Source organism: Corynebacterium sp. NML180780, assembly GCF_007786415.1.
Taxonomy (GTDB): Bacteria; Actinomycetota; Actinomycetes; order Mycobacteriales; family Mycobacteriaceae; genus Corynebacterium; species Corynebacterium gottingense.
In genome coordinates this window covers 1-57,671 of the sequence record NZ_VNKN01000013.1, presented here as the reverse complement: position 1 = coordinate 57,671, position 57,671 = coordinate 1, and the positions used below count along the sequence as shown (strand labels likewise).

Here is a 57,671-nt window from a genome sequence, read left to right as displayed (position 1 = left end):
CCCGCCTCCGACGCCGCGGACGAGCGCGAACGCCTCACCGCCATCTCCACGGTGGAAGTCCTGCGCGCGCTGACCACCGGCGCCGGGTACGGAGACGAGGACTTCCCGCTGCTCGCCGGCGGCTTCGCCTACGACTACCTCGAGACCTTCGAGGACCTGCCACGGGTTGCCGACGGCGCGAACACGTACCCCGACTACCAGTACGTGCTCGCGGAAGTCCTGCTGCGCATCGACCACCAATCCCAGACCGCGTACCTGGCGGGCGTGGACGCAGCCGGCGACGGCATCGACCTCGACGACCTCGCAGCGCGTATTGACACCGCCGAGCCGGGCACCGCCGACGCGTACCAGCCGACCCCGAGCGCGGCCGGCACCTTGCGCGTGCGTACCGACATCTCGGACGAACGGTTCTGCGCTGACGTCGATAAGCTCAAAGGCAACATTGCCAACGGCGACATCTACCAGGTGGTGCCGGCGCGCAGCTTTATCACCGAGTGCGCCGACGCCTTCGCCGCCTACCTGCAACTGCGCGCGACCAACCCGTCGCCGTACATGTTCTACCTCCGGGGCGTGGACACGCGCGGGGAGGCGTACGAGCTCTTCGGCGCCTCGCCGGAGTCCAACCTGAAGTACACCCAGGCCAACCGCGAGGTCCAGCTGTACCCGATTGCCGGCACCCGACCGCGCGGCCTGGCCGAGGACGGCTCGATCGACCACGAGCTGGATACGCGCATGGAGCTGCAGCTGCGCACCGACGCAAAGGAGGTCGCGGAGCACACCATGCTGGTGGACCTGGCGCGTAACGACGTCGCCCGCGTGGCCGCTCCGGGCACCCGCAGGGTGGTCGATCTGCTGCAGGTGGACCGGTACTCGCGGGTGATGCACCTGGTCTCGCGGGTCACGGCCGAGCTGGCCGGGGACCTCGACGCCCTCGACGCCTACCGCGCCTGCATGAACATGGGCACGCTCACCGGCGCCCCGAAGCTGCGCGCGACTTCGTTGCTGCGCGAGCTGGAGGGGCACCGCCGCGGTTCTTACGGCGGTGCGGTCGGGTACCTGCAGGGCAACGGCGACATGGATACCTGCATCGTAATCCGATCCGCCTACGTATCCGGCGGCACCGCTGTGGTGCAGGCCGGGGCCGGTGTGGTGCGCGATTCCAACCCGCAGTCCGAGGCCGACGAGACGCTGCACAAGGCCTACGCGGTGCTCAACGCGATCGCGCTGGCGGCCGATGCCGAACTGGAGGTGGAGAAATGATCGCCCTGCTGGATAACCAGGACTCGTTTGTGTACAACCTGGTCGACGCGCTCGCTGAGTATGACTCAACCGTGTTCCGCAACACCGTCAGCGCCGACACCGTGCTCGCTAATGAGCCGGACTTAATAGTGCTGTCGCCCGGGCCCGGCTACCCCGCGGACGCCGGGTGCATGGCTGAGCTCATCGACCGGGCGCAGGGGCGGATCCCAATCCTCGGTATCTGCCTGGGGTACCAGGCCCTGGTCGAGCACTTCGGGGGAGCGGTGCGGCCGTGCGGGCCGGTGCATGGGGCGTCGATAAGCATGGCCCTCACGGACGCCGGCCAGGTCTCGCCGCTGTTTGCGGGCATGACCGTGGACGACATTCCGGGGCAGCGTGGGCGGCTCGTCCCGGTGGCGCGCTACCACTCGCTGGGCGCCACCGCGGTGCCGGCGGGGATGCACGCCCTCGCGCACACCGCCACCGACATCGGCGACGTGGTCATGGCCGCGGCGAGCGACGACGGCATGTCCCTTGGCCTGCAGTTTCACCCCGAATCCATCCTCACCCCGGCAGGGCCGACGATGCTGCGGCGCAGCGTGGACCTGCTGATGAAGAAAGGAACGAACAATGGCAACCGATAAATCCCTCGCTATCCTCAAGCGCTTCCTGGACAACCATGCACCCTCGCTGGAGGAGGCGGTCGAGGCGTTCACCCCGCTCACGGTGGGCGATTACGACGACGTCCACATCGCCGCGCTGCTCGCCACCATCCGCACCCGCGGCGAGACATTCGCGGACGTGGCGGGCGCGGCGCGCGCGTTCCTCGCGGCCGGCCGACCGTTCCCCGTGACGGGGGAGGGGCTCATGGACACCGCGGGCACCGGCGGCGACGGCGCGAACACCATCAACATCACCACGGCCGCCTCACTGGTCGCGGCCGCGGGCGGGGTGAAGATGATTAAGTGCGGCAACCGCTCAGTATCGTCCAAGTCCGGATCGGCCGACGTGCTCGAAGCGCTGAACATCCCGCTGGACCTGGACCCGGAGCGCGCCGTGCGCCAGTTCGAATCCTCCAACTTCACGTTCCTGTTCGCGCCGGCGTACAACCCGGCGATCGCGCACGTGCAGCCGGTGCGCAAGGCGCTCGGCGTGTCCACGCTCTTCAATACGATGGGCCCGCTGCTGTCGCCGGCGCGCCCCGAGTTCCAAATCATGGGCATTGCCAACCCGGCGCAAGGCCAGCTCATCGCGGAGACCATGCGCGAGCTCGGGCGCGGCCGCGCCATGGTCGTCCACGGGGCAGGCACCGACGAGCTCGCGGTCCACGGCGAGTCGCAGATCTGGGAGCTCGACCGCGACGGCGCGATCACCCACTCCACCGTCACCCCGGAGGAGCTCGGCCTCGCGCGGCACCCGTTGGAGGACCTGCGCGGTGGTGACGGGGAAGCGAACGCTGCGGCGATGCGCGCCACCTTCGCCGGCGAAGGCCCGCAGGCGCACCGCGACGCTGTCGCCGCCACCGCCGGCGCCATGTTCTACCTCTACGGCACCACCGACACCATCGCCGACGGCGTGCAGCACGCGCTCGCATTGCTTGCCGACGCCACCGTGCACACCTGGTTGCGCCGCCACGAGGAGGCTGACTACAGTGCCTAAGCCCGCCGAACTGCCCACGGTGCTGGAGGACACTGTCGAGGGGCGAAAGGGTCACCTTGACGAAATCCGGCAGCGTGTCGCCCACGTCGATTTCGACACGTTACCCAAATCGGAGCGCTCCCTCTACGACAACCTCAAGCGGGAGGGGACGAGCTTCATCATGGAGTGCAAGTCCTCCTCGCCCTCGCTGGGCCTGATCCGCGACCACTACGAGCCAGGCGCTATCGCGCGCATCTACTCCCGGTACGCCGCCGGCATTTCGGTGCTGTGCGAGCCGGACCGCTTCGGTGGGGACTACGACCACCTGGCGACGGTGGCGTCAAGCACCCACCTGCCGGTGTTGTGCAAGGACTTCATCATCGACGACGTCCAGGTCTACGCCGCCCGCTACTACGGCGCGGACGCCATCCTCCTCATGCTTTCAGTGTTGGACGACGCCACCTACGCCCGATTGTCCGCGCTCGCGGACTCGCTTGGGATGGACGTCCTCACCGAGGTGATCGACGAGGAGGAAGCGGCGCGCGCCACCCGGCTCGGGGCGCGCATCTTCGGCGTCAACCACAGGAACCTCCACGACCTCACCATCGACCTCACGCGCTCGGCCCGGCTGGCCACGCTCGCGCCCGAAGGGGCGGCGGTGGTTGCCGAGTCGGGCATCCGCGACGCCGAGACCGTGCGCCAGCTCGGCGCGCACGCTGACGGCTTCCTCGTCGGCTCGCAGCTCACCGGACAGCCGGACGTCGACCTCGCAGCCCGCGAGCTGGTGTACGGGCCGAACAAGGTCTGCGGCCTCACCTCCTGGTCGGCGGCGCAGGCGGCCAAGGCAGCGGGCGCCGTCTACGGCGGCCTCATCTTCGAAGAGGCGAGCCCCCGCAATGTTTCACGTGAAACATCGGCTGACATCATCGCGCACGAGCCGGGCTTGAAGTACGTGGCCGTGTCGCGGCGGACCTCCGGGTACGGCGACATCATCCAGGCCGGCATCGCCGCCGTCCAGGTCCATGCGCCCTACCAAGGGTCGATCGAGGCGGAGCTCGACCTCGTCGGCCGCGTCCGCGGGGAGGTCGGCGCCGGCATCGAGGTGTGGCGCGCGGTTTCCATGAGCGCCGGTGATGGGGGCGGGGTCGCGCTGGGGCTGCAGGGGAGCGCGGACAAGCTTGTGCTCGACGCGCGCGACGGGGGCTCTGGCGAGACCTTCCGCTGGGCCGACATTCCGGCCCAGGTACGCGGCTACGCGCTGCTCGCCGGCGGACTCCACCCCGGCAACCTCGAGGATGCGCTCAGCGTCGGCTGCACGGGCGTGGACCTGAACTCCGGGGGGGAGTACCCGGCGGGCGCCGGCGCGTGGGCCGGGCGGAAGGACGCAGCGGCGCTGCGGCGCGCATTCAACATCATTGGCAATTACCACTACCCAAGGACGAACAATGAGTGATTACACCCACGGCGGCAGCACGATCCTGCCCGCCTACTACGGCGAGTTCGGCGGCCAGTACGTGCCGGAGTCGCTCCTCCCCGCGCTCGACCAACTCGAGCGCGCCTTCGTCGACGCGTTTGCAGATGAAGCGTTCATGGCGGAGTACCGCGGCCTGCTGCGCGACTACCTCGGGCGTCCGACGCCGCTGACGGAGTGCCGGAACCTCCCGCTCGATGGCGTCAACGCGCGGATCTTTCTCAAACGCGAAGATCTCGTCCACGGCGGCGCGCACAAGACGAACCAGGTGATCGGCCAGGCGCTCCTGGCCAAGAAGATGGGCAAGACCCGCATCATCGCAGAGACAGGCGCCGGCCAGCACGGCACCGCGACGGCGCTCGCGTGCGCGCTGCTGGGCCTGGACTGCGTGATCTACATGGGCAAGGTCGACATGGCGCGCCAGGAGCCCAACGTCTACCGGATGCGGCTCATGGGCGCAGAAGTCATCGGCGTGGACACGGGCGCCGGCACGCTCAAGGACGCGGTGAACGAGGCGCTCCGCGACTGGACCGCCACTTTCCACGAGTCCCACTACCTGCTCGGCACAGCGGCGGGCCCGCACCCGTTCCCCAAGATTGTGAAGGAGTTCCACCGCGTCATCTCCACCGAGGCGAAGGCGCAGATGCAGGAGCGCGTTGGCGCGCTGCCGGATGTGGTCTGCGCCTGCGTTGGCGGCGGCTCGAACGCGATCGGCATGTTCGCCGACTTCATCGACGAACCCGGTGTCGAGCTCGTCGGCGTGGAGCCCGGGGGAGAGGGTGTCGGCGCGGGCAAGCACGGGGCCGCGATCGCGGCCGGTACCGTGGGCATCCTCCACGGCACGCGCTCCTACCTCATGCGCGACGCCGACGGGCAAGTGGAGGAGTCCTACTCCATCTCTGCCGGGCTTGACTACCCGGCCGTCGGCCCCGAGCACGCGCACCTGGCCAAGTCCGGGCGCGCTCGGTACGTCCCCGTCACCGATGAGGCGGCGCTGCGCGCGTTCCAGATGCTGTCTCGGTACGAGGGCATCATCCCGGCCCTCGAGTCCTCGCACGCGCTCGCGTACGCGCTCGACCGCGCCGCCTCGCACCCGCGCGATGCAGAGCCGCTGACCATCCTCGTGTCGCTCTCGGGCCGCGGCGACAAGGACGTCGCGCACGTCCGCGCGACCCTGGAGGACCACCCGGACTGGGTGATTGCACGGAAGGAGACCAACTAAGGATGCCCACCCCTACTACGTCACGTTACGATTCAACGTTCGCGGCACTACAGGCGAAGGGCGAGGGGGCGTTCGTCCCCTTCGTCATGCTGTCCGACCCCACCCCCGAGGACGCGCTGCGCATTATCGACGCCGTCGTGAACGCCGGAGCCGACGCCCTGGAACTCGGCGTTCCGTTCTCCGACCCGGTCGCGGACGGCCCCGCGATCCAGGCGGCCCACGTGCGTGCGCTGGACGGAGGCGCGAGCGTCGATAAGGCTCTCGCGCAAGTGCGGACCATCCGCGAGCGCTACCCGGATCTCCCCATCGGCATGCTCGTCTACGCCAACGTCGCCTACGTGCGGGGGCTGGACGAGTTTTACGCGGCGTTCCGCGAGGCGGGCGCGGATAGCGTGCTCCTGCCCGACGTGCCCGTGCGCGAGTCGGCAGCGTTCAGCGCGGCGGCGGAGGCGGCGGGCATCTGCCCGATCTACATCGCACCCGCAAAGGCGACCGCGCAGACGCTCGAGGGGGTGGCGGCGCAGTCCCGCGGCTACATCTACGCCATCTCCCGTGACGGCGTGACCGGGGCCGACAAGGCCGCATCGGTGGAGGGTCTGCGCGAGGTGGTGGACAACCTGCAGTCGTACGGTGGGGCTCCGGTGCTGCTTGGCTTCGGCATCTCAACTCCGCAGCACGTCGCCGACGCGATCGCGGCCGGGGCGGCAGGCGCGATTACCGGCTCCGCTATCGCCAACATCGTGGCCAAGTACACTGAGCACACACACCCCGAGCCGGCGCGGATTACGGACATGGACGCGCTCACCAGGGAACTATCCGCCTACGTCGCACAGATGAAAGAGGCTACGATAAAGGCATGACTTGTTCACGACGCCTCTTCCTCCTCGGCACTGCCACCACCTTCGCCGGCGCGTTCCTCGCCGCCTGCGGCGAGCCCCCGAGCGAGGAGGTAGCCAAGACCGCGGTCCCCGTGGGCAGCTCGGTCATCCTCGACCACTTCATCATCGCCCAGCCGACCGCCGGCGAGTACGTCGCCTATTCTTCGGTCTGCCCGCACCAGCAGCAGAAGATCACCGTCGTCGAGGGCGAGAACGTGAAGTGCACTGCGCACGGCTCCGTGTTCAATACCGCGACGGGTGAAAAGGTGTCCGGCCCCTCCGTGGCGGGGCTGCGAGAAGTACCGTTGGAGGATCAGGGCGAAAACCTTGTCGCGACCGACGGCCAGGTCTAGTTTCACCCAGATACCCCATTACAGCGACCCCCAACGGTTGGCATTCCAATCGTTGGGGGTCTCAACTATCTCGGCGCACTTACTCCTGCAGCGCCGCCCGGTCCCATCCGCGGAAGTACGAATCCGGGTACGGCAATTCTTCGGGCGCCACACCGAGTTCCCGCAGCGCGTCGATGGCCCACTCAGCGTTACGCAGCGCCGCGCGACCGATGAGGACCGCGTCGGCCTCTTCGCGGTCGAGGATGGCTTGGGTCTGGGTGGCGTCGACAAGCATGCCCACCGCGGCGGTGGGGAGTCCGGAGGCCTCGCGCACGCGGCGGGCGAAGTCGACCTGGTACCCGGGCGCAGCGGGGATGTCGGCCGGGACGTTGCCGCCGGTGGAGACGTCGATGAGGTCCACGCCTGCCTCAGCGAGCAGGGGAGCGAGGCGCTCCGAGTCCTCCGCGCGCCAGCCGTCGGGCTCGACCCAGTCGGTGGCGGAGAGGCGCACGAGCAGCGGCATGCCCTCGGGGATGGCCGCGCGGACGGCGTCGACGACCTCCCGCAGGAGGCGGGTGCGGCCGTCGAAGTCGCCGCCGTACTCGTCGTCGCGCTCGTTGGACATCGGGGAGAGGAACTGGTGGAGCAGGTAACCGTGCGCGCCGTGGATCTCCACGAGGTCGAACCCGGCGTCGACAGCGTGTTTCGCGGCCTGGGCAAACTCGCCGGGCACTGCGCGAACCTCCTCCAGCGTCATCGCGCGGGGGACGGCCTGCCCGTCCGCTGCGATCGCGCTCGGGCCGAGCGTTTCCCAGCCACCCTCCTCCGGCGGCACCGTGCCGCGACCCTTGTTGTCGGGCAGCATGGGGTAGGTCGACGCCTTCCGGCCCGCGTGGCCCAGCTGGATCCCCATCGCCGCACCCATCTCGTGCACGAACTCCACGATCGGCGCCCAGGCGTTCGCGTGTTCGTCGGACCAAATCCCCGCGCAGAACGGGGAGATGCGTCCCTCGGGCACCACGCCGGAGGCCTCCGCAATGATGAGCCCGAAGCCGCCGGCGGCGCGCGCCCCGTAGTGCACCATGTGCCAGGACCGCGGGATGCCGTCGCGTCCGCTCGCCTGGTATTGGCACATCGGCGGCAGCCAAATGCGGTTGCGGATTTCCAAGTCCCGGAGTGTCATTGTGTCGCTCAATCGCATGCGCCCCAGCATAGACTTTCAACCATGCGAAAATTCCGCACCCGCATCGACCCCCTAGTCGCCGGCATTATCGTCTCGGCCCTCATCGCGTTCGTCCTGCCCGCGCGGGGCGCATTCGCCGACGGATTCAGCGTCGCGGTCAAGCTCGCGATCGCGCTCCTCTTCTTTCTCTACGGCGCGCGCCTCTCCACCCGCGAGGCCCTCAACGGCCTGACCCACTGGAGGCTCCACGCCGCTATCCTCGCGTGCACGTTCGTCGTGTACCCGCTCATCGGCATTCTCCTTCGCCCGCTCTCTGCGGTCGTCTCGCCGGAGCTCTACCAGGGCATCCTCTTTCTCACGCTCGTGCCGTCAACAGTCCAATCCTCCGTCGCGCTCACCGGCATCGCTCGCGGCAACGTCAGCGGCGCGGTCGTCGCCGCGAGCCTCTCATCGCTCGTCGGCGTGGTCGCCACCCCGCTCCTCGCCATGCTGCTCATGCGCTCGAGCGGGGGAGTGCTTATCGACGCCTCCGTCTTCCTCGACATCTCCATCCAACTCCTCCTCCCGTTCCTCCTCGGCCAACTGGCCCACAATGTTCTGCCCCGATTCCGCGAGATCGCCGCGTCTAAGGCGACCAAGATCGTGGACCGCGGGTCGATCTGGATGGTTGTCTACTCGGCGTTCTCCCAAGGCGTTGTCGCCGGAGTGTGGACGCAGCTGCCGCTGTGGCAGATTCTGTTTCTCATCGTGTTCGCGGCGGCCCTCGTCGTGGCGATGCTGTGGGTGACGGGCTGGGTGCCGGGCAAGCTCGGGTTCAACCGCGCTGACACCGTGGCCATCCAGCAGTGCGGGACGCAGAAATCGTTGGCCACGGGCCTGCCCATGGCCTCGGTGATGTTTGGCGGGGCGACCCTGGGCACCCTCATAATTCCGCTCATGATCTACCACATGACGCAGCTGGTGATCTGCTCCTCCTACGTCTCGCGCTACGCTGGTGCAGACGAATCGCAACACTAGAAGGAGATGTTTCACGTGAAACATTACGTGCGCATCCACTACCAGGTGCCGGAGCTCGGGGGAGAGCTGCTCAACATTGCGGAGCTGGAGGAGATCTCGAGCGACCGCTGCACCATGGTCCGCATGATCGAGCTGGACCCGAACGAGACCATCACCGGTGTGTACACGGAGGGGTGCGTCATCGGCCAGGCCAACGAGCCGATGGGCGCGGTCCCGCACCCCGACTCCTACGACGCGCTGGAGGGCATCACCTCCACCCGCCTGACCCGGATGGAGTTCGAGGGGCTCTGGGGCGAGGCGAAGGTGAAGTTCCCGGAGATCGGTTAGGGGAGCTACCCGAGCAGGTCGTCGAAAAGCAGCTCCCTGAGCTTGGCGTAGGCGACTTCGTACGAGGCGGAGTTCTTGCCGACGGTCTGCGGGTTCCAATTCGCCATCTCAATGATCGGCTTCAGCGCGCCGACGAGCTTGGTCAGGTTGCCCGGCGCCTGCAGGAACTCCAGCGGCGGCTTGTGCCAGGTGAGGCGTCCGGCCTCGGCGTCGTCTTTGATCAGCGCCTGAATGCTGAACAGGAGCGGGATGAGGTAGCCGGCCGGCGGCACCTCGTGCTCGACAAGCTGGTTGGTGACCAAGGTGCGGTTCGCGCCCTTCGACGTCTTCTTCACCGCGCCGATGCGACCGAAAGACCCACCGTTCTCGTTATAGGCGTCCTTGAAGCCGGTGTAGATGTAGTCGTAGCAATTGAGGATGTCAACGATCATCTCGAAGGCCGACGCGATGTAGCCATCGAGCACCACGTAGCTCTTCCCGTCGTCTGTCTTCTCGGCCGCACCGTCCGCCTCGACCAGGTCGGTGAATCGCTGCAGCGAGGCCGCCTTGCTGGAGTACGCGGAGGTTGGCGTGATGGGTTTGATGCCGTAGTTGCCAAGCGTCGGCACCTTGCCCAGCGACACCCACAGCAGCGAGACGAGCATGCGGGGGTCAATCCGCTTGTTGTCGTTGGTGCTCCACGTGACCTGGTCGGCCAGCTCGGCGGGCATGGACTCCTTGAGGAAGTCGAAGACGCCGCTCTTGTTCGCGATCGCGTCGGCGGCCAACTGCGCGTTCTGGTTGCGGTTCGCGCAGATGCCCATGATGAGGTTGTTGAACTCGGCGAGGCCGTCGCCGGCCTCCGGGCCCGCGAGGGGAGCGATGATCTCGAGCGGGACGAGCGCGTCGAGGGTGGGGGAGGTGTCCTGGCGCAGCGCCTTGAGCGCAGTCGTGTTCTCAGCCCAGGCTTCCTTGAGCTGGTCCCAGAACTTCACCTTCCGCAGCGCCTTCTCGCTCACGCCGACCTCGCCGAGGAGTACCAGCGCGATAGCCATCAGGTTGTGGCCGCCGTCGAGGACGCCTTCGCGGTCCGGGTCGGCGAAGTGGAGCTGGAAGCGGTCGCGATCGCGCTCGACCACGTCCGAGGATCCGATCAGGATGCCTTTGGAGTAGAAGGGGAGCATCTCCGGCGCGGTCTGGATCGTCTGCATGATGTCTTCGGTGATCGTCGTGCGCTTCGGACGACGGGGGTTTGCCGTCAGATCCTCGATGCTGATGAGGTCGACCAAGTTCTTGATCTTCACCGCGCCGCTGATGCGGTAGAGCGGGCCGACGTTGGCGTCATTGCGCAGCTCGACCTTGAAGGTGACAGTTTTGTCTTGCGTGGGTACGGACATGGTGGATTCCTTTCCTATTGGGGCGTTCAACACACGACTGGATGCGTATGCACCGACCCCAGGAGCCCCGGAATCCACCTGGCCGTCCGGCCAAGTTCAGCCCACCGCCCTGTCCAGGGCAGTTCACGTTGTCGACGTGGCGACCTTGTATCAACCACTGGTACTGAGCATAAGTGCTCCGGGTTAGGGACGCAACCTTCTATTTGGTGATATACGTCGCACATTAGAGACAGCTGCTTTTGTTCCGGTGGCACTGACACAACAACGCCCCCGAGACCGACTGCACACACAGTTGGCCCGGGGGCGTAAAGCTACCTCGGTACGAGGCGCTCGAGCTTAGAACGGGAGCTTGATGTTGCCCAGGCCCGGAACTGCGCCGCTTGCAGCGACGGCAGCCAGGACGCCGAGTACGAGCGCGCCGATACCGGTACCGAGCAGAATGTTGGCGGTCTTGCCCGGCTCCCAGTCGTTCGCCTTGTCGCTCTTGATGGAGGACAGGAATGCGTCGCTCAGATCCTTGGACTCGCCATCCTTGCCCTCGGTGGAGGACTTCACGATGCCGGTGGCCTTGTCCTTGTTGGCCTCGAAGTAGTCCTTGGCAGCCTCGTCGGTGATGTCGGAGGAGCCGGTCTTCTCGCCGTCCTTGCCCTCAGCCTGGGAAGAAGAGGCTCCCTGATCCTCCTTCGGGCCGTTGGCGTCATCCTGCGCGTACGCCGGAGCGACGGCGAGGGACAGTGCGGTTACTGCTGCGAGTGCAGCGGATGCGGAGCGCTTCATGGGAAGTTCCTCTCTCGTAGGGGTCGAGGGGCGGGGTCGCACCTCGATGAGGGTTAAACCGAGAACGTTCTGTTCAAGGTGCGCAAGCATTTGCCAGAAAAACCTTTGGCAGCTGCTTACTATTTGACGTATCGAAGCGGTTGCGCGAAGCGTTACCCCGTTTGTCTCTATTTTCATAAATACTTTTCGTTACTTCGGGGGTACTGCCTCGTGCCCACAGATGACACCGACCCACGCAAAACCCCCAGCCACCGAGACTTCAACGAGCCTCTAGCTGGGGGTGCGAATGAGCTGCCCGGAAATTAGGGCAAAGCTGCGACTAGAACGGCATGTTCGGCAGCAGACCCGCCTGGTTGGCAACGAAGCCGATGGCACCAAGGCCAGCGGCTGCGACAGCGACCCAAGTGAGGATCCAGCCCGCCTGCGTAGCCTGGTACGCCTGATCGGCACTGGAGCCCTGCTCTACGGATCCGACGATCATGTCCTTCGCACCGTCGGTCTTCGGGGCAGCGCCGTAACCCTCATCCTCGAGCTTCTTGTCGAGCTTGCGCTTTTCCATACCCTGTCGAGCACCCTCTTCAGCGCCCTGAAGAGTATCCTCCACAACGCCCTTCGGTCCTTCGACGGCTTCGCGCACACCCTCGATGAATTCGTTCGAATCTTCCGCAGCCTGCGCCGGAACAGCGGTGAGGGAGAGGGCGGTAGCGGTAGCGAGTCCCGCAGCAATGGTGCGCTTCATCAGATACTCCTTGTGTCGGTTCACATTCCATGCCTGTGGTCGGCATTGCGGACAAGGGTACCGCTACGTTTCTGTATTTGTCCAGAATTCTATGGACATCGGGGGAGGATTGTGTCGGCGCTACGCCCATGGCACGCTCAGATACCGATATGAGGATACCGTTCTCGCCGCCCAGGAGCGCGTTGTCGGGGTCTTACTATCGGTATTTACCGGCCCCCGGCCCCAACACACCGCCGAACCTAGAACACCAGGTTCACCAAGGCCATGTACAAAAGTGTGCCGGCGAAGATTGAGAGGCCGGGGGAACGTCGCCAAGCGTGGAGCGCGAGCGTCGCAACGCTCGCGATCAACGCGGCACCAGTTCCACCCGGGGAATCGGAAGCGCCGCCAATGGTGTACACCACGAGCACCGTCATCACGCCGACGGGCATGTAGAGCCCGAGGAACTCGATAAACGGGCTACCCTTGAGCAGTTTGAGGAAGGAGAAGGGCAGGGCCCTTAACGCCACTGTGACGAAACAGACTGGGATGAGGACCGCCCACACCATCGACGCGGTAATCCCAACAGGCAGTCCCATTAGCGCATCCTCCACGTGAGTTTCTTGTCCAACGTCGGAACCCAGTAGCGCACGAGCAAGAGGAGGAAGTAGGCAATCAGTGCCACCATGAGCATCGAGGAGGGCACCAGCACCATCGCCAGAATGCCGATCCCCATTGCAAGCACGACGGCCCCGAAGTCCCGGGAAGACTGCAGGGCCTCGTACGCCAGGACGATGAACAGCGCGTTGAGCGCGAACTCCATGCCTTGCACGTCGGGCGGGATGATTTGGCCGGCGAGCGCCCCGATGATCCCGGGGATGACCCACAGCAGCTGGCACACCACCTGGATAGTCAACAGACGGGGACCGCTCACCGGGGCGTTGGGGCCGCGGGCGGAGACGATGGCGTAGGTCTCGTCGGTAAGCGCGTACGCGGAGTAGCGGCGGCCCCACCACGAGCGGATGAGGTGGCGCGGGTAGGTGAGCCCGTAGAAGATGTGGCGGAAGTTCACCATGACGCCAGTGACGGCGGCAGACAGCGGCCCGATCCCGGACGCGACCATATTGATGGCCAGGAACTCCATCGACCCTGCGTAGATGACCACTGAAAAGATCGGCGTCCACCACCAGGCGAAGCCGGATTGGGTCATAAGGAGGCCGAACGCGAGGCCGAGCGGGATCAACCCCAGCCCGACGAGCCACGTGTCCTTGATGCCCGCGCGGACTTCATCCAATGTTTCACGTGAAACATGCAATGTTGCTCCACTTACCCTCCCGCGGGCCGGGTCAGCCCGCTATTCGCTTTGCGACGCCCACCACGCCTTGAGTTCCGCGACCGCCTCGTCGTGGTCGAGCTCGCCGCGCTCGAGTCGCAGTTCCTTCATGTACTTCCACGCCTTGCCCACCTGGGGGCCCGGCTCGAGCCCGAGAATCTGCATGATCTCGTTGCCGTCAAGGTCGGGGCGCACGCGGGCGAGGTCCTCCTTGGCCGCGATGTCCGCGATGCGCTCTTCCAAATGATCATAAGTGCGCTGCAGGCGGCGTGCCTTCTTTGGATTTCTCGTGGTGCAGTCGGCGCGCACCAGCTTGTGCAGCCGGGGGAGGAGGTCGCCGGCGTCGGTGACGTAGCGGCGCACCGCGGAATCCGTCCACTGGCCCTCGCCGAAGCCGTGGAAGCGCATGTGCAGAAACACGAGCTGACCCACATCCTCAATCACGTGCTTCGGGTACTTCAGCTTCCGCATGCGCTTGCGCGTCATCTTCGCCCCGACCACCTCGTGGTGGTGGAAGCTCACGCCACCGCCCTCCTTGGCCGCGCGGGTATCCGGCTTGCCAATGTCGTGCATGAGCGCCGCCCACCGCAGCTTCAGGTCCGGGCCCTCGTCCTCCAGCTCGGTCGCCTGACGCAGCACCGTCAGCGAGTGGCGGTACACATCTTTGTGCTGCATGTGTTCGTCCTGCTCCAGCTGCAGCGCTGGAATCTCCGGCAGCACCTCGTCGGCAAGACCTGTCTGCACGAGCAGATCGATGCCCTCCCAAGGGCGCGCACCGAGCATGAGCTTGTCCAGCTCCGCTTGCACGCGCTCGACGGTGATGCGGCCGATCTCGCCGGCCATTGCGCGCATCGCGTCGAACACGCGCGGCGCGACCTCGAAACCGAGCTGGGAGACGAAGCGGGCGGCGCGCAGCATGCGCAGGGGATCGTCCCGGAACGAGATCTCCGGCGCCTGGGGCGTGTCGAGCCGGCGCGCGAGCAGATCGTCGAGTCCGCCGACGGGATCGTGGAAGGTGGGGGTGAGGGTGGCGTCGACAAGCGAAAGCTCGATCGCCATCGCATTGCAGGCAAAGTCGCGCCTGACCAGGTCGCCCTCGAGCGTGTCGCCGAAGGTGACCTCGGGGTTGCGCGTCACGCCGTCGTACAGATCGGCGCGGAACGTCGTGATCTCGACCTGATTGCCGTGCTTCACCGCGGCGACGGTGCCAAACTCGATGCCCGCGTCCCACGTGTTTTCGCCCCACTCGCTAAGGATCTCCTGCGTCACCTCCGGCCGCGCGGAAGTGGTGAAGTCGAGGTCGTGCCCGAGCTTGCCCAGCATCGCATCGCGCACTGGCCCGCCGACCATATATAAGGTCTCGCCGCGCTCCGCGAAACGAGCGGCCAGCGGCGTCAAGAATGGGGAAAGCTTATCGACGCTCCCCTGCGCACGCGCCAACAACACCGCCGCCGCGTTGGGGTCGTCAGCGTCGGGGAGGTCGAACAGGGGAGGGTAAGTCTTCGGCGTAGTCACTCGTCACACGATACCTGCCCGGTCCCGTGGACCGTAAGGGCCTGTTAAATACCACAAACGGCCCGCTGACCGATACGATAAGGCGGATGAACGAGAACACACGGCCCTCCCAGGGCTCCGCACCCAACCGCACCGACGCCCGTCCCAACGGCGCCGGCGGTAGCGGTGGCGCCGGCGGCGCCAGGGGAGCGGATTCCAACGGCGGACGGCCGAGGCGTCGGCGCCGCCGGCGTCGCTCGCGCGGCCAGAGTGGCCAGAGCGCCCAGAGCCAGAGCGCCCAGGGCCAGGGCAACCAGCAGGGCGGCCAGGCCAAGCAGAGCGAGAACGGCGGCGGCAGCAGCAACCGGGGCCGTGGAAGTCGGCGCCGCCGCCACCGCGGGCGCGGCGGAAGCCAGGCCAAGAACCAGCCGAAGAACCAGTCCAACGGGAAGGACGACGCCAAGGGCGGCAAGGGCAAGCACCCCAAGGGCGGCAAGAATGCTGCGCGGCGGAAGCGGGGCCGGGGCGGGAATCGTCGGCAATCGCACTACAGCCACCACGAGAACTCGGGGATGGTCACGCGCGACGAGACGTCGGCGGGCGGCCTCGTCGTCTCCGGGCTCGCCGAGGCGGTGAACCCGGACACCAAGAAGGTGGACATGTCGCAGCTGTACGTGGCGCTGATCGGGCGCCTCGACCGCCGCCGGCGACTCCTCTGGTCCATGCCCAAGGGCCACGTGGAGGACGGCGAGCACCAGTGGCGCACTGCGGAGCGCGAGGTTTGGGAGGAGACCGGCATCGTCGGCGAGGCCTTCGACACCCTCGGCACGATCGACTACTGGTTCGTCTCTGACGGGGTGCGCATCCACAAGACGGTGCACCACAACCTGCTGCGCTACGTCGACGGCATCCTCAACGATGAGGACCCCGAAGTCACCGAGGTGGCCTGGGTGCCGCTGAGCGAGCTCATCGAGCGGCTCGCCTACGCGGACGAGCGCAGGCTGGCCCGCGTGGCGTACGACCGTCTCCCGGACCTGGCGCGCGCCGAGTTTGAGGCCGGAAGGGTCACCCCGCGATGAGCCACGGCCACGGCGAGAGCACCAGACCCATGCACGCGCGGGCGGTCGGCGCGCTCGGCGCGGCGGCCCTCTTCGTCGTCGGCGCACCGGGCCTGTCCGCCGCGGGCATCCCGGAGACGCTCCCCGTGCCCACCGACCCGTCCGACCCGTCGGTGACGGACCAGTGGGTCAACCCCAACGTCCGCGAGGGGGAGGGAGCGCTGGCCAGGCTCGCCGCGATCGAGGCACCGGACTCGGTCCAGGCGCACGATGCGTTTCACGTGAAACTTCGCGTCACCAATACGTCCGAGCGCACGCTCGAGGGCCTGAGCATCGTGCCCCGCCGCGGCCCGCTGACCGGCTCCGTCGCGGACCAGCGCATGGCCACGATCGCGGCGACTGGCGAGTACGGCGTGGCGGGGGAGCGCGTGAGCGTCGATAAGCGTATCGCCGCGGGCGAGTCCGCCGAGATCGACGTCGACCTGTACAGCGATTCCCTCGGCCTCAGCGCGCTCGGCACGTACCCCGTGAGCCTGGTGCTTGTCGACGCCAACGGCGCCCCGCTCGACTCCGAGCGCTTCCACCTCACGGTGCGCGGGCGTGCCGACGGCGCCGCCCCCGGCGGCATGACCGCCCTGTACCCAATTGCGGCGCCGGTGGACATCGTCCCCGGGGAGACCGGCGAGGCTCCCGAGGAGCCGCAGCTCGTCCTCGCGTCCGACGCCCTGGCCACCGAGATCGCGCCCGGGGGAAGGCTGGACGAGCTCGTGGACGGCTACCTCGCCGCGACGCAGACGCCCGCGGTCCGCGAGGCCACGTGTGCCGCAATCGACCCGGCACTCGTGGACACCGTCGACCGGATGAGCCGCGGCTACGTCATCGCGCAGGAGCGCCAGCCGGTGGTGAAGGAGCCGCAGCGACTCCGCGACTCCTGGGGCTCCCACGACAACGATTGGTCGGCGACCCCCGGGCCGGGTCAGGACGACGCGGCCGCGTTCCTGGAAAAGCTGCGGCAGGTCTCGGCGCACAGCTGCACCGTCGCCCTGCCGTGGGCGAACGCAGACCTCGACGCCGTCGCGCGCACTGGGGACCCGTGGCTCATGCGCGAGGCGATCGAGCGCGGCCCGACCGTCCTGGAGCGCATCCTGGGCAACGCGGGGATGCTCAACACGGTCGTCCCCGGCAATACGGCGCTGGAGGGGGAAAGCATTCCGGCACTCGGGTGGGCGGACCACTCCCGGTCCACCGTCGCCGAGGAGGGGATGCAGGCCGCGTGGGAGCGCACCGAGGCGCTCGCGGCGCAGGCCGCCGCCGAGCACACTGGCGTCGACGCCCTGGAGGCGAACACGCCCGGCTCCGCCAGCTCCGCCGCGGCGCCCATGCCCGTGCAGACCGTGCGCGTGCTGCTCCCCGGCAACACGATCGAGTCCGGGTCACCCGCCGGCGATGTTTCACGTGAAACATCGGAAGGGGACGGCCCCGCGGCGCAACGGTTCGCGTGGGCCGCGCCGAATGTCCTCACGGTGGGGTACCAGGACGACTTGGCATCGGTGCTCGCCACCGTCGGTCCCGCCCCGACCACCGTGTCCTACGCCCCCGAGGTCACCCGCTTTGACTACACCATGGACTCCGACCACTCGCGCGCCGTCAACGCGGCATCGGCCATCCGCCTCGCCGCGCAGCAGGCGTGGACGTGGGAGGGCGAACCGGCGACGGAGCCGGTCCTGGTGAACCCGCCCGCGACGTGGGACGCGGACGCCGCGTCGGTGCTGCTGGGCACGGTGGCGGACCTGGTGACCAACGGCGGGGCGCAGCCCGTCTCGCTCAACGCCTACCTGGACGCGCCCGCGGAGGTTCCGGCCGCCGCGAACGTGGGCACCCCGTACTCCGACCCGGGTGCGTTCACCGACTCCGAGATCATGACCACCACGCAGCAGGCGAGGTTTACCAACGACCTCACCGAGCTGCTCGCGCCGGACCCCTCCATCGCGCTGACCCGCTACGGGTACACGCTCCCGCTGCGCCGCGACCTCATCACCGCGCTGAGCACGGGCGAGCGGCGCAGCGTGCACGAATACTCCGACGCCGCCGCCGCGACGAGCGGCCGACTCGCCGGCTCCCGGGACACGCTGACAGAGCTGCGCCGTTCGGTTGCGCTGATTCCGCCGGGGAATGTGTACACGCGGACGTCGCCAAGCAGCCCCTTGCTCATCGTCGCCCAAAACGGCATGCCGCTGCCCGTGCAAACGTCGATTCAGTACCGCGGGCCCGAGGGCGCGACGCTCAACGTGCCGCGCGAGATGCGGATTCCCGCCCGGGGCTCCGTGACCGTGCAGATGACGGCGGACCTGCCGGAGACGAAGCGGGGGACAGACCTGCAGCTGTTCCTCGCGGGGCCGAAGGGCGCGCCGATGTCGCAGCCCGTGGACATCACCGTGCGCACCGCGGCGATCGCCGTGCGCGGGTGGGTGTTCGTCGCCGCGCTCGGCGCCGTCGTGACGGTGCTGCTCGCGCTCACGGTCGGGCGGAAGCGACGCTCGCGGGCCCCCAACTCGGGCGAGCACGCGCCGGCGGCGACCGGGAACGACCCGCCGCCACAGGCGCCACCCACCCAGCCGCCAAACAGGCAGCCGCACAACCCGGACGAACCACCAAACCCGTGATTGGAGAACATCCGTGACACAGCAGGATGACGCCGAGCGCACCGCTGGCTTACGCCGGCGCATCGTCACCCCGGCGCCGCCCGCCCCGGTGCCGCAACCACCGGCCAAGGTTCAGGGCCCGGAAGAGGACCCGAACCAGCCCGACAAATCGATGCTGACCACCAGCCCCAAGGGCGAAAGCAGCGAGTCCGACGCCGCGCAGTCCGCGGCGCCCGGAGGCAACGCCAAAGACAGCAAAGAGAGCAAGGACGCAGCCTCCACGGACACGTTCCACGTCGTCGACATCGACGACGAGGACCTGGACGCACCCGCCGGGGCAGCGGGGGCCGGGGCGGGCGCCGCAGCGGCGACCGCAACGCTCGAGGCCCCAACCAAAACCGACAAGGACAGCGGCACCAGCGCCGCGGACACCGGCGACGGCGAGGAGGGCACGAGCAACACCTCGGTCGTGCGCGCCACCGGCTCCATGGCGGTGGCCACCCTCATCTCCCGCGTCACCGGCTTCATCCGCACCGTGCTCATCGGCGCGGCGCTCGGCCCCGCGGTCGCCTCCGCCTTCAACACGGCCAACACCCTGCCCAACATCATCACCGAGATCGTACTGGGCTCCGTCCTCACAGCCCTGGTGGTGCCAGTGCTGGTGCGCGCCGAGAAGGAAGACGAGGACCACGGCGCCCGCTTCATCCGACAGCTGTTCACCCTCACCGTCACACTCATGACGGTGGTCACCGTGCTCGCAGTCGCGTGCGCGCCACTGCTGACGCGGCTCTTCCTGGATGACGAGGGCAAGGTCAACGTGGTCCAGGCGACCTCGTTCGCCTTCCTGGTGCTGCCGCAGATCTTCTTCTACGGGCTCTTCTCACTGTTCATGGCGATCCTGAACACGAAGGAGCACTTCCGGCCCGGTGCGTGGGCGCCGGTGGCAAACAACGTGGTCTCCATCGCGGTGCTCCTGCTCTATATGTTGCTGCCGGGGAGTTTGAATCCGGCGGCGCCGGCGTCGATAAGCAATCCGCACGTCGCGCTGCTGGGCCTGGGCACGACGCTCGGCGTGGTGGTGCAGTGCCTCATCATGATGCCCGCGCTGCGGAAGCTGCGGATTGACCTGCGGCCGCTGTGGGGCATCGACGATCGCCTCAAGCAGTTCGGCGGCATGGCGCTGGCCATCATCACGTACGTGGCGATCAGCCAGGCGGGCTACATCGTGACCACGCGCATCGCCTCGACCGCGAGCGAGGCCGCGCCGATCATCTACCAGCAGCACTGGATGCTGCTGCAGGTGCCGTACGGCATCATCGGCGTCACGCTGCTCACCGCGATCATGCCGCGCCTGTCGCGCAACGCCGCCGACGGCGACGACAAGGCCGTCGTGCGCGACCTCACCCTGGGCACCAAGCTAACCTTCATCGCGCTGATCCCCATCATCGTCTTCATGACGGCGCTGGGCCCGGACATCGGCCACGCCCTATTCGCCTACGGCAACTTCGACGGCGACACCGCCCGCACCCTCGGCCTGACGATTAGCTTCTCCGCGTTCACGCTCATCCCGTACGCGCTCGTCATGCTGCACCTGCGCGTGTTCTACGCGCGCGAGGAAGCGTGGACGCCCACCATGATCATCGCCGGCATTACCGCCACGAAGATCGTGCTGAGCTACCTCGCGCCCATGGTGGCGGACTCCACCCAGTCAGTCGTGGTGCTGCTCGGCGCGGCCAACGGCTTCGGCTTCATCGCCGGCGCGCTCATCGGCGCGTTCCTGCTGCGCCGCAAGCTCGGCACGCTCGAGGCCGCGACGGTCATGCGCACCTCGCTGTGGGCCGCCGGCGCAGGCCTGATCGGCATCGCCGTCACGTTCCTCATCCGCTGGCTGGTCCGCGACGTCGCCGGCATCAACGTCGCGCGCGCGCTGGGCTCGCTGATCGGCCTGCCCTCGCTGGGCTTCCTCATCGAGGTGGCTATCCTGGGCATCCTCTTCCTCATCGTCACCGGCCTGGTGCTCTCGCGCTCGAAGCTGCCCGAGGTGCAAAACCTGGGCCGCGCGCTCACCCGCATCCCGGGCCTGGGCCGCTTCATCCGGCCGGACGACACCGCCGCCATCGAGGTCGGCGAGGTGGACCCGCGCGACGTGTCCACCCAGTTCCTCGTTGCCGACACCTTCAACGCCAGCCCGGTCCCGCCGCCGATGTCCGCCGGCGTGGTCCGCGGCCCGCGCCTCGTCCCGGGCGCGAACGTGTCCGACGGCCGCTTCCGCCTCATCCGCGACCACGGCGCCACCACCGGCGCCCGCTTCTGGCAGGCGCGCGAACTGTCCACCGGCGCACCCGTGGCGCTCACCTTCGTGGACACCACCGGCGCCGCACCGATGGCGCCGGTCACCCCGCGCGAGGCCGCCCTGCAGGCCGCCGGCGTTGCCCGCCGCACCCGCAAGCTCGCGCGCCTGGGCCACCCCGCGATCGCCGACAACATTGAGATCCTGTCCTACCGCTCCGGCGCCCTCATCGTGGCGGACTGGATCGAGGGCTCCTCGGTGAAGGCGGTCGCGGAGAGCGGCCAGACACTGCACACCGAGGCCGTGGCCAACGCGCTGGCGCCGCTCGCCGGGGCGCTGGCCACCGCCCACGAGCAGGGCATCCCGCTCGGCCTGGACAACCGCCAGCGGCTGCGCGTGGACACCGACGGCCACGTCCGCCTCGCGTTCCCCGCCGTCCTGCCGGATGCGTCCGGCCCCGCCGACGCCGAGGCCTTCGCGTCCGCGCTCCAGCTCCTCACCACCAACGTCAACTCCGACGCGCTCGACGGCATCACGCAGCGCACCAGGGCGCTTGTCGACGCCGACGCGATCGAAAACAGCGACTTCCACGACCTCGAGGACGCGCTGCGCCGCGAGGCGAACCTGCCGGCGCCGGGAGAGGAGCCTACCTCCGCCAACCGGGGCGGCTCGACCGTCGTCGCCACCGCCGCGGCGTCCGCCAACGAGGCGTCCGAAGAGACTGCCACCGAGGACGAGCTTGTCGAGCCGATCGCAGAGACCACCCACGACCCGGACGAGGTCCCCGGCGGCTTTGGTTCGCGCCGCTACGGCACGATCACGGTCACGCTGCTGACGGCCATCGCGGTCGGCACCGTGGTCCTCATCGCGATCCTCACCACCTCGCTGGTCGGACTGTTCTCCGGCAACGACATCAACTCTCCGGTCACGCAAAACTCGGTGGAGCAGGGCGCGGAAAACCTGGAGCGGGAAGCGCAGGAGGCCACAGAGTCCGCAGGGCTGCCCGTGATCATCGGGCCGCTCGAGGCCACGGCGATCGGCGCGGCGCAGGACGCAGCGCAAGGCACCGACCTCTCGCCGGTGGTCGACGGCGACCGCGCGACCAGCGCCACCGTCACCCGCGGTGAAGGCGTCAAGCTCGCCCCGCCGGAGTCCGCCGGCGCCGTCAACGTGGAGCAGATGCTCATTGACACCACCTCCGACGGCGGCCCCTACGAGATCTACGGCGTGCCCGCGGACTTTCCCGCAGAGCAGGAGGGCGCGCTGGACGTGCAGTCGCTGCCCAAGCTCGCGGAGGGCAAGTTCCACCCGGGGCAGAACAGCGTCGACGTCACCGACGACGTGAAGCTGCGCGGCGTCATCCTCCAGCTGCCGGCGTTTGAGAAGTCGAACAGTGTGGAGGTCAAAGAGGTTTCGGTGATTGGCTACACTGAGCTGCGGTGACGTGGCGTCGATAAGCGTTAAGCTCAAGCGCTGAATATTATTGCCCGGTCCCTCCCCGCAACGGGGGCGGATCGGGCATAATTGTGCGCGGGAACACATCATTCGGGGGAATTTTGGGGGAAACATGTCATATCGGACTGACCGCGAGCTCGTCCGCGCGCACGCAACCGGCGACCCGGCTGCGTTTACGGATATTGTGCGCAAGCACGGCCCGCAGCTCTACCGCGTGGCGCGCACGCACACGCACAATGACCAGGACGCGCAGGACATCGTGCAGGAGGCGCTGTTGAAGGCCTACCGCAACCTGCACCGCTACCGCGGCGAATCCAAGCTGGGGACGTGGCTGCACCGTATGACGGTCAACGCCGCCATCGACCACCTTCGCCGCACGTCGCGCAAGGACTTCGAGGTGAGTATTGACAACGAGGAGGCCGTCGACCGGGACCGCAACGCCAGCCTCGCCCACGACCCGTTGCGCGCGCTCGATTCCTACATGACCGTGCGCAACGCTGTCGCCGCGCTGCCTCGCGCGCAGCGAGGGGCCCTCTTGCTTATCGACGTCCACGGGCTCTCCGTCGAACACGCCGCCAAGGAACTGGGCGTCAAGCCCGGGACGGTGAAGTCCCGCCGCTCCCGCGCCCGCTCTGCAGTGGCGGACCAACTCCTGGCGCGTGGCTAACGTAGCGCTGAACTGCGGGAATCTCCCGCGGGCGTGGCGCGTTGAGTGGGGCAGTAGACTGTTGCGAGATTACGGCTACAACCACAATCGCGATGATGAGGCGGAGGACGCATGACAAAGCCAGATTTCAACCTGCTTTCTATGAACGTGCTGGGCGATACGCCCGCCGAGAAGAAGGGCGAGACGGAGGCCGCACCGGCGAAGGGCAGCGGCGATGAGAAGGTGCACGACGTGATCATCGTCGGCTCCGGCCCGTCCGGCTACACCGCCGCCCTCTACGCGGCCCGCGCGGAGCTGTCCCCGCTGGTGTTTGAGGGCTACGAGTTCGGCGGCGAGCTCATGAACACCACCGAGGTCGAAAACTTCCCCGGTTTTGAGGACGGCATCATGGGCCCCGAGCTCATGTCCAGCATGCGCGCCCAGGCCGAGAAGTTCGGCGCGGAGCTGCGCCCCGAGCTGGTCGAGCGCGTCGACTTCTCCGGCGACGTGAAGAAGGTCTACGTCGACGGCGAGGAGTTCAAGGCCCGCGCAATCATCCTCGCTACCGGCGCCGCACCGCGCCACCTGGGCATCCCGGGCGAGGAGGAGCTCACCGGCCGCGGCGTGTCCACCTGCGCGACCTGCGACGGCTTCTTCTTTAAGGACCACCACATCGCCGTGGTTGGCGGCGGCGACTCCGCGATGGAGGAGGCCACCTTCCTCACCACATTCGGCTCCAAGGTGTCCATCATCCACCGCTCGGAGAACTTCCGCGCCTCCCAGATCATGCTGGACCGCGCCCGCGACAACGAGAAGATCGAGTTCATCACCAACACCGTTGTCGACGAGGTGCAGGAGGCGGACGGCAAGGTCAGCGGCCTGAAGGTCCGCAACACCCAGACCGGCGAGGAGTCCGTCCTGGACGCCACCGCGCTCTTCGTGGCAATCGGCCACGACCCCCGCTCCGCCTTCCTGGAGGGACAGGTCGCTACTGACGAGGGCGGCTACATCCAGGTGGAGGACCCGACGACCAAAACCAGCGTCCCGGGCGTCTTCGCCGCGGGCGACGTGGTCGACCACATCTACCGCCAGGCCATCACCGCCGCCGGCTCCGGCTGCCGTGCCGCGATCGACGCGCAGCACTACCTCAATACGCTGTAGGCCGTGGCGCGTGGGCGTCGTGAAGCGAGGCCCAGCAAGCTGTAATGGTTCTGTTACTTCGCTGGGCGGGCGCGCGAGCCGGGGATTTTGCGGGCGCGACTAGACTAGGGGAGCCGGAACCGAGAACACGTGAAGGAGTTGCACCGTGAGCGCACCAGTGGACGTCACCCAGGACACCTTTAAGTCCGAGGTCATCGAGTCGGAGCTGCCCGTCCTCGTGGACTTTTCTGCCGAGTGGTGCCAGCCCTGCCAGCGGCTCGCCCCGGTGCTGGACGAGATCGCCGCCGAGTACGACGGCAAGCTCAAGGTGGTCAAGATCGACGCGGACACCGAGCGCACCCTGACCGCCATGTTCCAGGTGTTCAGCATCCCCACCGTCTTGCTGTACAAGGACGGCGAAAAGGTCGACGAGTTTACCAACTACCGGCCCAAACAGGAGATCCTTTCCCGCATCGAGCCGCTGCTCTAGCTGGGTCCGCGGCGTGCCGACGTGCTGCTTCGCGTGCGGCCGCCTCACCCACGTAGGATGTAATAGGTATACGTGTCAACCGCTTCGTCAGAAAGGCTCCCAGTGCGTGCAACTCTCCGCGTCGGCGACTCCAGTGCCCGGGTTGCTGAGGTTCGCTCAACACTCGCGCGTTTAGGGTTGCTCAGCGGCTACGAGGGCTCCATCGATGAGTGGAACTCCCGCCAGTTTTCGCAGGAAGAGATGCTTTTCGACGCCACGCTGGCCGACACCATCAAAGCCTTCCAGCAGTCGCGCGGCATCATGCCCACCGGCGACATCGATGACCTCACGCTCCGCGAGCTCCGCCAGGCGTCGTACAAGCTGGGCAACCGCGTCCTGAGCTACCAGCCGAGCCAGGAGCTCGTCGGCGATGACGTCGCGCAACTGCAGACCCAACTCCACGAGCTGGGCTTTTACGCGCACCGCATCGACGGCCGCTTCGGCCGCCGCACCCACGAAGCGGTGATGACTTACCAGCTCAACTCCGGCCTCGAGGACGACGGGCTCTGCGGCCCCGACACCCTCCACGCGCTCAGCCTGCTGGGCCGGCGCATCACCGGCGGCTCCGCCAACGCCATCCGCGAGCGCGAGCACGTCCGCCAGGCCGGCCCGCACCTGACCGGCAAGCGCGTGGTCATTGACCCCGCCCTCGGCGGCGCCGACACTGGCGTGACCGTCCAGGGCCCGTACGGCCCCATCACCGAAGAAGAGATCGTGTGGGACCTGGCGCAGCGCGTCGAGGGCCGCATGATCGCTGCGGGCGTGGAGACCATCATCTCCCGCACCCGCGGCGACAACCCGTCGGCAAAAGCGCGCGCCGACCTGGCCAACGGGTTCAAGGCCGACCTGGTGATCTCACTGCAGCTAGACCACTACCCGAACGAGAAGGCCAACGGCGTGGCCACCTTCTACTTCGGGTCCGAGATCGGCAGCTCCTCCATGACGGGCGAGACGCTCTCCGGCTACATCCAGCGCGAGATCGCCGCCCGCACCAACCTGCGGAACTGCCACAACCACGCCCGCACCTGGGAAATGCTGCGCATGACGCGCATGCCGTCGGTGGAAGTGGTGGCCGGCTACCTGAGCAACCCGGGCGACCTGGCCGTGCTCATCGATCCCGCGCAGCGTGACGCGATCGCGGAATCCATCGTCGTGGCCGTCAAGCGCCTCTACCTGCTGGAATCCGACAACCAGCCGACCGGCAGCTACTCGTTCCAGGACCTGCTGCGCGAGGAGCGCGCGTAGGTTCCTGCTGGGGGAAATAGCGGGGGAAATTACGGGGAAGGTTTCGGGGTTCCGCGCCTGGGCTACTTTGCGTAGTACCTGGTGGTCCGGGTCGAGCCGATCTTGCGGATCAGTGAGGCGTCGACAAGCTTGCGCAACGCGCGGTACGCCTGCTGCTGGCTCAAGCCGGTGATGGCGGCGACGTCGCCGCTGGCCATGCCCGCGCGGCCCGCGCTCTGCACCGCGCCCAGCGCCATCGCGTCATTGCCCTTCACCGCGAGCGGGGCGCTCGAGTGCTGCGTCACCGTCACCGTCACGCCCTGCCCGTGGGTGCCCGCGAAGCTGACCGGGTCCAGCTCTGCGGCGGATAGCGTCCGCGCGACCTCCGGGTACCCTGTTCCGGCGCCGCGCGTGAGCCCGGTGAGCGAGACCGCGGTGCTCAGGTGAAGGGAGCGCGGCGCGTAGACGGGCCGACCCTCCGCGAGCGCCGCCGCGTCCACTCCGCGCGGCAGGCCGCCGGGGCTTGAGATGCTGGTGAAGTCTTCCTCCAGCGCCACGTAGACGGGCGCGGGCAGCGAGTAGTCGCGATGGACGAGCGCGTTGATCACCAGCGGAAACGCGGGGCCGAGCGCGGCGCGGTGCTCGGTGAGCGCGCTGAGCATCGTGGCCAAGGGGGCCACGCTTCGCGACGTCCGGTGCGAGACCCGCCGGTCCGAGAACACCAATTGGTGGTACGGCAGGTGCGTACGGATCGCCTCCGTGCGGCCGAAGAGCGCGATGGCACCGAGCGTCAGCGGGTGCTCCGCATCGGTGCGGAACCCGAGCGCGCGGACGAGCGCTTCGTCGGAGCGCTGCGCGGCAAGCGCGTCGCCACCATGGCTCGCCGCCAGTTCGCGGAAGCTCGCAATCGCCTCCGGGTCGATGTCGTCCGGGGCGGCACCGCGGGCGGGGGAGAGCGCCCAGTCGACCCCGTTTGCATCGCGGTAACGCGTGAACAGATATGTCGGGTCCATGCCGACCGCCTCTGCCACGCCCCGCTCGTTGAGGCGCCGCGTGCGGTAGGTGCCCCACGCGGTTGCGACGGGGCTCGGGTGCGCGTCGGTCCGCACCGCAATCACCTCGGTGCCGCCTATCCGCGCGGCGCTTACGTCAACCTCCAGCGGCGGGTTGGTGTAGCGGCGCACCGCCATGGCCAGCTGCGCGGGGTCGGTTCGATCACCGTGGAAGGGATAGCAGCCACTGATTGAACCGTCCGAATCCACGCCGATGAAAAGGGTGCCGCCCTCGGCGTTGGCCATGGACGCCATCGTTTCAATCACGCGGCGCTCGTTGATGAAAGCGGCAGATTTACGACGCGCAAACGCCCTGGTCATTCCCTGTCCCAGGGCGATTTGATCAGCCATTTCCTCAGCGCGCATGCCGATAGCTTACATCATTGGTATTCGCCAGTTCGATTCGTCCGGCACCGTCTGATTGAATGATGGAATGTGGGCACACTGGTGGGCGGAATCGGTGAGGTGATGGAATCAGACGGCCGGCGCTTCTGCTAGCAGGTCGGCGATTTCTTGGTCCGCCATGAGGTCGAATACAGGCGGAAGCGAGAGCCGGAGGCGGGGCAGCAGCGGGTGATCGTCTACGATGCGGAAGCCGGCGGACTCGAGGATGGGGACCTCTGTCAGACCGATTGCGGCGGCGTGGCGGGCGATGGGGCTGTGGGCCTGCGCGGTGGCGTCGTCAAGCGTTGTGCCCCGCGCGGAGGGCTCGTGGAGGCCGAAGACCTCGAGGGCCTGTGCGCCCGCGCTCGTGGCGGCGGCGATGGTGGCGTCGAGGAGTACCGATTCGTAACCGCGGCGCTGGGCTCGGGCGTCGATGTGCAGGCTCGTGATGACCCATGCGTCTTGGCTAATGGGTGCGGTGGGGAAGCGGGAGGCGCCCGGGGCGTATTCCGGCGGGCAGAAGAGGATGGTGGCCAGCGCGCCCTCGTCGGCGCTCACCTCCGCGATGGAGTGGCCGATGGGGTACTGCTCGTAGCAGCGCGCGATGAGCCAGGCCTCTTTGTCCAGCTCAGAGCGCTGGACGGTGAACTCGGTGTCGGCGTGGCGCGGGGATGACCTCGGCGGGTCGAGCTCCCAGAAGACGGTGTCGGCGGCGCGCCGGTGGATGCGGGCGAGTGTGCCGGCGTGCACCGGCACGAGCTGCGCGCGTGGTTGCGTTGGCACCCGTCCCCCTGACGTTCCGCCGGTCCGATCAGTCCTGCTCGCCCTGGATCAGGCCCATGATGCGGTCAAAATCGTCCTTGTCGCCGAACTCGACGACGATCTTGCCCTTGCGCTTACCCATGGTCACGGAGACCTTGGTGTCCCAGGCGTCTGCGAGGGAGTTCGCGGCGTTGGTGAGGAACTCCGGCTGCGGCTGGGGCTCGCGTTTCTTCTTCTCGGGCAGGGCGCCGTTGTTGTTCAACAGCGTGACGGCCTCCTCGGTGGCGCGCACGCTCAGTCCCTCGGCGACGATGCGGTTGGCCAGCTCGTTCTGCGCGGTGGAGGTCTGCTCGTCGCTGTCCAGCTTCACGCCCAGGAGGGCGCGGGCGTGGCCCGCGGACAGGACGTTCGCGGCGACGCGGCGCTGCACGTCCACCGGGAGGCGCAGCAGGCGGATGGCGTTGGTGATCACCGGGCGGGAGCGGCCCAGCTTGTCCGCCAGCTGCTCCTGGGTAACGCCGAACTCCTTGAGCAGCTGCTCGTAGGCGGCGGCCTCTTCCAGCGGGTTGAGCTGGACGCGGTGGATGTTCTCCAGGAGGGCGTCGCGGAGCATGTCCTCGTCGGAGGTCTCGCGCACGATCGCCGGGATGTGCTTGAGACCAGCCTTGGAGGCCGCGCGCCAGCGGCGCTCGCCCATGATCAGCTCGAAGCCGTCCTGGGTGTCGCGGACGACGATCGGCTGCAGCAGGCCGAACTCGCGGATGGAGTGCACCAGCTCGGCCAGCTCGTCCTCATCGAAGACCTGGCGGGGCTGCTTCGGGTTGGGGATGATCTGCCCCAGCGGCACTTCCTGGTAGCGGGCGCCCACGGGCACCGGCTGCATGACGTTGTCCTTCGCGGCGGAGACGGTCGGGGCGCCGGCGATCGGCCCGCGAGGCGAGCCGCCCACGGTGGGGGCGCCCTTGACCTTCTTGCGCTGCTTGTCCTTCTTGTTCTTCTTGCCCGAATTGCCTGGGTTGCCTGAGTTCACAGCGTCGTCGGCGCCGGCGTCGGGGCCCGCTCCGGTGCTGCCTTTGTTGGTCTCCTCGCCGGGCTTCGGCGCCTGCGCGCGCTGCGCGGCCTTGCCGTCGCCGAAGATGATGTCGGAGGCGCCGTTACCAATCGCGCCCGTCTTCCCGGTCGTATCCGTCGTCGACGGCGCGGACGGGATCAGTGCGGCCAGGCCTCGCCCGAGTCCGCCTTTGCGTTGCTGTGCCATGTGCTACTCCTCGCCCTCAGTGCCTACAGTGCCTACAGTGCCCTCAGTACCTGCTGAACCTTCAGGATCTTCCCCCGCGTCCCCGTCGCTATCCAGCTCCGCGAACACCTCGGGGCTCACACCGATCGGCCCGGTCGTCTCGTGCGGCTGGTAGTCGCCGCGGTTGGCCAGCTCGCGCGCCGCGTCGAAGTACGCGAGCGCCCCGCGGGAGCCGGGATCGTAATCAATCACGGTCTGCCCGTAGCCGGGGGCCTCGGACACCTTGACCGAGCGCGGGATGACGTTGTTCAGCACCACCTGGCCGAACTGGTCGCGCACCTCGGCGGCCACGTCGGCGGCCAGGCGCGTGCGCGCGTCGTACATGGTGAGCAAGATCGCGGAGATGTGCAGGTTGTGGTTCAGGTGCTCGCGGATCATGCCGATGTTGCCCAGCAGCTGGCCCACGCCCTCGAGCGCGTAGTACTCGCACTGGATGGGGATAAGCACCTCGTCAACCGCGGTCATTGCGTTGATGGTGAGCAGGCCGAGGGACGGCGGGCAGTCGATGAACACGTAGTCAAAGCCGTGCTCGTCGAGGAACCCGCGCCGGATAGCGTCGTGAAGCCGGTACTCGCGCCGCACCATGGAGACCAGCTCGATCTCGGCGCCCGCCAGGTCGATGGTGGCGGGGATGCAGAAGATGTTGGGGTTCTCCGCGTGCGCCTGCACGGCGTCGGCGGCCTCGGCCTCGCCGATGAGCACCTCGTAGCTGGACACGGTCCCGGAGGTGTGCTCGGCGCCGAGTGCCGTTGACGCGTTACCCTGCGGGTCCAGGTCGATCACCAGCACCTTCAGGCCCTGCTTGCTCAGCGACGCCGCCATGTTCACCGCCGTCGTCGTCTTGCCCACGCCGCCCTTCTGGTTGGCAATGGTGAGCACTCGCGGCTGCTCCGGCTTAGGCAGCTTCGCTCGCCCAGACGTCATCTGGGTGGCCCGGTGCGCCGCGGCCATGATCGGGGTGTCGTCGAAATTCTGCTCGTCCATATTCGCTCCCCCTTACTTTCGCACGATTGTAATCAGGGTGGTCGGCTGCTCCAGCAGGCCCTCGCCGACCTGGGAGATGGTGGCTTCTCCGCCGCCCGCCTTCCGGATCTCCGCGGCGTCTCGCTCGAGCTCCTCGCTTACCGACGCCCCCTTCATCGCCACCATGACGCCCCCGTGCTTGGCCAACGGCAAGGACCATCCGGCGAGCTTGCCCAGCGGCGCCACCGCCCGCGAGGTGACGGCGTCGAACTGGCCGCGCTGCTGCTCCTCGGCGCGGCCCCGGATCACCGTAACGTTGTCCAGCCCCAGCTGCTCGGTCACCTCGCCGAGATAGGTGGAGCGCTTCAGCAGCGGCTCGATGAGCGTCACGTCCAGGTCCGGCCGCGCGATGGCCAGCGGGATGCCCGGCAGGCCCGCGCCCGAGCCGATGTCCGCGATGCGGGCGCCCTCCGCGAACGCCTCGGCGGCGACGGCGCAGTTGAGGATGTGGCGGCCCCAGAGCCGGTCCACCTCCTTCGGCCCGATGAAGCCACGCTGCGCGGCCACGGTGGCCAGCGACTCGCGGTACTGCTCCGCGAGCCCCAGGCGGTCACCGAAGACGGTGCGTGCGATAGCGGGGGTCTGTTCCGACACGGCTGTGCGCTCCTTTACACAAAGGGGAGTTGTTTGCACTCCGACTCTAGTAAACGCGCCCAACATTGGGGCAATTGTGCGCACCCACCTCCGCCAACCCAGTTGGACGCCTGGAATCGGGCACGAAAAACCCGCCGCCAACTGGCGACGGGTTCGAGCGAGCAACCCTTACTTGCCCTGCTTGCGCTGCTTCTTGGTGCGCTTGTCCACCTTGCGGGCGCCGACGGCCGGGGCGGAGGCGCGCTTAGCCGCGCGCTTGGCGGCCTCTTCCTCTTCCTCTTCCTTGTCCATCTTCGCGTACACGACGCGGGTTTGGAAGAAGGTCCAGATGTTGTTGGACAGCGAGTAGAACAGGAGGCCGACGTGCCAGACAAAGCCGGTGAACAGGATCATGGCCGGCATGAACCAGAGCATCATCTTGTTCATCATCTGCATCTGCTGGTCCATCATCTGCGCGTTCTCACCCTGCGGCGTATTCACCTTGCCGGCGGCACGACGGGCCTGCTGGCGCTGGATGGACATACGCGCGTTCAGGTGGGTGAACAGCGCGGACAGGATGACCATCGGCAGGCAGACCGCGATGATCTTGGTCCGGGTGAGGTCCTCCACACCGGTAAACGCGGCGAACGCGTCTTCTGGCATGGACATGTACGCCGACAGCGGGACGCCGAAGATGTTGGCGTCCAGGAACGAGCGGACATCCTCGGGCGAGAAGGCGTAGTTGGCAATGTTGCGGTTCTCTTCAACCGACAGGCCGAGCGCACCCGGGCCGTTGCCGGTGCGGTTGAACGAGCGCAGCACGTGGAACAGGCCGATGAACACCGGCATCTGCACGAGCGGGACCAGGCAGGAGGCGAGCGGGTTGGTGCCCATCTCCTTGTACAGCTTCTGGGTCTCCTCGGCCATCTTCTGCTGGTCGTTCTTGTACTTCGCGCGGATTTCCTGCATCCGCGGCTGCATCTCCTGCATGCGGCGCATGGAGCGCATCTGGTTGACCATCGGCTTGATCAGCAGCGCACGGATGGTCACCGTCAGCATGATGATGGACAGCGCCCAGGCCATGCCTGAATCTGGCGAGAGAATTGCGCCGAAGAGTTTGTGGTACGCCCACAGCACCCATGAAATCGGCCAATAAATGAAGTTCAGCACTTTTGGCAGTTACTCCTCATCGGTTTGTCGTATGTCCGTTGCCTGCACGCTGGAGCTTTGGGCGCTTGTCGACGCCCCCGCCCCCGCCGGAATACTCCCCGGCACAGGGTCGTAGCCACCTGGGTGCCACGGCCCGCACTTACACACGCGGGCGGCCGCGACCGCGGTGCCTTTCACGGCACCGTGTCGCGCGACCGCCTCGAGTGCGTACGCACTGCAAACGGGCAAAAATCGGCAGGTCCCACCCAGCTTAAGGGGTGACACGTACTTTTGGTAGAGGCGCACCAGCTTCACCAGCGCGGCCGCCGCCGGCCCGGGAGGCCTGGGGATCCGGCCGCCGGCGAAGTTGTAGTACGCCATCAGCGGGTTGTCCGCTCTTGTGGTGGTTTGGCGATTTTGGCGCGCGCCTTGCGGACCGCGCGCTCGAGGTCTCCGGCCAGCTCGGCGCTCGACGCCGTGGCCGACACAGGAAGCGCTCGGATAACCACGTCGAATTCGCGCGGCAGCGCCTCCGCCTGCGTGCGCGCGACGGCCCGGAGTTTGCGGGACACCGCGTGCCTGGTCACAGCGTTCCCCACCTGTTTAGACACCACGAGCCCGAACCGAGGTCCGCCGCGCACGGCGGTGTCGGTTCGGGCTCTCAGGTGCACCACCAGTGTGCGGGAGCCGCCCCGCGTCCCCTTGCGCATCGTGCGACGGAAGTCGCTGGATGACGCAAGCTTCAGCGGGCGCGGCAGCACGGTGGTGAACCCTGAATTGGTGCAGCTACGGCGCGACTACGCGGTCAGCTTTGCGCGGCCCTTCTTGCGGCGCGCGGAAACGATGGCGCGGCCGGCGCGGGTACGCATGCGGGCGCGGAAGCCGTGCTTGCGCGAGCGACGACGGTTGTTGGGCTGGTAAGTCCGCTTGGACACGGTGGACTCCTTGTATGCGTCACGGCGACCAGCGGTCGGGGGCACTACGCGGCACGGATGTTCTGTGCAGAGCATCCGTGAGCAGTGCTCCCGTCCTCCCGGGGCAGTGGCCGCCTCCGGTAGAAAAATGTTGTTGAGATCGCGCTTCACCGCGTACTGGGTGAAGGCCGCATGCGCTACCTGCGCTGACTCGCCCTTGCGGGGGCCCGGTTCTCGGCGCGGGTAGTGCTCTCAAGCGCGCGAGTGCAAGGCGTTGCGCGGGGCAACGGCCAGTGCGACTAGCGCGACAGACTCCACTAGGGTACGTGATTTTTCCTCCGGGCGACAAATCGACACTCCGACAGGATTCATGGGGAAGAACGGGGGCACCCGAAATTACATAACTGTGTTTTTTCGCAGGTAGTCGGCCCAATCGGCCCGGCAACGTGGGGCTCAACGGGCGGGGAGGGGAGCGGGTCGCTGACACGCGTTCGATCCGTTTTCGAATTCCACAGGTTCTCCTCCTCGCCACCGTTAGACACGCTGAGGTGACAGCGGGTAACAATGTCTTATCACCACAATTTCACAAGCATTCAGTGCACAAGCCTGTGGATAACTGTGAAGTATTGGTTGAGACTTTTCCGGGAGACCCGCGATTGTCCCAGCTCAACCGCAACTTTAAGGTTGAGAAATGTTATCCACAGTTTGCGCACACACCTGTGGATAGAACCCCACGGTGTCGCTATTCACACCTGTGGATAAAGTTGTGGAACAACAGGTGAGGGCCCATCCCGGCCCACGCCAGCCTGTGGAGGCACCGCCGGATTCGGTGGATTCCGCGGTGGGTTTTGTAATTTCACAATGTTACATAAGCCACGCCGCGCATTCCTCCTGCGCCCCGCAGTACCAATACAGACCCCAAGAACCCCATAGCCCCATGTCGAGGAAAGAACAGGAGTAACCGTGGCCGAGCAACAGATCGAATCGCTCTGGCGTGACACCGTCACCCAGCTGCTGCAGCTCTCAGAGCGACCCGACTCTTCGGTCCCGCAGCTCAATTTCAAAGAGCGCTCCTACCTGCAGCTGGTCACCCCGGTCATGCTGGTCAACGGCTACGCGGTCCTTTCCGTCCCCCACCACGCGGCGAAGACGGTGATTGAGGATTCGCTGGCACCGCACATCACCAACCTGCTCGCCGCCCAGCTCGGCGGGCCGTGCATCCTCGCGGTGTCCGTCGCACCGGCGGCGGAGAGCACGCCGCCTCCTGCCGCTGAGCCGCCCGCCGCGCCGCAGCCCTCACAACCTACTGAGCCGGAAGTGCCGGGGCCGGTGGCGTCGACAAGCATGCCCCCGCAGCGCGATTTCGCACCCTCCGTGCCCGAGGAATTTGCGCAGGATGCGGGGCCGGGCGAGCAGATCCCGATGGGGCTGGACGAGCTTGCGCAGATGCACGCGCAGCAGCAAAAGCAGCGGCAGGGCCACCCGACCGTGCCGCGGCGCATCCCGCGCGAGGAGCCGGCGCACGACCCGGACCGGGCGGCGAACTTGAACCCGAAGTACACGTTTGAAAACTTCGTCACGGGCTCGTCAAACCGCTTCGCGGCGGGCGCGGCGCTCGCGGTCGCTGAGGCACCGGCCCGCGCCTACAACCCCTTGTTCATCTGGGGCGGATCCGGCCTGGGCAAGACGCACCTGCTGCACGCGGCGGGGAATTACGCGCAGGTGCTGCAGCCGGGGCTGCGGATCAAGTACGTGTCCTCGGAGGAGTTCACCAACGACTACATCAACTCCGTGCGCGATGACCGGCAGGAATCGTTCAAGCGCCGCTACCGCAACCTGGACATCCTCATGGTGGATGACATCCAGTTCCTGCAGGGTAAAGAAGGTACGCAGGAAGAGTTCTTCCACACCTTCAACGCGCTGCACCAGGCGAATAAGCAGATCATCCTGTCCTCGGACCGCCCGCCGAAGCAGCTCACCACCCTGGAGGACCGCCTGCGCACCCGCTTCGAGGGAGGGCTGATTACCGACGTCCAGCCGCCGGACCTGGAGACCCGCATCGCCATCCTGATGAAGAAGGCGGCTGCCGACGGCACCGAGGTCGAGCACTCCGTCCTCGAGTTGATCGCGTCGCAGTTTCAGTCCTCCATCCGCGAGCTGGAGGGCGCGCTCATCCGCGTGTCCGCGTACTCGTCGCTGTCCAACAAGCCGGTTGACCTGCAGGCCGCGCACCACGCGCTGCGCGACATCCTGCCGGACGAGGCCGACGTGAACATCACCGCGGACGCCATCAAGCAGGCGGCCGCGGAGTACTTCAAACTCTCGTTGGAGCAGCTCACCGGTGCCGGAAAGGCCCGGCAGGTGGCGCACGCGCGCCAGATCGCCATGTACCTCTGCCGCGAGCTCACCGAGCTCTCGCTGCCCAAGATCGGCGACGAGTTTGGCGGCAAGGACCACACCACCGTCATGTACGCGGACCGGAAGATCCGCAAGGAAATGACGGAGAAGCGTGGCACCTACGACGAGATCCAGGAGCTCACGCAGATGATCAAGAACAAGGCGCGCATGGGCTAGGCCGTGGGGCCGGCGCTATTCCGCCCCACAAGATCACAAAAACCCCAGAAGTCACTCTCTTACCACTCTCCACAGACTTCTCCACACCTGTGTAATTACGCCGTTGTGATTTGGCGATCTTGCTCACACGGCGCGCGAACCAGGCCCCCAGATCCGCTCTGTGGATAACCGTGCAAATCTTGTGAAAGCCCAGTGGACAACGTCCGACCTGCTGTGGAACAAAATCGGGGCCGAAAAGTTATCCACAACCGCACGGAGATATCCACAAGAACTCCACACCCCGAATCACACCCTTGTTTCGCCCCACCACCACGGCGAAACCCATGGATTCCACAGATTGCACAGCACCTACTGCAGTTACCAACTCTTTTACTTGTAATTCCTTCTACAGAAAGAGAGGTTGTGCATGACCCGCCCGCCGTCCGCTCGGACAGCCCGATTCTTGGAATTACAAAACCTGCTTTCGCCCCGGGGCGATATGGCGAAGCCCCGGCGCCCCGCCTAGAGTGAGAACGTAATTACAGATCCTGGTTACCGCGGGTAGCCGCGCAACGGTTTCAACATCACGACTACAAGCAAGGGAGCCTTACGCCGTTATGGTCGAGAGCATCGGTGAGAACACCCTGTCATTCCGCGTCCACAAAGATGACCTCTCTGACGCCGTGGCGTGGGTGGCTCGCGCCTTGCCCACCAAGAGCACGCAGCCGATCCTGCGCGCAATTGTGATCACCGCGGACGATGAGGGCCTGGAGCTCGCCGGCTTTGACTACGAGGTGTCCACCCGCGTCCGACTCGGCGCCGAGGTTGACCAGCCGGGCAGGGTCGCGGTGGCCGGCAAGCTGCTCTCGGACATCGTGGCCAACATGCCCCACCAACCGGTTGAGGTCACCACGGACAACAACACCATGAAGCTGGTGGGCGGCAAGGCCCGCTTCGAGCTTCCGCTGATGCCGCTGGATGATTACCCGCAGGTGCCCAGCCTGCCGGAGACCACCGGCACGATCGCCCCGGCGTCGCTGACCCGCGCGGTCTCCCAGGTCGCCTCCGCCGCCGGCCGCGACGACACGCTGCCCATGCTCACCGGTATCCACGTGGAGATCCGCGGCGCAAAGATGCGCCTGACCGCAACGGACCGCTTCCGCCTTGCCATCCGCAGCCTGGAGTGGGAGCCGCAGAGCCCGGACGTGGAGGCGAAGCTCCTGGTCCCGGCCAAGACCCTCCTGGACAATGCCCGCACGCTGGACACCCAGCTGGAGGACCCGGTGGAGATCGCGGTCGGCGCGCAGGACAACGTTGGCGCCGAGGGCCTGTTTGGCATGCACGTGGGCAACCGCGAAACCACCACCCGCATGCTCGACGCGGACTTCCCCAATGTGGAGCCGCTGCTGCCCAAGGCGCACACCTCCATGGCCACGGTCGAGGTCGCCCCGCTGCTCGAGTCCATCCGCCGCGTCTCCCTCGTGGCCGACCGCAACGCGCAGATCCGCCTGCACTTCCGCGAGGGCGAGGTGAGCCTGTTCGCCTCCGGCGTCGACTCGGGCGAGGCGAGCGAGTCCCTGCCGGCCGCGTTCACCGGCGCGGACGAGCTGCTCATCGCCTTCAACGCCGGGTACCTGCGCGACGGCCTGTCCGTCATCGGCACTGACCGCGTCGTCTTCGGCTTCACCGAGGCCTCGCGCCCGGCCATCATGATCCCGGAGCCGGAGGACCTGCCCGAGGCCAACGAGGACGGCACGTTCCCCACCCCGGAGACCCACTTCACCTACCTGCTGATGCCAGTGCGCCTGCCGGGCTAATCGACGCCTACTCGTCCGGCCCCCAACGCGCCCCCTAAGCCGACCATGCTGACTCAGAGAAGAAACGTTGTACGTTAGCGAACTTGACCTGCGCGATTTCCGCTCGTGGCCCTCGCTCCACCTGGAGCTGGAGCGCGGGGTCACCGTGTTCGCCGGACGCAACGGGCACGGCAAGACCAACATCGTCGAGGCCGTCTACTACACCTCCGTCCTGTCCAGCCACCGCGTGAGCACGGACGGCCCGCTGGTCCGCGGCGGCGCGAGCAACGCGCGTATCTCCGCCACCACGGTCAACGAGGGCCGGGCGCTCACAACGCACCTGCTGCTCAAGGCCTCGGGCGCCAACCAGGCGCAGATCAACCGCACCAGGCTCAAGTCGCCGCGCGAGCTCGCCGGCGTCCTGCGCACGGTGATGTTTTCCCCGGAGGACCTGCGCCTGGTCAACGGCGAGCCCGCAGAGCGCCGGCGCTTCCTCGATGCGCTCGCCGCGCTCCGGGTGCGCCGCCTGGGTGGGGTGAAGGCGGACTATGACAAGGTGCTGCGCCAACGCAACGCCCTGCTCAAGCGGTCCAACATGGTGCTGCGCCGCGGCTACGAGGACCCGCAGGGCGCGAGCGCGCTGAGCACGCTTGACGTGTGGGATGGGCAGTTGGCGTCGTTAGGCGCGCAGCTCACGGCGGGGCGGATGCGCCTGGTGGGTGAGCTCGCGCCGCACGTCACGGAGTCCTACCACTCGGTGGCTCCGGAGTCGCGGCCGGCGCACATCAGGTACAGCTCCACCCTGGACGCGGCGGTCCGGACGCTCAATGATGGCCCCTCGGAGGACCCCGCGATCTTGGAGGCCGCGATGCTCAGCGAGCTGGGCCGCCGCCGCAGCGAGGAGCTGGACCGCGGGACCACGCTGGTGGGCCCGCACCGCGACGACCTGGTCCTCAGCCTGGGCGAGCAACCGGCGAGGGGGTACGCCTCGCACGGCGAGACCTGGTCGTACGCGCTCGCGCTGCACCTGGCGGAGTACCGGCTGCTCGCGGCGGACGGCGCGGACCCCGTCCTCATCTTGGACGATGTGTTCGCGGAGTTGGACGCGAAGCGTCGGCAGCGGCTCGTGCGGGTCGCGGAGGACGCGGAGCAGGTGCTCATTACGGCGGCGGTGGGCGATGATCTGCCCGGCAACTTGGACGACGCGGTCTCCGCGCGCTACGCGGTGACGATGGAGGAGGGGGAGTCGCACATTGAGCGATCTGGTCAGTGACACCTTCAACCAGCTGCGCGAGACGGTGCGCCGCAGCGGGCGACGCCTGCCTAACCTGCGGAAACAGGGCGCGAACGTGACGCCGCGCCGCAGCGTGGGCAAGCGCGCGCTCACGGCGGGGATGACGGGCGCGCCCGGGGAGGGCGAGGAGGTGGCCGTGCCCGGACTCCACTTTGAGGAGCAGGCCCGCAGGCCGTGGGTGCGCCGCGGCCGGCCCACGGGCAAGGATGGGCGGGCGTTGCCGCGAGGGTATGAGGTGGCGTCGTTTAGCGCTCTGCTCGGCAAAGAGGTTCGGCAGCGCGATTGGACCGAAAACATAGCGTACGGCTGGGTGATGGGCAATTGGGAGGGCCTGGTCGGCGCGAAAATTGCGCAGCACACAAAGGTGGAGATGATCAAAAATGGGGAGGTCCACATTACTTGCGACTCAACGGCCTGGGCCTCCAACCTCAAGTACATGCAGTCCACGATTCTGCGCGCGATCTCGGAGAAGCTCGGCCCCGACGTGATCACCAAGCTGCACATCTTCGGCCCCAAAACCAAGAGCTGGCGCTACGGCCCGCTGCACGTCAAGGGCCGCGGCCCGCGCGATACGTACGGATAGGGGCTTTTGCTTAGCGACGCCACCGCCCACCCCAAAATCCGCCCGTGAAACGCCCTGTCGCTGCTTCACCTGGTGCCGTAAATGGTCCCCACTACGTGTAAGATAGAGCGGGTTAAACAGGCTTTAGGCACATATTGCCCACTCACGCATATAGAGGAGAGTCCAAGCAGTGGCTGAGCAACAACCTCATTACGACGCGTCATCAATTACCATCCTCGAAGGCCTCGAGGCTGTCCGCAAGCGCCCCGGCATGTACATCGGTTCCACCGGCACGCGCGGCCTGCACCACCTGGTGTGGGAGGTCGTGGACAACTCGGTCGACGAGGCAATGGCGGGCTACGCCGACCGCGTCGATGTGACCCTGTTGAAGGACGGCGGTGTCGAGGTCGTTGATAACGGCCGCGGTATCCCAGTGGAGATGCACCCGTCCGGCGCCCCGACCGTCCAGGTCGTCATGACCCAGCTGCACGCCGGCGGCAAGTTCGACTCCGAGTCCTACGCCGTCTCCGGCGGCCTCCACGGCGTGGGCATTTCCGTGGTCAACGCGCTGTCCACCCGCGTGGAGGCGGACATTAAGCGCGACGGCAAGCACTGGTACCAGCGCTTTAGCAACGCCATCCCGGACGAGCTGGAGGAGGGCGGCAACGCCCGCGGCACCGGCACCGCGATCCGCTTCTGGCCGGACGCGGAAATCTTCGAGACGGTCGAGTTTGATTACGACACAATCTCCCGCCGCCTGCAGGAGATGGCCTTCCTGAACAAGGGCCTGACCATCACGCTCAAGGACGAGCGCGTCTCCGACGAGGAGCTCGAACTCGAGGCCATCGCCGAGGAGGGCGAAACCGCCGCGCTGGTGGAAGAGGACTCGTTTGATGACGAAACCGTGGTCGAGTCCGACGCCGAAGAAGGCGAGGCCGGCGAGGCCGTCGCGCCGAACGTGAAGAAGAAGCGCGAGAAGAAGGTCACCTTCCACTACCCGAACGGCCTGATTGACTACGTGGAGTACCTGAACAAGGGCAAGACCACGATCCACCCGACGGTGATCGGCTTTGACCAGAAGGGCGACGACCACGAGGCCGAGGTGGCGCTGCAGTGGAACAACTCCTACAAGCAATCCGTCCACACCTTTGCCAACACGATTAATACGCACGAAGGCGGCACCCACGAGGAGGGCTTCCGCGCCGCGCTGACCAGCTTGATGAACCGCTACGCGCGCGAGCACAAGCTGCTCAAGGATAAGGAGCCGAACCTGACCGGCGACGACTGCCGCGAAGGTATCTCCGCCGTCATCTCCGTCCGCGTGGGCGACCCCCAGTTTGAGGGCCAGACCAAGACGAAGCTGGGCAACACCGAGATCAAAGGCTTCGTGCAGCGCGCGGTGAATGAGAACCTGTCGGACTGGTTCGACGCCAACCCGGCCGAGGCGAAGGCGATTATTAATAAGGCCGTGTCGTCCTCGCACGCCCGCCAGGCGGCCCGCAAGGCCCGCGACCTGGTGCGCCGCAAGTCCGCGTCCGACCTGGGCGGCCTGCCCGGCAAGCTGGCGGATTGCCGATCGAAGGACCCGGTGAAATCCGAGCTGTTCATCGTGGAGGGCGACTCCGCAGGCGGCTCCGCCAAGGGCGGCCGCGACTCCATGCACCAGGCGATCCTGCCGCTGCGCGGCAAGATCCTTAACGTGGAGAAGGCGCGCATGGACCGCGTGCTCAAGAACGCCGAGGTCCAGGCCATCATCACGGCGCTGGGCACCGGTATCCACGACGAGTTTGACATCAATAAGCTGCGCTACCACAAGATCGTGCTCATGGCCGATGCGGACGTGGACGGCCAGCACATCGCGACGCTGCTGCTCACCCTGCTGTTCCGCTTCATGCCGGACCTCGTGCAGAACGGTCACGTCTTCCTGGCGAACCCGCCGCTGTACAAGCTGAAGTGGGCAAAGGGCGCGCCCGGATACGCGTTTACCGACGCCGACCGCGACCGCCAGCTCGCCGAGGGCCTCGAGGCCAACCGCAAGATCAATACGGACGACGGCATCCAGCGCTACAAGGGCCTCGGCGAGATGAACGCCAAGGAGCTGTGGGAAACCACGCTCGACCCGGAGACGCGCATCCTCCGCCGCGTGGACCTGGAGGACGCGCAGCGCGCCGACGAGCTGTTCAGCATCCTCATGGGCGACGACGTCGCCGCCCGCCGCAGCTTCATCACCCGCAAGGCGAAGGACGTCCGCTTCCTGGACGTGTAGGCAACTTCGGGCTTCAGCGGCCGGTAGCCAACGTGGTTACCGGCCGCTTTGCTGTGTAGTGGTGTGGTGGTGGCGTGTTACTTCGCGTGGCGCTCGATGATCTCGCCGAGACCCGGCAGCGCCGGCGCGACGATCTTCGACGCCTTGCTGCGCAACGACGTGTAGACCTTCTTCACCGCGCCCGGCAGAGAGTCCACGGAGGCGTCGGCAGTCTTGACAATGTCATCCACGACCTCGTCCTGGTGCGCGGCGAGGTAGCCGCCGAACCCGTTTGCGCTGCCCTCGCCCTGGTAGTTGGCCCAGTAGGGCTCGACGCGCTCGACCAGCATTGGCAGCACCTTATTGATGCCCTTGGACACCGCGTTGGCGTCCGCTTTCTTACCCGCGGCGAGCGCCGACTTCAGCGCCATGCCCGTCAGGCCGGACTGGTTGGACACGGTGGTTTCCGTCAGATCGGCGAGGTCCTTCGTCACGGCGGGACGGGTGGTTTCTTCCAGCAGCTTCTGCAAATCAGACATGGGAAACAGTGTACTTTCCGCGATTACAAAAAGCCCGCCACAGTGGGCGGGCGTGGCGATGATTCGTGCAGCTTAGAAGTGGATGCCGTACTTCGCAGCAGCGATGCGGGCTGCCTCCGGGATCGGCATGCCCGGGTGTTGCTGGGAAACGGTGAAGACCTCCAGGATGGACCAGATGAAGGCGGCGGAGGATGCAAGACTCGCGACGGTAGCAACGATAGAGGTAATCATGAGAGACTTCCTTACTTGGGAGTAGTAGACGGTTGAAATGTCAAAACCGAGTATAAGCCAAACAAAGAAGTTGCGCGCAGCACATAACCATTATATTTTCAGCACGCAGCAATACGCACAGCTGCACCGAAGGTGTACCAAGAGAACAGGGTGGCCCCGGAATCCCGGGGCCACCCTGTCAACGGCGTGTTGTGGCTCTTCCGCCACAGCGCTCGGGCTGGGTGAAGTCGCAGGAAAACGCTTGCGTACCTCTTGGTCGATATGCCGCGGGAAAGGGCAGCGTACCGGGTAGCGGCGTGGTTCCCACAAGTCACATGAGTCACTGCAACCACAACCGTGCCAAATTTAGCACGGCGGTTGCGGCCACGCTACAGCTGGGGGAGCTGCGGCAGCGGGTACCCGGCGTCCTCGGCGGCCTTGATCCAGGCAGGGACGTCGAAAATGCGGTTGCCCTCGGAGGATCCGTAGACGTGGCTCAGGCCCGCCTGGTTGGCAATTTGGTCGACGGCCTGGCGGAGGGGCGGGATGGCGTCGATAAGCAACTGCACCGATACAAAAGTGGCCAGGGCGGCGATGGTCAGGGAGATCGGGGCCGAGCCGGTGTAGGCGCTGCCGAGCGGCGGCTGCTCGGGGACCTGCGGGCCGTCGGCGGGCACCTTGCCCTCCGGAATTTTCGAGCTCCCCGAGCTTGACGTGCTGGAACCCGACGACAGCTCGGACACACCTGCGTGCGCGGGCGCGGGGACGGCGATGGCGAGAGCGGCCGCGGTCAGCGCGGCAAGGGAGCGTTTTCTCATGCACAACACTCTATTCCGTTCGCGGGTGTGGGGGAACCGGCGCGTCGCTCGCTGCGTCTAATAGGTATGGCGAAGCTACACAATGGGATGCACACGATGGCGGGATTGCACATGGTGCACGGGGCGGTAGGGGAGCCAATCAACCGCGAGTTTTCGCTGCCGGCGACGATGCTGCGCGAGCCGAATTTGGTAGCGCACGCAGCAAGGCATCACCCACGCGGGATTGCTTACTCTGTGCCCGCCACCGACCGCGCCGTGGCCCACGCGCTGTCGCACCCTGGCACCACGGTCACCGGCATGGGCGCGTTGGCGCTCTACGGCCTGCCCTTTTTTGCGGATGCCTGCGACACTGTGCTTGTTGGCCCCGGAATCCGCAAGAACCGGCCGGCGACGCAATACACCCCGGCACTCTGGCGGCTCAAGCTGCGCGAACATGAGGCCTGGACCGTCATGTGTGCGGGTCAGCCCATATCTGTAGCAGCCCCTCCGCTTGCCGCGGTCCACGCGCTCCTAAGTATCCGCCGCCGAGAGTCGGCCTGGCACACCTTTGACGCCAGTGCGCTGACACGTGCAGTGCAGCTTATCGACGCCACACGGCGCTTCCTCAACCTCACCCCCGAATCCATCCGCATCAGTGCCTCCCGCAGGCTGGATAGGCGGTGGCTGTCCCAGGTGTTGGGTGCGTCGAGCGCGCTGGCAGACTCGCCAAAGGAAACCGAGATGCGCCTGCTAGCAACGCCGGTAGCGCAGAAGCATGGGCTGACCTTGGCCGAGCAGGTGGTGATCCGTAATAGGTGGGGTAAGCGGGTCACTGACCTGGACCTTGCCCTTATGGAACCCAAGATTGGGCTGATGTACGACGGCGCGCACCACTGGAACAAGCAGCAACGTACCTTAGATTCGCTGATCCAGATTGAGCTGGTTGCGCAGGGGTGGCAGGTGCTGCGCTTCGCCGAGGGGACTTTAGCCAGGCTGCCTGAGAGCGTTGAGGAGGTGTTGCGCCGGACCCTGTGACAAATTTCGCATAGGAAACAAATACAGCGCTCCACGACCTGGGGAAAGGCTCACCTGTGCGTTTGCTGTGGTCGACGATGTCACGGCGCCAACCCCGCCCACCGCCGATACACCTCCGCGGCCACTTCCGCGAAGCCGGAATTCTCAGTGCTTAAGGGCTGCATCCTCCGCACCGCTTCGGCTAGCTCCTCCGAAGCCTGCCCAGCAGTGTCACATACAGGCACCCCATGCACCCTTGCACCGGGGACGGAAGCACAAGCAACCAGGGCAGAGAAGGAGCGCACCCGGGCACCCGTATAGGCGCAGTACTCATCGGCAACGGCTAAAAGTTGCTCGGCGCTAAAACCCCTCATCGCGCTTGCCTGATGCGCGATTCCATAGTTTTGTACCCGGGGATGACGGAGCGTGCGAGGTCGGTGACGGTGGCGTCATCAAGCAGGCGCGACGCGGAGGTGACCACGGCGCGGCGGGCGGCCTCCTGCTTGGAGCAGCCCCACGCGGAGGCGAGCAGCACGAGCGCTTTGTCCTCGTCTGTGGTGAGCCGGAGTGTCATAGCCATACCACTTTGATACCACTGCTCAGCGCGGCAACGCGTCACAGGGCCGGTAAACTACACGTGAGCACAATAAGAAAGGTGAGCAATGAGCGACGACACCACGGGTGGCGGCAACTTCGACGCCATCCAACCCATTGACATCAATGAGGAGATGCAGACCAGCTACATCGATTACGCGATGAGCGTGATTGTGGGCCGCGCGCTGCCAGAGGTGCGCGACGGCATGAAGCCGGTGCACCGCCGCGTCATTTACGCCATGTATGACGCCGGTTTCCGCCCCGAGCGCTCGTACGTGAAGAGCGTGAAGGCCGTGGGTGAGACCATGAGTAACTACCACCCGCACGGCGACAGCGCCATCTACGACACCCTCGTGCGCATGGCGCAGCCGTGGGCGATGCGCTACCCGCTGGTGGACGGCCAGGGCAACTTCGGCTCGCCGGGTAATGACGGCCCGGCTGCAATGCGTTACACGGAGTGCAAGCTCACCCCGCTGGCCATGGAGATGGTGCGCGACATCCGCGAGAACTCCGTGGACTTCGCCCCCAACTTCGACTCGAAGACGCAGGAGCCGACGGTCCTGCCGTCGCGTGTGCCGAACCTGTTGATGAACGGCTCGAACGGCATCGCGGTCGGTATGGCCACCAACATCCCGCCGCACAACCTCAACGAGCTGGCGGATGCCATCTACTGGATCCTGGACAACCACGACGCGGACGAGAAGGCGACGCTCGACGCGGTGCTGGAGCGCGTGAAGGGCCCGGATTTCCCCACCTCCGGCCTGATTGTGGGCGACAAGGGCATCAAGGAGGCCTACACCACGGGTCGCGGCTCGATCCGCATGCGCGGCGTGACCGAGGTCGAGGAGGTGGGCAACCGCCAGGTCATCGTGATCACGGAGCTGCCGTACCAGGTCAACCCGGACAACTTCATCCACAGCATTGCGGAGCAGGTGAACGCGGGCAAGATGGCCGGCATCGCCAGCATTGATGATGAGTCTTCGGACCGCATCGGTATGCGCATCGTCGTGAAGCTGAAGCGCGACGCCGTGCCGCGCGTGGTGCTGAACAACCTGTACAAGCACTCGCAGCTGGAGACGAACTTCTCCGCCAACATGCTCTCCATCGTGGACGGCGTGCCGCGCACCCTGCGCCTGGACCAGATGCTGCGTTACTACGTGAAGCACCAGATCGAGGTCATCGTCAGGCGCACCCAGTACCGTCTCGACGAGGCGGAGAAGCGCGCCCACATCCTGCGCGGCCTGGTCAAGGCCCTCGACGCGTTGGACGAGGTCATCGCGCTCATCCGTCGCAGCCCGACGGTGGACGATGCGCGCCAGGGGCTCATGAAGCTTCTCGACGTCGACGAGATCCAGGCCAACGAAATCCTCGCCATGCAGCTGCGCCGCCTGGCTGCCCTGGAGCGCCAGAAGATCGTTGATGACCTGGCGGAGATCGAGCGCCTGATCGCGGACTACAAGGACATCCTGGCCAAGCCGGAGCGTCAGCGCGACATCGTGGCCACGGAGCTCAAGGAGATCGTGGACAAGTTCGGCGACGAGCGCCGCACCCGCATCGTCGCCGCCACCGGCGATGTCACGGAGGAGGACCTCATCGCCCGCGAGAACGTGGTGGTCACCATCACCTCCACCGGCTACGCCAAGCGCACGAAGGTGGACGCCTACAAGAGCCAGAAGCGCGGCGGCAAGGGCGTGCGTGGCGCGGAGCTGAAGCAGGACGACGTGGTCAAGCACTTCTTCATCTGCTCTACGCACGATTGGATCCTCTTCTTCACCAACTTCGGCCGCGTCTACCGCCTCAAGGCGTACGAGCTGCCGGAGGCGGGGCGCGCCGCCCGCGGTCAGCACGTGGCCAACCTGCTGGAGTTCCAGCCGGAGGAGAAGATCGCCCAGATCATCCAGATCCAGTCCTACGAGGACGCCCCGTACCTGGTCCTGGCTACCCGCGACGGTCGCGTGAAGAAGTCCCGCCTCACGGACTACGAGTCCGCGCGCTCCGCTGGCCTCATCGCCATCAACCTCAACGAGGGCGACGCACTGATCGGCGCCGCGCTGACGCAGAACGACGACGACCTCCTGCTCGTCTCCGAGCAGGGCCAGGCCATCCGCTTCCCGGCGGATGATGACCAGCTGCGCCCGATGGGCCGCGCCACTGCGGGCGTGAAGGGTATGCGCTTCCGCGGCGACGACCAGCTGCTCGCCATGACGGTGGTGCAGGACGGCGAGTTCCTGCTCGTGGCCACCAGCGGCGGCTATGGCAAGCGCACCGCCATCGAGGAGTACAACCAGCAGGGCCGCGGCGGCATGGGCGTGATGACGTTCAAGTACACCCCGAAGCGCGGCAAGCTCATCGGCGCGCTGGCGGTGGACGAGGACGACCAGATCTTTGCCATCACCTCCGCGGGCGGCGTGATCCGCACCGAGGTCAACCAGATCCGCCCGTCCTCGCGCGCCACCATGGGCGTGCGCCTGGTGGATCTTGGCGACGACGTCGAGCTGCTTGCCATCGACAAGAACGTCGAGGACTCCGGCGAAGAAGAGGCCACCGCGGTGGCGAAGGGCGAGAAAACCCTTGAAGAGGCCCAGGAGGCGACGCAATCGTCGATAAGCGGGGCCCCCGACGACGCCGAGGGTGAGGAGTAGGCGATGGCCGCACGAAAGGTAACCATCCGCAACGTCGGCGCGGGTTCCGTGTTCAAGGTGGCGACGATCCTGGCGCTGATCGGCTTCGTCGCGTGGATGCTGGGCATCACGATCGTCTACTTCGGCCTCGAGCAGGCCGGCGTGATTGAGTCGGTGAACTCGCTGATCGGCGGCGTCGGCGGCGACCAGGCCATCGACATGACCATCGTGCTCTCCGCCGCGGGCCTGCTGGGCCTGATCGGCGTGGTGTTCACCGCGATCATGGCGCCGCTGACCGTAGTGATCTACAACAGCATCGCGGATCTGGTTGGCGGCGTCACCTACACCATGTCCAACCGCGCACGGTAGGTTCGGCGGGGCTTTGGGGTGCTTATCGACGCCACGTAACCGCCCCAAAAACCCGCCCCCACCAGCCGATTTGGTGGTTATGGCGACGGTGCGTAATATTCTTATCCGTTGCCAGGGCCTATAGCTCAGTCGGTTAGAGCGCATCGCTGATAACGATGAGGTCGCAGGTTCGATTCCTGCTAGGCCCACTGGGACGCTATAGTATATAGAGTCTCGGCAATGGGGCATTAGCTCAGTTGGTAGAGCACCTGCTTTGCAAGCAGGATGTCAGGAGTTCGATTCTCCTATGCTCCACAGGACAAACCCTGTACCGTGCGCGGTACAGGGTTTTCTGTTTCCTCCAGACCCGCTTGCTTCCGGGCCCGGGACCGCGGGCGTGTCGGCGGCTTTCTGTGCTGATTTTAAGTTTTTGGGTGGGGTTTGCGCCTATCGGCGGGGGTGCGGCGGAAATGTGGTGTATATCACGCAAACTTTTTTGGGGTTTTGTCAGGTAGTAAATGTCGAGGTCAACGCGTTGCTGCGTTGGCTTGGGTGTGGCTGTGCGTGTTGTGGTGGGGTTTTCGCGGTGTCTGTGGTGATAGTGGACTACTTTCCACGAAATTGTTGTGATTGAATGAAAGTCTGTCAGTGTGAAGATCCGTGTTCAGGAGATCTCCAGGCTGCTTCGAATATCTCCGTCAAGTTTTTAAGGATTGAGCCGTTGCAAAACGCACATCTTAAGAAGCGCGTCATGGCCGCGCTTATCTCCACCGCCGTCGTCGCTGGTGGAACTGTCGTTGCTACCCCGTCCGCGCACGCAGACATTGCTGTTACGAGCAAGTATTCCCAGCTTCCTGCAGATGAGCAGCAGGCAGCTAAGCAGTTCAACTCCAACATTGGCTACAAGCAGGGTGCGTTTAATCAGGCGCACCTGATGTACGCCAACAACTTCGGCCCGGGCTGGTGCATTGACTTTGCGCAGCCCGCTCCGCAGCAGGATTCGCCCTACGTGTTGCGCAAGCTCGACGGCGTTTCCGGCCTGTACGGCTACAACGGTGAGCAGGGCGGCAACCTGGAGATCAACCCGGATATTGAGCGCGCCGCCATCGCCGGCACCAAGCGCATGCTTGACGCGTTTAACAAGGGCGACATGGAGCAGGCCGCGAAGCTGAACTTCGCCCTGCAGGCGCTCCTGTCCAACCACAAGGAGACGCTGAACCTGCAGCGCGGCTACATCTACGGTGACTACAAGGAGACCACCGGCGGCTTCCCCGAGATCACCAAGGAGGAGTTCGCACAGTGGACCGGCTTTGAGGTGCGCAAGCAGAGCGGCGCTGTTTCCGGCCAGTCCCAGTACGTCCTGCGCAAGAGCGACTCCTTCCAGGAAGCGACCAGCAAGGTCCAGGACGGCGAGTACGTCACCGTTCTGGTCCCGCGCGACTACAACATCAGCGACGAGCTTGGTAAGGAAGGCACGACCCAGCGCCTCATCACCATCGGTCAGCCGGGCCTGGTTGGCTACGACCCGAACCCGAAGGGCCCGAACGTGACGGTGAAGACCACCACCGTTACCGAGACCCCTGAGGTGGTGACCAAGACCGAGACCGTCCCGGGCAACACTTACACCAAGACGGTCACTGAGCAGCCGGTCACCGAGACCGCACGCAAGACCGTCACCCCGACCTCCACCGTCACCGAGTGGGAGCAGCCGCAGGCTGAGGTGACCAAGACGGTCGAGCCGACCCGCACCGAGACCGAGAACGTCACCCCGAGGACCACGGTGACCGAGGTTGAGCGCGAGGACACCGAGACTGTCACCGAGACCACCACGCTGCCGCAGCGCACCGTCACCGTGCGCAAGGGCACCCCGGTGGTGAAGACCGTGACCGAGAAGGCCACCGCCACCGCAACGGCAACCGGCGACGCGAAGACCGAGGTTGCAACCGTCACGGCTGAGCCGAAGTACGTCACCGAGACGCAGACCCGCCCGGCGACGACCTCTACCAAGACCGTCACCGCCGAGCCGTCCACCGTCACCGCAACCACGACGGTGAAGAACGAGACGCACCAGACGAGCGAGAAGACCATCGAGGTCGAGCGCTTCTTCCGCTCCTACAAGTACGCCTTCAACTTCTCCCAGAAGAAGGACACCCGAGTCATCCCGGTGGAGAAGCTGACCAACTGGAAGATCGACTTTGTCGACGACTCTAACGGCCTGGTCAAGGTGACCAAGTCCAAGGACGGCAAGAGCCTGGACATCACCCCGGTCAAGGAGGGCGAGGGCGATGTGCGCATCGTCGTCGTCGATGGTGAGGGCAACCGCCACGAGTACACCATCCACGTGATCAACAAGGCCGAGAAGAAGATCGAGACCACCGACGTTGTGGTGAACAACCACTACTTCAACGTCTCCATCGCCGGCCACACCCAGACCATCCCGGTCCCGCAGGGCTGGGAGTGGGAGATCACCGAGGGTGGTAACTACATCACCACCAGCGAGAAGGACGGCAAGATCACCGTCAAGCCCAACGATGGTGTCCTCAGCGCTACCGCCAAGATCTCGGTGCACGAGCCGGGCGAGGCTCCGCGCAACGAGAACAACTACATCATCAACATCGCTGCGGACAGCAAGTACGACCAGCACCGCGTGATTGGTAACTCCAACAACTACGTCCTCGAGTTGGACAACATTGCCGACGAGCCGAAGGTTGTCGAGGGCGAAGACATCGTCGAGTCCCTGGAGAAGGACAAGGACGGCAACTGGGTCCTGACCCCGAAGGCCGACAAGACCGGCAAGGTGGTCATCACCGCCAAGGACGAGAAGGGCGACGACTACCAGTTCACTCTGGACGTCCGCCAGGGCACCAACGTACTCGTCGACGTCGAGACCGCAAACATCCAGCCGAACACCGACGAGGCTGCTGAGCTCGACACCGCCGACGGCGAGTATGAGCTGGAGTTCAAGCAGGGCCAGGACATCGCCACCGTCAACGGCAAGGCCGTCGAGGGCGACACCGTCAAGCTGACCGGTGACACCAACAAGATCCAGGCTTCCGGCGAGGGCGTCATCGTTGCCAACCTCTACGAGATTGTCGACGGCCAGCGCATCCTGGTTGGCGTCTACACCATCATTGCGGGCGACCGCACCAAGGTGAAGACCCAGGAGGTCGAGCGTGAGATCAAGGACCGCCAGACCGTAGAGATCACCAAGGGTGCCGAGGACCACGAGATTGTGGTCACGGAGGGTGCTGACAACGTCACCACCGCCGTGGTGGAGAAGGACGGCAAGGAGATCACCCGTGTCATGCCGAAGCCGGGCTTCGAGGGCGAGGTCGTGGTTGAGGAGCGCCTTGGCGACGAGGTCGTGGTCCACTACACCATCACGGTGACGCCGAGCAAGGTCAAGGAGCGGAAGCAGGACGTCAAGGCGACTTCCCAGATCAACATCGGCCGTGATTCCGACCTGCAGCGCCTGGTCGTGGTCTCCGGCGAGAATCTGCTCAACACCCTGCCCAACGACAAGGACGGCGAGTACACGACCGACTTCAAGCCGGACGCTGAGGGCCAGGTTGTCATCGAGCTGCGCAACTCCCGCGACCTGCCGATCCAGCGCTGGATCCTCAACGTCACCCCGGTCGCTCCGCGCGAGTACAACTACGAGATCACCGACCGCTCCGAGCTGAAGCTCACCGCGCCGGAGGGCTCCACCTACGAGGTTGTTGAGGGCAAGGACCTGATCAAGGTCACCGAGAACGGCGACCAGATCACCGTCAACCCGGTCGAGGGTGCCGAGGGCAAGGCCGTCGTCGAGTTCACTAAGCCGAACGGCGCCAAGGAACGCTACACCCTGATCATCACCCCGGTCTCCGGTAATGGTGCGGGCAACGGCTCCAACGGCGAGAGCTCCTTCAAGGTCTCCGAGCTGGGCCACTTCACCGTGACCATCCGCAACGAGAACACCTACAAGGTGATCAAGGGCGAAGAGTTCGTTGACGTCACCGAGAAGGACGGCCAGTGGGTCCTCACCCCGAAGGAAGGCACCTCCGGCAACCACGTGGTTGTTGTGGAGACCAACAAGAAGGGTGAGATTGTCAACCGCCACAACATCGAGATCACCGGCCAGGGCAGCGAGCTCTCCTTCCGCGAGGAGCGCCGTGTCCTGGACCGTGACATCGAGACCAAGGTGAACCCGGGCAAGGGCAACACCTTCACCGTGGTTCGCGGCTACGACCTGATTGAGAACCCGGAGCCGGACAAGGCGGGCAACATCAACATCAAGGCCCTGCCGAACAAGTCGGGAACCGTGCTCATTGAGGAGCGCGACAGCAACGGCAACCCGGTCCGCATCATCGAGGCCGAGATCCCGGAGACCTCCGGTGGTTCCTCCATCCCGGCTCCGGAGATCACCTGGAACGAGAAGACCGGCCGCGGCTCCGACGGTTCCATCACCATCGTCGTCGAGGGCAAGGGCGACTTCATCGCCGAGGGCTGCGACAAGGGTGGCAAGTGCACGCAGATCGACCCGGACAAGATCAAGAACAACGGCGATGGCACCCACACCATCGAGAAGGGCGCTATCCCGGGCGGCACCACTGAGATCCACGTGACCCCGGTGGGCAACGGCGTTGTTGATGAGGACGGCACCATCAAGATCAACGTCAGCGTCAATGCCCAGGGCAACGCCAACGCTGGCGCTGGTCAGGGTGATGTGAATGTTGGTTCGTCTGATCCGAAGTGTATTGCTTCGTTGGTTGGTTTGGCTTCGCCGTTGTTGCTGCTGATTCCGTTGGGCATCCTGTCCCAGGTGAACATTCCGGGTCTTGAGGGTGTGCGTGGTCAGTTGAATGCTGCGATTCAGGATGCGAATAATCGTATTCAGCAGGGTCTGGGTATTTATGATCATGATCGTGCGTCGCGTGCTGCTGGTGTGCAGGGTGCGTTTGCGGTTGAGAATTCGCAGATGATTGGTGTGGCTGCTGGTGCGCTGGGCGTGATTACTGCTGGTTTGTTGATTGGTGATGCGGTGTTGCGTGCTTGTGGTCAGGAGGAGTCGACGTCGTCGTACCAGTTGGGTGAGGCGACGGATAATGACACGCTGCGTTATGGTTCGTCTGGTAAGCCGGCTGAGTCTGTGAAGTCCGAGGAGTCTGAGGCTGCGAAGCCGGAGGATGCTGCGACGGCTGAGAAGTAGTTTGTAGCACCGACAACCGCCCGTGTTGGTTGGGCTCCGCTGAGGGGTCCACGGCCCGCACGGGCGGTTCTGTCATTGCACTGCGCTTCAAGATGTCGACGGAAAACAACTCGCGTAGTATCGTTACGTGAAGGGGCCAGGGTGGCGCGGAGGCCGTTCCGAACCACCCCGAGGCCCCCTTTTTTTTACGAGCAAAAGGGGAGCGGGCACGAGGCCTCAATACGGTCCCTAGCCCCTCCTGGCGCGGCCCGTATGTGGCCGCTTTCTGTGCTGATTTTAAGTTTTTGGGTGGGGTTTGCGCCTATCGGCGGGGGTGGGGCGGAAATGTGTTGTATATCACGCAAACTTTTTTGGGGTTTTGTCAGGTTGTAAATGTCGAGGTCAACGCGTTGCTGCGTTGGCTTGGGTGTGGCTGTGCGTGTTGTGGTGGGGTTTTCGCGGTGTCTGTGGTGATAGTGGACTACTTTCCACGAAATTGTTGTGATTGAATGAAAGTCTGTCAGTGTGAAGATCCGTGTTCAGGAGATCTCCAGGCTGCTTCGAATATCTCCGTCAAGTTTTTAAGGATTGAGCCGTTGCAAAACGCACATCTTAAGAAGCGCGTCATGGCCGCGCTTATCTCCGGCGTCCTCGCCACCGGTACCACCGCCGTCATTGCTACCAACGCGTCTGCAGACCAGCTGGTCGTTGACGCATACCAGAAGATGGACGAGGCGCAGCTGCAGGAGCTGATCGCCGAGCAGAAGAAGCTCGCCCAGATTCACACTGGGTACGACAACAGCACCCAGACCCTGCCTACTGAGTATGGCCCGGGCTGGTGCATCGACTGGGGCATCGACAACCCGTGGAACAACAAGGTCGGCGGCTACGACGTACGTAAGCTCACCGGTACCTCCGGCCGCGTCGGCGATGGCATGGCCATCGACGAGAACGTCCGTATCGCCGCGATTAACCTGACCAAGTCCATGCTCGCGGATTACGACAAGTACATGAACGGCGATGCTTCGGTGCTGCCCATGCTGGAGAAGAAGAACACCTTCCTGCAGGCGCTCCTGGCCAACAACCTCGGTGTGCTCAACGACGTCCGCGGCAACATCCAGCAGCAGGATTCCACGTTGTTCTACAGCCTTACCGGTTTCAGCATCGTGCACCAGACCCTTCCGGCTGGAAACCCCAACCACGAGGCCAACTACGTCCTCAACCCGGACGAGAAAAAGCTGGCAAAGATCAAGCAGACCGTCAAGCCGGGCGAGTTCGTCACGGTGCTGGTTCCCAAGAACTACAACCTGAACCTGAACCCGAAGCAGTCGAAGACCTTCCAGCGAATCATCACGGTTCACCAGCCGGGTCTGGACATCTACCCGGACAAGCCGGACTACAACTTCGAGACCGAGGTTGAGGAGACCACGACCCCGCGCTCGACCGTCACCACCACGGTGAACGAGCCGGATCACGAGGCCACCACGACCGTCCCGGCAGGCAACCCGTACACCACCACGGTGACCGAGACCGCTCCGGCAACCGTGACCACCGAGCGCCGCAGCCGCGAGCCGATCACCTCCACGGTGACCACCACTCGCCCGGAGCGCGTCACCACCGTGACCAACACCAAGCCGGTAGAGACCGAGGTTGTCACGACCACCGAGAACGGCACCCCGGTCACCAAGACCGTGAAGAAGACGCCGGAGCCGGAGATCGTCACCGAGACGATCCCGTCCACGGTCGCCACCGAGACCCAGACCATCACCGAGGAGACCGTCACCAAGACGGTCCCGGCACAGCCGGTCACCAAGACTTCCGTGGTCACCCCGGTCTCTACCGTGAAGACTACGGTTCCGGGCCGTACCGGCGAGGTCGTCACCACCGTCACTGGCGAGCCGACCACCGTTACTAAGACCATCAGCCAGAACGACCACTACTACACCGAGAAGGTGTACGAGAAGGTCCGCGAGGTCTACGAGTACTACCAGTTCGCTGGCTTCACCAAGGAAGAGCAGTCCAAGGTCATCGACCTGGACAAGCGCATTAAGGATTCCTGGACCTTCGAGGTCACCGAGGGCTCCGAGTACGTCATCGTCGAGCGTAACGAGGACGGCAAGCTCGTTGTCACGCCGCGCCCGGGCTTCAAGGGCGAGGGCAAGGTCACCATCGTCGTGACCGACTCCGACGGCAACGAGCACGTCTACCGCCTGACCATCAACAACACCGTCAACGTAGATGAGTCCACCCACGTCAAGGTGAACAACTTCTTCTACAACATCAACACCGGTGGCAACGGCGATCGCTTCAAGCTCATCAACATCGACGAGGGCGAGACGCACAAGACCGTCAAGGGCGGCGACATCGCCGTCGTGAAGGATGACGGCCACGGCCACCTCAAGGTCACCCCGAAGGACGGCGTGACCAAGGGCGAGGTCATCGTCGAGATCACCGACAAGCAGGGCAACACCCGCGAGAACGTGATCACGATCGAGAACAAGGAGTCGCAGTACAACGTCTCCCGCGAGATCCTGAACACCTCCGTGGGCTTCGTTGAGCACCGCGGCGGCAAGGCAGAGATCACCGAGGGCAAGGACGTCATCACCGTCGAAGAGGCCGAGGTCAACGGCGACAAGGTCTGGAAGATCGTTCCGAAGGACGGCGTCACCGAGGGTGAGGCTCACGTTGTCTTCACCGACGAGGAGGGCATCGAGTACAACTTCGACTTCAAGGTCGTCCCGGACCCGAACGGTGGCCCGAAGGTCATCGAGCACGACATTAACTTCGACGGCAACGTCGACGTTCAGCGCAAGGACGGTTACGAGGCCAAGGTCGTTGAAGGCGAGGATCTCGTCGATCTCACCGAGACCGACAAGACCTGGACCGTCACCCCGAAGCAGGACAACGATGACGTGCGTACCAAGGGCGGCAAGGCTGTTGTCCACGTCAAGGACGCGAACGGCCAGCTCGTGGGCGTCGTCACGATTAACATCAAGCCGCAGTCGTTCGAGGTTCCGACGGAGCCTGCAACTCGCGGGCGAGAGATCGTTGACCGCGCTACTGCGAACTTCCACCTCGGTGCGCAGGATAGCGGCCACTGGTTCAAGGTCGAAGCGCTTGACGGCAGCTCGCTGAGCGACCTCCTTCAGAACCCGGAGGACTACGACGGCAAGAAGCTGGAAGAGGATCTGGAGCTCCACTTCAAGCCGGGCGCAGACGGCAAGTTTAAGATCACCGAGTTCCTCGATTACGGCGAGGACCAGGTTGATGAAAACGCTATCCCGCTCGTTGAGTACACCTACACCGTGAAGCCGTACCAGCCGCGTGAGGCTGAGTACACCATCACCTCTGAGAACGAAATCGACCTGCAGGGCACCAAGCTCAGCGTCGTCGAGGGGGAGGACCTGCTCGAGTCCGTTCCGACTGACGGCGAGTCCAAGATCAAGATCACCCCGAAGGGTGACGCTGATGGTGACGTCGTTATTGAGAACAAGACCGAGGACGGCTACGTTTTCGAGCGCTACACGCTGCACATCACCCCGGGCCGCGGCGCCAACAAGGGCGAGGTCACCGAGAAGAACATGACCTGGACCGGTACGGCGCGTATCAGCAAGGACGAGGGCGACACCTACAAGATCGTCTCCGCCAAGGACGCTGAGGGCAACGACGTCGACGGCAACGACCTCGTCCGCGTGAAGGAAGAGAACGGCCAGTTCGTTGTCACCGGCCGCGCCGGCAAGACCGGTGTCGTCACCATCACCGTGAGCGACAAGCGTGGCGTCTACGCCACTTACAAGCTCAACATCGGTGAGGCTGAGGACGCGCGCGTTTACAACTACCAGATCTCCACCAACTCGGAGTTCCGCGCAACCCTGGTTGAGAAGTCCAACAAGTTCGTCGTCATCGACGGCGAGGACTACTTCGAGAACCCGACCAACGACGGCAACCAGTGGATCGCTAAGCCGAAGGCAAGCGCTGCGGGCAAGACTGCCACGATCGAGGAGTGGGACGCTGACGGCAACGTCATCAACACTTACAACCTCAAGATCGTCGAGGGTAAGTCCACCGGCAGCCGCGAGGTCCGCGACTACATCGTCATGGGCTCCACCAAGACCGACAAGCCGATGGCCAAGGGCAACACCTTCAAGGTCGTCTCTGGCACCGAGTTCGTGGATGCGAAGTCGAACAACGACGGCACCTTCTCCGTGACTCCGAAGTCCGGCACCGAGGGCAAGACCGTCGTCACCGAGGAGTACGACAAGGACGGCAACGTCGTTCGCAAGATCAGCTCCCTGATCGTCCCGTCCGGCTCCAAGATTGAAAACGGCGCCATCCTGGGCGAGAACAAGGACCTCGGCGTCAAGATCGATCACGATGAGAAGACCGGCAAGGTCACCATCAAGTTCGAGAAGGAGGACGGCTCCATCGCTGTCCTCGAGGGTTCCGAGCTGGTCGATCAGGAGACGGATAAGGACGGCAACGTCGTCCTGACCCCGAAGGACCCGAACAGCAAGGTCGTCCTGACCCCGAAGAAACCGAACGGCAACAACAAGGTCATCTTCATTCCGCTGGCTGGCGGCGTCCAGGGCAAGAAGCCGATGGAGTTCGAAGTCCAGGTCAACGTTGACGCCAACGCAGGTGCCAACGGTGGCAACGGCCAGGGTGATGTGAATGTTGGTTCGTCTGATCCGAAGTGTATTGCTTCGTTGGTTGGTTTGGCTTCGCCGTTGTTGCTGCTGATTCCGTTGGGCATCCTGTCCCAGGTGAACATTCCGGGTCTTGAGG

Annotated in this window: 45 protein-coding genes, 2 tRNA genes and 1 pseudogene (1 of these 48 running past the window's edge); 28 read left to right on the top strand and 20 right to left on the bottom strand. The window is 65.7% G+C overall.

All coding sequences use genetic code 11. From position 1 onward, the window contains the following. The 7 genes in view from FPP74_RS09825 to FPP74_RS09795 are tightly spaced (at most 2 nt apart) and all read left to right on the top strand, a layout consistent with a single transcriptional unit that may run on beyond the window. Positions 1-1,260 carry the 3' portion of an anthranilate synthase component 1 gene (locus FPP74_RS09825; protein ID WP_144718255.1) on the top strand. It extends 327 nt beyond the left edge of the window, so 1,260 of the gene's 1,587 nt are visible here — the last part of the coding sequence; its start codon lies off the left edge, out of view; its stop codon occupies positions 1,258-1,260. Further along, on the top strand, positions 1,257-1,883 hold the full coding sequence (locus tag FPP74_RS09820) for a gamma-glutamyl-gamma-aminobutyrate hydrolase family protein (protein ID WP_144718253.1): 627 nt from the start codon (positions 1,257-1,259) through the stop codon (positions 1,881-1,883). Before FPP74_RS09825 ends, FPP74_RS09820 begins: the two co-directional genes overlap by 4 nt. Further along, positions 1,870-2,898 (top strand): anthranilate phosphoribosyltransferase, encoded by a 1,029-nt coding sequence (gene trpD, locus FPP74_RS09815; protein ID WP_144718251.1) that lies wholly within the window; start codon positions 1,870-1,872, stop codon positions 2,896-2,898. The genes FPP74_RS09820 and trpD overlap by 14 nt, the downstream gene beginning before the upstream one ends. Then, positions 2,891-4,330, top strand: a complete 1,440-nt coding sequence (trpCF, locus tag FPP74_RS09810; protein WP_255456121.1) for a bifunctional indole-3-glycerol-phosphate synthase TrpC/phosphoribosylanthranilate isomerase TrpF — start codon at positions 2,891-2,893, stop codon at positions 4,328-4,330. The genes trpD and trpCF overlap by 8 nt, the downstream gene beginning before the upstream one ends. After that, positions 4,323-5,570, top strand: a complete 1,248-nt coding sequence (gene trpB, locus FPP74_RS09805) for a tryptophan synthase subunit beta (RefSeq protein ID WP_144718249.1) — start codon at positions 4,323-4,325, stop codon at positions 5,568-5,570. The genes trpCF and trpB overlap by 8 nt, the downstream gene beginning before the upstream one ends. Before the next feature lie 2 nt (positions 5,571-5,572). Further along, the gene (gene trpA / locus FPP74_RS09800) at positions 5,573-6,430 is read left to right on the top strand and encodes a tryptophan synthase subunit alpha (RefSeq protein ID WP_144718247.1); all 858 of its coding nucleotides are present in this window, start codon (positions 5,573-5,575) and stop codon (positions 6,428-6,430) included. Next, complete coding sequence (locus FPP74_RS09795) at positions 6,427-6,801, top strand: Rieske 2Fe-2S domain-containing protein (protein WP_095278640.1); 375 nt, start codon at positions 6,427-6,429, stop codon at positions 6,799-6,801. Before trpA ends, FPP74_RS09795 begins: the two co-directional genes overlap by 4 nt. A 79-nt stretch (positions 6,802-6,880) precedes the next feature. Here FPP74_RS09795 and FPP74_RS09790 read toward each other — a convergent pair whose 3' ends face one another. After that, the gene (locus FPP74_RS09790; RefSeq protein WP_255456120.1) at positions 6,881-7,981 is read right to left on the bottom strand and encodes an NADH:flavin oxidoreductase/NADH oxidase; all 1,101 of its coding nucleotides are present in this window, start codon (positions 7,979-7,981) and stop codon (positions 6,881-6,883) included. Positions 7,982-8,005: 24 nt separating this feature from the next. Between FPP74_RS09790 and FPP74_RS09785 the strand changes: the two genes are divergently transcribed. Beyond that, positions 8,006-8,980, top strand: coding sequence for a bile acid:sodium symporter family protein (locus tag FPP74_RS09785; RefSeq protein WP_144718244.1), 975 nt, complete (start codon positions 8,006-8,008; stop codon positions 8,978-8,980). 6 nt (positions 8,981-8,986) lie between these two features. Further along, positions 8,987-9,307 carry a hypothetical protein gene (locus FPP74_RS09780; RefSeq protein WP_095553858.1) on the top strand — a complete coding sequence of 107 codons (321 nt, stop codon included), beginning with the start codon at positions 8,987-8,989 and terminating at the stop codon, positions 9,305-9,307. Between the two features lie 5 nt (positions 9,308-9,312). On the opposite strand, the gene FPP74_RS09775 is transcribed toward FPP74_RS09780, so the two are convergent. The 6 genes from FPP74_RS09775 to FPP74_RS09750 form a co-directional block, all read right to left on the bottom strand. Then, positions 9,313-10,683, bottom strand: coding sequence for an AIPR family protein (locus tag FPP74_RS09775; protein ID WP_144718242.1), 1,371 nt, complete (start codon positions 10,681-10,683; stop codon positions 9,313-9,315). Positions 10,684-11,019: 336 nt separating this feature from the next. After that, positions 11,020-11,460, bottom strand: coding sequence for a hypothetical protein (locus FPP74_RS09770; protein ID WP_095537790.1), 441 nt, complete (start codon positions 11,458-11,460; stop codon positions 11,020-11,022). Between the two features lie 319 nt (positions 11,461-11,779). After that, a complete protein-coding gene (locus FPP74_RS09765; protein ID WP_144718240.1) occupies positions 11,780-12,199 on the bottom strand; it encodes a hypothetical protein in 420 nt (139 codons plus the stop codon). A 239-nt stretch (positions 12,200-12,438) separates the two neighbouring features. Further along, positions 12,439-12,777, bottom strand: coding sequence for a branched-chain amino acid transporter permease (locus FPP74_RS09760; protein ID WP_095537859.1), 339 nt, complete (start codon positions 12,775-12,777; stop codon positions 12,439-12,441). Then, on the bottom strand, positions 12,777-13,493 hold the full coding sequence (locus FPP74_RS09755; RefSeq protein WP_255456119.1) for an AzlC family ABC transporter permease: 717 nt from the start codon (positions 13,491-13,493) through the stop codon (positions 12,777-12,779). The genes FPP74_RS09760 and FPP74_RS09755 overlap by 1 nt, the downstream gene beginning before the upstream one ends. A gap of 39 nt (positions 13,494-13,532) precedes the next feature. Continuing rightward, positions 13,533-14,957, bottom strand: coding sequence for a CCA tRNA nucleotidyltransferase (locus FPP74_RS09750; RefSeq protein WP_369825031.1), 1,425 nt, complete (start codon positions 14,955-14,957; stop codon positions 13,533-13,535). Between the two features lie 155 nt (positions 14,958-15,112). On the opposite strand from FPP74_RS09750, the gene FPP74_RS09745 reads away from it, so the two are divergent. The 7 genes from FPP74_RS09745 to FPP74_RS09715 all read left to right on the top strand — a co-directional run bounded on the left by FPP74_RS09745 (position 15,113) and on the right by FPP74_RS09715 (position 26,010). Beyond that, on the top strand, positions 15,113-16,084 hold the full coding sequence (locus tag FPP74_RS09745; protein ID WP_144718238.1) for an NUDIX hydrolase: 972 nt from the start codon (positions 15,113-15,115) through the stop codon (positions 16,082-16,084). Beyond that, positions 16,081-18,726 (top strand): hypothetical protein, encoded by a 2,646-nt coding sequence (locus FPP74_RS09740; RefSeq protein WP_144718236.1) that lies wholly within the window; start codon positions 16,081-16,083, stop codon positions 18,724-18,726. Before FPP74_RS09745 ends, FPP74_RS09740 begins: the two co-directional genes overlap by 4 nt. Before the next feature lie 13 nt (positions 18,727-18,739). Next, positions 18,740-22,438 carry a murein biosynthesis integral membrane protein MurJ gene (locus FPP74_RS09735; protein ID WP_144718234.1) on the top strand — a complete coding sequence of 1,233 codons (3,699 nt, stop codon included), beginning with the start codon at positions 18,740-18,742 and terminating at the stop codon, positions 22,436-22,438. Positions 22,439-22,562: 124 nt separating this feature from the next. Then, complete coding sequence (locus tag FPP74_RS09730; RefSeq protein ID WP_095535542.1) at positions 22,563-23,117, top strand: RNA polymerase sigma factor; 555 nt, start codon at positions 22,563-22,565, stop codon at positions 23,115-23,117. 111 nt (positions 23,118-23,228) lie between these two features. After that, positions 23,229-24,257: a thioredoxin-disulfide reductase gene (gene trxB, locus FPP74_RS09725; protein WP_144718232.1), complete on the top strand. Its 1,029-nt coding sequence runs from the start codon at positions 23,229-23,231 to the stop codon at positions 24,255-24,257. Positions 24,258-24,402: 145 nt separating this feature from the next. After that, positions 24,403-24,726, top strand: a complete 324-nt coding sequence (gene trxA, locus FPP74_RS09720) for a thioredoxin (RefSeq protein WP_095535540.1) — start codon at positions 24,403-24,405, stop codon at positions 24,724-24,726. Between the two features lie 102 nt (positions 24,727-24,828). Then, positions 24,829-26,010, top strand: a complete 1,182-nt coding sequence (locus tag FPP74_RS09715; protein ID WP_144718230.1) for an N-acetylmuramoyl-L-alanine amidase — start codon at positions 24,829-24,831, stop codon at positions 26,008-26,010. A 62-nt stretch (positions 26,011-26,072) separates the two neighbouring features. Here FPP74_RS09715 and FPP74_RS09710 read toward each other — a convergent pair whose 3' ends face one another. The 9 genes from FPP74_RS09710 to rpmH form a co-directional block, all read right to left on the bottom strand. Then, positions 26,073-27,407 carry an RNA-binding domain-containing protein gene (locus FPP74_RS09710; RefSeq protein WP_095278655.1) on the bottom strand — a complete coding sequence of 445 codons (1,335 nt, stop codon included), beginning with the start codon at positions 27,405-27,407 and terminating at the stop codon, positions 26,073-26,075. A gap of 108 nt (positions 27,408-27,515) precedes the next feature. Beyond that, positions 27,516-28,208, bottom strand: a complete 693-nt coding sequence (locus FPP74_RS09705) for a hypothetical protein (RefSeq protein WP_173783234.1) — start codon at positions 28,206-28,208, stop codon at positions 27,516-27,518. A gap of 28 nt (positions 28,209-28,236) precedes the next feature. Beyond that, positions 28,237-29,445, bottom strand: coding sequence for a ParB/RepB/Spo0J family partition protein (locus tag FPP74_RS09700; RefSeq protein ID WP_144718228.1), 1,209 nt, complete (start codon positions 29,443-29,445; stop codon positions 28,237-28,239). Between the two features lie 3 nt (positions 29,446-29,448). After that, a complete protein-coding gene (locus FPP74_RS09695) occupies positions 29,449-30,468 on the bottom strand; it encodes a ParA family protein (RefSeq protein WP_095537781.1) in 1,020 nt (339 codons plus the stop codon). A gap of 12 nt (positions 30,469-30,480) precedes the next feature. After that, complete coding sequence (gene rsmG / locus FPP74_RS09690) at positions 30,481-31,101, bottom strand: 16S rRNA (guanine(527)-N(7))-methyltransferase RsmG (protein ID WP_233126991.1); 621 nt, start codon at positions 31,099-31,101, stop codon at positions 30,481-30,483. A 168-nt stretch (positions 31,102-31,269) separates the two neighbouring features. Beyond that, the gene (gene yidC / locus FPP74_RS09685) at positions 31,270-32,250 is read right to left on the bottom strand and encodes a membrane protein insertase YidC (RefSeq protein WP_144718224.1); all 981 of its coding nucleotides are present in this window, start codon (positions 32,248-32,250) and stop codon (positions 31,270-31,272) included. A gap of 9 nt (positions 32,251-32,259) precedes the next feature. After that, a complete protein-coding gene (gene yidD / locus FPP74_RS09680; protein ID WP_144718222.1) occupies positions 32,260-32,610 on the bottom strand; it encodes a membrane protein insertion efficiency factor YidD in 351 nt (116 codons plus the stop codon). Beyond that, positions 32,610-32,990 (bottom strand): ribonuclease P protein component, encoded by a 381-nt coding sequence (gene rnpA / locus FPP74_RS09675; protein ID WP_095535533.1) that lies wholly within the window; start codon positions 32,988-32,990, stop codon positions 32,610-32,612. The genes yidD and rnpA overlap by 1 nt, the downstream gene beginning before the upstream one ends. 36 nt (positions 32,991-33,026) lie before the next feature. After that, positions 33,027-33,164 (bottom strand): 50S ribosomal protein L34, encoded by a 138-nt coding sequence (gene rpmH, locus FPP74_RS09670; RefSeq protein WP_095278661.1) that lies wholly within the window; start codon positions 33,162-33,164, stop codon positions 33,027-33,029. Positions 33,165-34,106: 942 nt separating this feature from the next. Here rpmH and dnaA point away from each other — a divergent pair. From dnaA to gyrB, 5 genes are all read left to right on the top strand, one after another. After that, positions 34,107-35,717 (top strand): chromosomal replication initiator protein DnaA, encoded by a 1,611-nt coding sequence (gene dnaA, locus FPP74_RS09665; RefSeq protein WP_095548036.1) that lies wholly within the window; start codon positions 34,107-34,109, stop codon positions 35,715-35,717. Positions 35,718-36,313: 596 nt separating this feature from the next. After that, on the top strand, positions 36,314-37,513 hold the full coding sequence (gene dnaN / locus FPP74_RS09660; protein ID WP_095278663.1) for a DNA polymerase III subunit beta: 1,200 nt from the start codon (positions 36,314-36,316) through the stop codon (positions 37,511-37,513). Positions 37,514-37,580: 67 nt separating this feature from the next. Continuing rightward, entirely contained in the window at positions 37,581-38,765 is a 1,185-nt protein-coding gene (gene recF, locus FPP74_RS09655; RefSeq protein ID WP_144718220.1) for a DNA replication/repair protein RecF, read from the top strand. After that, positions 38,746-39,369, top strand: coding sequence for a DciA family protein (locus FPP74_RS12535; protein WP_369801138.1), 624 nt, complete (start codon positions 38,746-38,748; stop codon positions 39,367-39,369). The genes recF and FPP74_RS12535 overlap by 20 nt, the downstream gene beginning before the upstream one ends. A 169-nt stretch (positions 39,370-39,538) precedes the next feature. Further along, on the top strand, positions 39,539-41,614 hold the full coding sequence (gyrB, locus tag FPP74_RS09645) for a DNA topoisomerase (ATP-hydrolyzing) subunit B (RefSeq protein WP_095535529.1): 2,076 nt from the start codon (positions 39,539-39,541) through the stop codon (positions 41,612-41,614). 77 nt (positions 41,615-41,691) lie between these two features. On the opposite strand, the gene FPP74_RS09640 is transcribed toward gyrB, so the two are convergent. The 3 genes from FPP74_RS09640 to FPP74_RS09635 form a co-directional block, all read right to left on the bottom strand. Then, complete coding sequence (locus FPP74_RS09640; protein ID WP_144718218.1) at positions 41,692-42,132, bottom strand: hypothetical protein; 441 nt, start codon at positions 42,130-42,132, stop codon at positions 41,692-41,694. Between the two features lie 72 nt (positions 42,133-42,204). Then, complete coding sequence (locus tag FPP74_RS12280; RefSeq protein WP_186439428.1) at positions 42,205-42,363, bottom strand: hypothetical protein; 159 nt, start codon at positions 42,361-42,363, stop codon at positions 42,205-42,207. Between the two features lie 368 nt (positions 42,364-42,731). After that, positions 42,732-43,160 (bottom strand): hypothetical protein, encoded by a 429-nt coding sequence (locus tag FPP74_RS09635; protein WP_095535527.1) that lies wholly within the window; start codon positions 43,158-43,160, stop codon positions 42,732-42,734. A 66-nt stretch (positions 43,161-43,226) separates the two neighbouring features. Between FPP74_RS09635 and FPP74_RS09630 the strand changes: the two genes are divergently transcribed. Continuing rightward, a complete protein-coding gene (locus FPP74_RS09630) occupies positions 43,227-44,174 on the top strand; it encodes a hypothetical protein (protein WP_144718216.1) in 948 nt (315 codons plus the stop codon). Between the two features lie 349 nt (positions 44,175-44,523). On the opposite strand, the gene FPP74_RS09620 is transcribed toward FPP74_RS09630, so the two are convergent. Further along, positions 44,524-44,733, bottom strand: coding sequence for a CopG family transcriptional regulator (locus FPP74_RS09620; RefSeq protein WP_144718214.1), 210 nt, complete (start codon positions 44,731-44,733; stop codon positions 44,524-44,526). A gap of 82 nt (positions 44,734-44,815) precedes the next feature. On the opposite strand from FPP74_RS09620, the gene gyrA reads away from it, so the two are divergent. The 6 genes and pseudogenes from gyrA to FPP74_RS09590 form a co-directional block, all read left to right on the top strand. Next, positions 44,816-47,389 carry a DNA gyrase subunit A gene (gene gyrA / locus FPP74_RS09615; RefSeq protein ID WP_144718212.1) on the top strand — a complete coding sequence of 858 codons (2,574 nt, stop codon included), beginning with the start codon at positions 44,816-44,818 and terminating at the stop codon, positions 47,387-47,389. Positions 47,390-47,392: 3 nt separating this feature from the next. Continuing rightward, positions 47,393-47,737, top strand: a complete 345-nt coding sequence (locus FPP74_RS09610; RefSeq protein ID WP_095278682.1) for a DUF3566 domain-containing protein — start codon at positions 47,393-47,395, stop codon at positions 47,735-47,737. 114 nt (positions 47,738-47,851) lie between these two features. Then, positions 47,852-47,925 (top strand) — tRNA-Ile (locus tag FPP74_RS09605). Between the two features lie 33 nt (positions 47,926-47,958). Continuing rightward, positions 47,959-48,031 (top strand) — tRNA-Ala (locus tag FPP74_RS09600). A 406-nt stretch (positions 48,032-48,437) separates the two neighbouring features. After that, positions 48,438-52,907, top strand: a complete 4,470-nt coding sequence (locus FPP74_RS09595; RefSeq protein WP_144718210.1) for a hypothetical protein — start codon at positions 48,438-48,440, stop codon at positions 52,905-52,907. A 575-nt stretch (positions 52,908-53,482) separates the two neighbouring features. Further along, positions 53,483-57,671 (top strand): annotated as a pseudogene (locus tag FPP74_RS09590) (hypothetical protein); the annotation flags it as partial.

Bases quoted from the DNA above. Each gene is read 5' to 3' on its own strand.
- FPP74_RS09820 (WP_144718253.1), top strand. From the start codon at position 1,257: ATGATCGCCCTGCTGGATAACCAGGACTCGTTTGTGTACAACCTGGTC.
- trpD (WP_144718251.1), top strand. From the start codon at position 1,870: ATGGCAACCGATAAATCCCTCGCTATCCTCAAGCGCTTCCTGGACAAC.
- trpB (WP_144718249.1), top strand. From the start codon at position 4,323: ATGAGTGATTACACCCACGGCGGCAGCACGATCCTGCCCGCCTACTAC.
- trpA (WP_144718247.1), top strand. From the start codon at position 5,573: ATGCCCACCCCTACTACGTCACGTTACGATTCAACGTTCGCGGCACTA.
- FPP74_RS09795 (WP_095278640.1), top strand. From the start codon at position 6,427: ATGACTTGTTCACGACGCCTCTTCCTCCTCGGCACTGCCACCACCTTC.
- FPP74_RS09790 (WP_255456120.1), bottom strand. From the start codon at position 7,981: ATGCGATTGAGCGACACAATGACACTCCGGGACTTGGAAATCCGCAAC.
- FPP74_RS09785 (WP_144718244.1), top strand. From the start codon at position 8,006: ATGCGAAAATTCCGCACCCGCATCGACCCCCTAGTCGCCGGCATTATC.
- FPP74_RS09780 (WP_095553858.1), top strand. From the start codon at position 8,987: ATGTTTCACGTGAAACATTACGTGCGCATCCACTACCAGGTGCCGGAG.
- FPP74_RS09775 (WP_144718242.1), bottom strand. From the start codon at position 10,683: ATGTCCGTACCCACGCAAGACAAAACTGTCACCTTCAAGGTCGAGCTG.
- FPP74_RS09770 (WP_095537790.1), bottom strand. From the start codon at position 11,460: ATGAAGCGCTCCGCATCCGCTGCACTCGCAGCAGTAACCGCACTGTCC.
- FPP74_RS09765 (WP_144718240.1), bottom strand. From the start codon at position 12,199: ATGAAGCGCACCATTGCTGCGGGACTCGCTACCGCTACCGCCCTCTCC.
- FPP74_RS09760 (WP_095537859.1), bottom strand. From the start codon at position 12,777: ATGGGACTGCCTGTTGGGATTACCGCGTCGATGGTGTGGGCGGTCCTC.
- FPP74_RS09745 (WP_144718238.1), top strand. From the start codon at position 15,113: ATGAACGAGAACACACGGCCCTCCCAGGGCTCCGCACCCAACCGCACC.
- FPP74_RS09740 (WP_144718236.1), top strand. From the start codon at position 16,081: ATGAGCCACGGCCACGGCGAGAGCACCAGACCCATGCACGCGCGGGCG.
- FPP74_RS09730 (WP_095535542.1), top strand. From the start codon at position 22,563: ATGTCATATCGGACTGACCGCGAGCTCGTCCGCGCGCACGCAACCGGC.
- trxB (WP_144718232.1), top strand. From the start codon at position 23,229: ATGACAAAGCCAGATTTCAACCTGCTTTCTATGAACGTGCTGGGCGAT.
- FPP74_RS09710 (WP_095278655.1), bottom strand. From the start codon at position 27,407: ATGCGCGCTGAGGAAATGGCTGATCAAATCGCCCTGGGACAGGGAATG.
- FPP74_RS09700 (WP_144718228.1), bottom strand. From the start codon at position 29,445: ATGGCACAGCAACGCAAAGGCGGACTCGGGCGAGGCCTGGCCGCACTG.
- FPP74_RS09695 (WP_095537781.1), bottom strand. From the start codon at position 30,468: ATGGACGAGCAGAATTTCGACGACACCCCGATCATGGCCGCGGCGCAC.
- yidD (WP_144718222.1), bottom strand. From the start codon at position 32,610: ATGGCGTACTACAACTTCGCCGGCGGCCGGATCCCCAGGCCTCCCGGG.
- dnaN (WP_095278663.1), top strand. From the start codon at position 36,314: ATGGTCGAGAGCATCGGTGAGAACACCCTGTCATTCCGCGTCCACAAA.
- FPP74_RS09640 (WP_144718218.1), bottom strand. From the start codon at position 42,132: ATGTCTGATTTGCAGAAGCTGCTGGAAGAAACCACCCGTCCCGCCGTG.
- FPP74_RS12280 (WP_186439428.1), bottom strand. From the start codon at position 42,363: ATGATTACCTCTATCGTTGCTACCGTCGCGAGTCTTGCATCCTCCGCC.
- FPP74_RS09635 (WP_095535527.1), bottom strand. From the start codon at position 43,160: ATGAGAAAACGCTCCCTTGCCGCGCTGACCGCGGCCGCTCTCGCCATC.
- FPP74_RS09630 (WP_144718216.1), top strand. From the start codon at position 43,227: ATGGCGAAGCTACACAATGGGATGCACACGATGGCGGGATTGCACATG.
- FPP74_RS09620 (WP_144718214.1), bottom strand. From the start codon at position 44,733: ATGGCTATGACACTCCGGCTCACCACAGACGAGGACAAAGCGCTCGTG.
- gyrA (WP_144718212.1), top strand. From the start codon at position 44,816: ATGAGCGACGACACCACGGGTGGCGGCAACTTCGACGCCATCCAACCC.
- FPP74_RS09610 (WP_095278682.1), top strand. From the start codon at position 47,393: ATGGCCGCACGAAAGGTAACCATCCGCAACGTCGGCGCGGGTTCCGTG.